Source organism: Mycetohabitans rhizoxinica HKI 454 (assembly GCF_000198775.1).
In the GTDB taxonomy this organism is placed as follows: Bacteria; Pseudomonadota; Gammaproteobacteria; order Burkholderiales; family Burkholderiaceae; genus Mycetohabitans; species Mycetohabitans rhizoxinica.
Map to the genome: position 1 here is coordinate 228,249 of NC_014722.1, position 57,671 is coordinate 285,919.

42 protein-coding genes, 2 tRNA genes, 3 rRNA genes and 3 pseudogenes (2 of these 50 cut by a window edge) are annotated in these 57,671 nt (G+C 60.8%); 31 read left to right on the forward strand and 19 right to left on the reverse strand.

The genetic code is table 11. The annotated features are described in order from the left end of the window. The 4 genes from ttcA to RBRH_RS16125 form a co-directional block, all read left to right on the forward strand. Window positions 1–352 carry the 3' portion of a tRNA 2-thiocytidine(32) synthetase TtcA gene (ttcA, locus tag RBRH_RS00990; RefSeq protein ID WP_013434014.1) on the forward strand. It extends 572 nt beyond the left edge of the window, so only the last 352 of its 924 coding nucleotides appear in the window; its start codon lies off the left edge, out of view; the stop codon is at window positions 350–352. Between the two features lie 97 nt (window positions 353–449). Then, a complete protein-coding gene (gene glmU, locus RBRH_RS00995; RefSeq protein ID WP_041753986.1) occupies window positions 450–1,811 on the forward strand; it encodes a bifunctional UDP-N-acetylglucosamine diphosphorylase/glucosamine-1-phosphate N-acetyltransferase GlmU in 1,362 nt (453 codons plus the stop codon). Window positions 1,812–1,871: 60 nt separating this feature from the next. After that, complete coding sequence (gene glmS, locus RBRH_RS01000) at window positions 1,872–3,689, forward strand: glutamine--fructose-6-phosphate transaminase (isomerizing) (RefSeq protein ID WP_013434016.1); 1,818 nt, start codon at window positions 1,872–1,874, stop codon at window positions 3,687–3,689. Window positions 3,690–4,345: 656 nt separating this feature from the next. Continuing rightward, window positions 4,346–4,894 carry a GNAT family N-acetyltransferase gene (locus RBRH_RS16125; RefSeq protein ID WP_049786327.1) on the forward strand — a complete coding sequence of 183 codons (549 nt, stop codon included), beginning with the start codon at window positions 4,346–4,348 and terminating at the stop codon, window positions 4,892–4,894. A gap of 57 nt (window positions 4,895–4,951) precedes the next feature. Here the strand turns inward: RBRH_RS16125 and adhP are convergent, their stop codons facing one another. Next, the gene (gene adhP, locus RBRH_RS01010; RefSeq protein ID WP_041752967.1) at window positions 4,952–5,977 is read right to left on the reverse strand and encodes an alcohol dehydrogenase AdhP; all 1,026 of its coding nucleotides are present in this window, start codon (window positions 5,975–5,977) and stop codon (window positions 4,952–4,954) included. A 74-nt stretch (window positions 5,978–6,051) separates the two neighbouring features. After that, entirely contained in the window at window positions 6,052–6,306 is a 255-nt protein-coding gene (locus RBRH_RS01015) for a hypothetical protein (protein ID WP_013434021.1), read from the reverse strand. Between the two features lie 244 nt (window positions 6,307–6,550). Here RBRH_RS01015 and RBRH_RS01020 point away from each other — a divergent pair. The 9 genes and pseudogenes from RBRH_RS01020 to RBRH_RS01060 all read left to right on the forward strand — a co-directional run bounded on the left by RBRH_RS01020 (window position 6,551) and on the right by RBRH_RS01060 (window position 17,349). After that, window positions 6,551–9,296, forward strand: a pseudogene (locus tag RBRH_RS01020) (ABC transporter transmembrane domain-containing protein). Continuing rightward, complete coding sequence (locus RBRH_RS01025) at window positions 9,238–9,765, forward strand: hypothetical protein (protein ID WP_013434024.1); 528 nt, start codon at window positions 9,238–9,240, stop codon at window positions 9,763–9,765. Before RBRH_RS01020 ends, RBRH_RS01025 begins: the two are co-directional and overlap by 59 nt. Window positions 9,766–9,991: 226 nt before the next feature. Further along, window positions 9,992–10,741 (forward strand): SDR family oxidoreductase, encoded by a 750-nt coding sequence (locus RBRH_RS01030; protein WP_013434025.1) that lies wholly within the window; start codon window positions 9,992–9,994, stop codon window positions 10,739–10,741. Further along, window positions 10,732–11,349, forward strand: coding sequence for a D-glycero-alpha-D-manno-heptose-1,7-bisphosphate 7-phosphatase (locus tag RBRH_RS01035; protein ID WP_013434026.1), 618 nt, complete (start codon window positions 10,732–10,734; stop codon window positions 11,347–11,349). The genes RBRH_RS01030 and RBRH_RS01035 overlap by 10 nt, the downstream gene beginning before the upstream one ends. Continuing rightward, a complete protein-coding gene (locus RBRH_RS01040) occupies window positions 11,346–12,536 on the forward strand; it encodes a glycosyltransferase family 9 protein (RefSeq protein ID WP_013434027.1) in 1,191 nt (396 codons plus the stop codon). The genes RBRH_RS01035 and RBRH_RS01040 overlap by 4 nt, the downstream gene beginning before the upstream one ends. Before the next feature lie 2 nt (window positions 12,537–12,538). Beyond that, a complete protein-coding gene (locus RBRH_RS01045) occupies window positions 12,539–14,293 on the forward strand; it encodes a carbamoyltransferase family protein (protein WP_041752968.1) in 1,755 nt (584 codons plus the stop codon). Then, window positions 14,290–15,297: a glycosyltransferase family 2 protein gene (locus tag RBRH_RS01050; protein WP_049786328.1), complete on the forward strand. Its 1,008-nt coding sequence runs from the start codon at window positions 14,290–14,292 to the stop codon at window positions 15,295–15,297. Before RBRH_RS01045 ends, RBRH_RS01050 begins: the two co-directional genes overlap by 4 nt. Next, window positions 15,294–16,409, forward strand: a complete 1,116-nt coding sequence (locus RBRH_RS01055; RefSeq protein ID WP_041752969.1) for a glycosyltransferase family 9 protein — start codon at window positions 15,294–15,296, stop codon at window positions 16,407–16,409. Before RBRH_RS01050 ends, RBRH_RS01055 begins: the two co-directional genes overlap by 4 nt. After that, window positions 16,399–17,349 carry a glycosyltransferase gene (locus RBRH_RS01060; RefSeq protein ID WP_041752970.1) on the forward strand — a complete coding sequence of 317 codons (951 nt, stop codon included), beginning with the start codon at window positions 16,399–16,401 and terminating at the stop codon, window positions 17,347–17,349. The genes RBRH_RS01055 and RBRH_RS01060 overlap by 11 nt, the downstream gene beginning before the upstream one ends. Before the next feature lie 29 nt (window positions 17,350–17,378). Here the strand turns inward: RBRH_RS01060 and RBRH_RS01065 are convergent, their stop codons facing one another. Genes RBRH_RS01065 through RBRH_RS01080 form a run of 4 tightly spaced genes read right to left on the reverse strand, consistent with a single transcriptional unit; the run spans window position 17,379 to window position 21,353 of the window. Next, window positions 17,379–18,266 (reverse strand): glycosyltransferase family 2 protein, encoded by an 888-nt coding sequence (locus RBRH_RS01065; protein ID WP_041752972.1) that lies wholly within the window; start codon window positions 18,264–18,266, stop codon window positions 17,379–17,381. Window positions 18,267–18,274: 8 nt separating this feature from the next. Continuing rightward, on the reverse strand, window positions 18,275–18,967 hold the full coding sequence (locus RBRH_RS01070) for a PIG-L deacetylase family protein (protein ID WP_013434033.1): 693 nt from the start codon (window positions 18,965–18,967) through the stop codon (window positions 18,275–18,277). Beyond that, window positions 18,964–20,025 carry a UDP-glucuronic acid decarboxylase family protein gene (locus tag RBRH_RS01075; protein WP_013434034.1) on the reverse strand — a complete coding sequence of 354 codons (1,062 nt, stop codon included), beginning with the start codon at window positions 20,023–20,025 and terminating at the stop codon, window positions 18,964–18,966. Before RBRH_RS01075 ends, RBRH_RS01070 begins: the two co-directional genes overlap by 4 nt. Then, window positions 20,025–21,353 carry a glycosyltransferase family 4 protein gene (locus tag RBRH_RS01080; RefSeq protein ID WP_013434035.1) on the reverse strand — a complete coding sequence of 443 codons (1,329 nt, stop codon included), beginning with the start codon at window positions 21,351–21,353 and terminating at the stop codon, window positions 20,025–20,027. The genes RBRH_RS01075 and RBRH_RS01080 overlap by 1 nt, the downstream gene beginning before the upstream one ends. A 301-nt stretch (window positions 21,354–21,654) precedes the next feature. Between RBRH_RS01080 and RBRH_RS01085 the strand changes: the two genes are divergently transcribed. Beyond that, on the forward strand, window positions 21,655–21,957 hold the full coding sequence (locus tag RBRH_RS01085; RefSeq protein WP_041752974.1) for a DUF2795 domain-containing protein: 303 nt from the start codon (window positions 21,655–21,657) through the stop codon (window positions 21,955–21,957). Window positions 21,958–22,325: 368 nt separating this feature from the next. On the opposite strand, the gene RBRH_RS01090 is transcribed toward RBRH_RS01085, so the two are convergent. Further along, window positions 22,326–23,090, reverse strand: a complete 765-nt coding sequence (locus RBRH_RS01090; RefSeq protein ID WP_013434038.1) for a DUF4397 domain-containing protein — start codon at window positions 23,088–23,090, stop codon at window positions 22,326–22,328. Between the two features lie 305 nt (window positions 23,091–23,395). Here RBRH_RS01090 and ku point away from each other — a divergent pair, with 305 nt between their 5' ends. The 6 genes and pseudogenes from ku to RBRH_RS01120 all read left to right on the forward strand — a co-directional run bounded on the left by ku (window position 23,396) and on the right by RBRH_RS01120 (window position 30,432). Then, window positions 23,396–24,346: a non-homologous end joining protein Ku gene (gene ku / locus RBRH_RS01095; RefSeq protein WP_013434040.1), complete on the forward strand. Its 951-nt coding sequence runs from the start codon at window positions 23,396–23,398 to the stop codon at window positions 24,344–24,346. A gap of 168 nt (window positions 24,347–24,514) precedes the next feature. Next, the gene (locus tag RBRH_RS01100) at window positions 24,515–25,234 is read left to right on the forward strand and encodes a DUF1120 domain-containing protein (protein ID WP_013434041.1); all 720 of its coding nucleotides are present in this window, start codon (window positions 24,515–24,517) and stop codon (window positions 25,232–25,234) included. 37 nt (window positions 25,235–25,271) lie between these two features. After that, a complete protein-coding gene (locus tag RBRH_RS01105) occupies window positions 25,272–25,991 on the forward strand; it encodes a fimbria/pilus chaperone family protein (protein WP_041752975.1) in 720 nt (239 codons plus the stop codon). A 19-nt stretch (window positions 25,992–26,010) separates the two neighbouring features. Then, on the forward strand, window positions 26,011–28,461 hold the full coding sequence (locus RBRH_RS01110) for a fimbria/pilus outer membrane usher protein (RefSeq protein ID WP_013434043.1): 2,451 nt from the start codon (window positions 26,011–26,013) through the stop codon (window positions 28,459–28,461). A 487-nt stretch (window positions 28,462–28,948) separates the two neighbouring features. Continuing rightward, window positions 28,949–29,603, forward strand: a pseudogene (locus RBRH_RS01115) (peroxiredoxin). Between the two features lie 181 nt (window positions 29,604–29,784). Further along, window positions 29,785–30,432 carry a LysE family translocator gene (locus tag RBRH_RS01120; RefSeq protein ID WP_013434046.1) on the forward strand — a complete coding sequence of 216 codons (648 nt, stop codon included), beginning with the start codon at window positions 29,785–29,787 and terminating at the stop codon, window positions 30,430–30,432. A 326-nt stretch (window positions 30,433–30,758) separates the two neighbouring features. Here RBRH_RS01120 and argC read toward each other — a convergent pair whose 3' ends face one another. From argC to RBRH_RS01135, 3 genes are all read right to left on the reverse strand, one after another. Next, a complete protein-coding gene (gene argC / locus RBRH_RS01125; RefSeq protein WP_013434047.1) occupies window positions 30,759–31,706 on the reverse strand; it encodes an N-acetyl-gamma-glutamyl-phosphate reductase in 948 nt (315 codons plus the stop codon). Between the two features lie 90 nt (window positions 31,707–31,796). After that, on the reverse strand, window positions 31,797–32,369 hold the full coding sequence (locus RBRH_RS01130) for a YbhB/YbcL family Raf kinase inhibitor-like protein (RefSeq protein WP_083813414.1): 573 nt from the start codon (window positions 32,367–32,369) through the stop codon (window positions 31,797–31,799). A 314-nt stretch (window positions 32,370–32,683) separates the two neighbouring features. Then, the gene (locus tag RBRH_RS01135; RefSeq protein ID WP_013434049.1) at window positions 32,684–33,370 is read right to left on the reverse strand and encodes an orotate phosphoribosyltransferase; all 687 of its coding nucleotides are present in this window, start codon (window positions 33,368–33,370) and stop codon (window positions 32,684–32,686) included. Between the two features lie 220 nt (window positions 33,371–33,590). Here RBRH_RS01135 and RBRH_RS01140 point away from each other — a divergent pair, with 220 nt between their 5' ends. From RBRH_RS01140 to RBRH_RS21235, 3 genes and pseudogenes are all read left to right on the forward strand, one after another. Further along, complete coding sequence (locus RBRH_RS01140; RefSeq protein ID WP_041752977.1) at window positions 33,591–35,861, forward strand: NADP-dependent malic enzyme; 2,271 nt, start codon at window positions 33,591–33,593, stop codon at window positions 35,859–35,861. A gap of 115 nt (window positions 35,862–35,976) precedes the next feature. Further along, entirely contained in the window at window positions 35,977–36,153 is a 177-nt protein-coding gene (locus tag RBRH_RS21230) for a hypothetical protein (protein WP_013434051.1), read from the forward strand. A gap of 5 nt (window positions 36,154–36,158) precedes the next feature. Continuing rightward, window positions 36,159–36,363: pseudogene (locus RBRH_RS21235) on the forward strand (Lrp/AsnC ligand binding domain-containing protein); the annotation flags it as partial. Window positions 36,364–36,497: 134 nt separating this feature from the next. On the opposite strand, the gene RBRH_RS01150 reads toward RBRH_RS21235, so the two are convergent. The 8 genes from RBRH_RS01150 to paaA form a co-directional block, all read right to left on the reverse strand. Further along, window positions 36,498–37,163, reverse strand: a complete 666-nt coding sequence (locus RBRH_RS01150; RefSeq protein ID WP_013434052.1) for a GNAT family N-acetyltransferase — start codon at window positions 37,161–37,163, stop codon at window positions 36,498–36,500. A 242-nt stretch (window positions 37,164–37,405) separates the two neighbouring features. After that, complete coding sequence (locus tag RBRH_RS01155) at window positions 37,406–38,020, reverse strand: TetR/AcrR family transcriptional regulator (RefSeq protein ID WP_013434053.1); 615 nt, start codon at window positions 38,018–38,020, stop codon at window positions 37,406–37,408. A 56-nt stretch (window positions 38,021–38,076) separates the two neighbouring features. Then, entirely contained in the window at window positions 38,077–38,865 is a 789-nt protein-coding gene (locus tag RBRH_RS01160) for a DUF1835 domain-containing protein (RefSeq protein WP_013434054.1), read from the reverse strand. A 176-nt stretch (window positions 38,866–39,041) separates the two neighbouring features. After that, on the reverse strand, window positions 39,042–40,130 hold the full coding sequence (paaE, locus tag RBRH_RS01165) for a 1,2-phenylacetyl-CoA epoxidase subunit PaaE (RefSeq protein ID WP_013434056.1): 1,089 nt from the start codon (window positions 40,128–40,130) through the stop codon (window positions 39,042–39,044). 1 nt (window position 40,131) lies between these two features. Further along, a complete protein-coding gene (gene paaD, locus RBRH_RS01170; RefSeq protein WP_041752981.1) occupies window positions 40,132–40,674 on the reverse strand; it encodes a 1,2-phenylacetyl-CoA epoxidase subunit PaaD in 543 nt (180 codons plus the stop codon). 73 nt (window positions 40,675–40,747) lie between these two features. Then, window positions 40,748–41,548 (reverse strand): 1,2-phenylacetyl-CoA epoxidase subunit PaaC, encoded by an 801-nt coding sequence (paaC, locus tag RBRH_RS01175; protein WP_013434058.1) that lies wholly within the window; start codon window positions 41,546–41,548, stop codon window positions 40,748–40,750. 20 nt (window positions 41,549–41,568) lie between these two features. Beyond that, window positions 41,569–41,853, reverse strand: coding sequence for a 1,2-phenylacetyl-CoA epoxidase subunit PaaB (gene paaB, locus RBRH_RS01180; protein ID WP_013434059.1), 285 nt, complete (start codon window positions 41,851–41,853; stop codon window positions 41,569–41,571). A gap of 31 nt (window positions 41,854–41,884) precedes the next feature. Beyond that, the gene (paaA, locus tag RBRH_RS01185; RefSeq protein WP_013434060.1) at window positions 41,885–42,883 is read right to left on the reverse strand and encodes a 1,2-phenylacetyl-CoA epoxidase subunit PaaA; all 999 of its coding nucleotides are present in this window, start codon (window positions 42,881–42,883) and stop codon (window positions 41,885–41,887) included. Between the two features lie 626 nt (window positions 42,884–43,509). Between paaA and RBRH_RS01190 the strand changes: the two genes are divergently transcribed. The 5 genes from RBRH_RS01190 to rrf all read left to right on the forward strand — a co-directional run bounded on the left by RBRH_RS01190 (window position 43,510) and on the right by rrf (window position 48,680). Continuing rightward, window positions 43,510–45,041, forward strand: a 16S ribosomal RNA gene (locus tag RBRH_RS01190). A gap of 69 nt (window positions 45,042–45,110) precedes the next feature. After that, window positions 45,111–45,187, forward strand: a tRNA-Ile gene (locus RBRH_RS01195). Between the two features lie 54 nt (window positions 45,188–45,241). Beyond that, window positions 45,242–45,317, forward strand: a tRNA-Ala gene (locus RBRH_RS01200). Window positions 45,318–45,580: 263 nt separating this feature from the next. Beyond that, window positions 45,581–48,465: ribosomal RNA gene (locus RBRH_RS01205) — 23S ribosomal RNA — on the forward strand. A 101-nt stretch (window positions 48,466–48,566) separates the two neighbouring features. After that, window positions 48,567–48,680: ribosomal RNA gene (gene rrf / locus RBRH_RS01210) — 5S ribosomal RNA — on the forward strand. The 16S, 23S and 5S rRNA genes sit together here with 2 tRNA genes alongside, the layout of an rRNA operon. Window positions 48,681–48,846: 166 nt before the next feature. Here rrf and RBRH_RS01215 read toward each other — a convergent pair. Further along, on the reverse strand, window positions 48,847–50,070 hold the full coding sequence (locus tag RBRH_RS01215) for a M20 aminoacylase family protein (protein ID WP_049786330.1): 1,224 nt from the start codon (window positions 50,068–50,070) through the stop codon (window positions 48,847–48,849). Window positions 50,071–50,234: 164 nt separating this feature from the next. On the opposite strand from RBRH_RS01215, the gene RBRH_RS20020 reads away from it, so the two are divergent. From RBRH_RS20020 to RBRH_RS01230, 3 genes are all read left to right on the forward strand, one after another. Then, entirely contained in the window at window positions 50,235–50,393 is a 159-nt protein-coding gene (locus tag RBRH_RS20020; RefSeq protein WP_157864311.1) for a hypothetical protein, read from the forward strand. Between the two features lie 946 nt (window positions 50,394–51,339). Beyond that, window positions 51,340–56,304: a YadA family autotransporter adhesin gene (locus RBRH_RS01225; protein WP_157864312.1), complete on the forward strand. Its 4,965-nt coding sequence runs from the start codon at window positions 51,340–51,342 to the stop codon at window positions 56,302–56,304. 297 nt (window positions 56,305–56,601) lie between these two features. Next, on the forward strand, window positions 56,602–57,671 hold the 5' portion of the coding sequence (locus tag RBRH_RS01230; protein WP_049786331.1) for a long-chain fatty acid--CoA ligase. 646 nt of this gene lie beyond the right edge of the window; the window shows 1,070 of its 1,716 coding nt (coding positions 1–1,070); the start codon lies at window positions 56,602–56,604; its stop codon lies beyond the right edge, outside the window.

Consider the following 57,671-nt stretch of genomic DNA (forward strand, 5'->3'; position numbering starts at 1 on the left):
GATCCGGCCGCTTGCCTATGTGAAGGAGCATGATTTGGAGAAATATGCGCAATTGCGTGAATTTCCCATCATCCCATGCAATCTGTGCGGCAGCCAGCCGAACCTGAAGCGCGCCGAGATGAAGATGTTGCTACAGGAATGGGACAAGCGCTTCCCCGGACGGGTGGACAACATGTTCAGTGCACTGGCCGACGTCGTGCCGTCGCACCTGATGGATCATCGGCTGTTTCCGTTCGCCGAGCTACGCGCGACGGGCGTGGCCGATCCGCACGGCGACATCGCGTTCGACGACGAACCCTGTGCCATGCCCGACAGCGGCACCGTGCCGATCGTGCCATTGGACGCGCTGTGAAGCCGCAACGCTGGCACGCTATGTGTGGGTTGCACGACGGAATGCAGTAAGCCCGATGCTAAAATCGGCCCTTCAAGACTCGTTGGACGTTGACGCCGTGAATATCGTCATTCTTGCAGCCGGCATGGGCAAGCGCATGCATTCCGCGCGGCCGAAGGTGCTGCATTCACTGGCTGGCCGGCCATTGCTGTCCCATGTCATCGACACGGCGCGCGCGCTGGCGCCGAGCCGGCTCGTCGTGGTGGTCGGGCATGGCGCCCAGGCCGTGCGCGAGGCTGTCGCCGCGCCCGATATCCAGTTTGCCCTGCAGGCCGAGCAACGGGGTACCGGTCACGCGGTTCAACAGGCGCTGCCGTTCATCGATCCGGCACTGCCCACGCTGGTGCTGTACGGCGACGTGCCGCTCACGCGCGCCTCGACGCTGCGGCGCCTGGCCGACGCGGCAGCCAACGGCCGCTATGGGGTGCTGACCGTCACGCTGGACGACCCGCACGGTTATGGTCGCATCGTGCGTGATGGCGCCGGACGCATCACACGGATCATCGAGCAAAAGGATGCCGCCCCGTGGCAACGGGAAATCCGCGAGGTCAACACGGGCATCGTCATCTCGCCGAGCGGGCGGCTTGATGCGTGGCTGAGCGCGTTGACCAACGACAACGCGCAGCGCGAGTTCTACTTGACCGACGTCGTCGAGCGCGCGATCGAAGACGGTGTCGAGGTCGTCGGTGTGCAGCCGGACGACGTGTGGGAGACGCTCGGCGTGAACAGCAAGCGACAATTAGCTGACTTGGAGCGCGTCTACCAGCGCAACGAGGCACTGCGACTGCTGGACGCTGGCGTCACGGTGACCGATCCGTCGCGCATTGACGTGCGCGGCACGCTGGCGTGCGGCACCGAGGTGTCGATCGACGTCAACTGCGTGTTCGAAGGACAAGTCGTGCTTGGTGATCACGTCAGCATCGGGCCGAACTGCGTGATCCGCGAGGCGACGATCGCCGCTGGCACGCGCGTGGACGCGTTCACGCATGTCGACGGCGCGCACGTGGGCGAGAACGTCGTGCTCGGCCCGTATGCGCGACTGCGTCCCGGGGCTGTGTTGTCCAGCGACGCGCATGTGGGCAACTTCGTCGAGGTCAAGAACGCGGTGCTCGGGCAGGGCGCGAAGGCCAACCATTTGAGCTATATCGGCGACGCCGACGTCGGGGCGCGTGTGAACATCGGTGCCGGGACAATCACCTGCAACTATGACGGCGCGCACAAGCATCGCACCCTGATCGGCGATGACGTATTCGTTGGCTCCGATACGCAGCTTGTCGCACCGGTCGTCGTGGGTTCGGGCTCGACCATCGCAGCTGGCACCACCGTCTGGCGCGACGTGCCCGCCGGGGCACTGGTGTTGAACGAGAAAACGCAGGTCGCGAAGCCAGGGTACGCGCGACCGACCAAGAAAAAGGCCTGAATGCACGGCGCCTGATGAGACGGCCCGACGCTCACCCTCCATTTTCCACGGACAAACATCATGTGCGGCATTGTCGGCGCGGTAGCGCAACGTAACATCGTCCCGATCCTCGTCGAGGGGTTGCGACGTCTCGAATACCGCGGCTACGACTCGTGTGGTGTGGCCGCCATCGTCGATGGCACCGCCCGGCGCGCCCGCAGCGTATCGCGCGTGACGGACCTCGACCAGCAAATCCGCGACACGCAATTGGCCGGCGAAACCGGCATCGCGCATACGCGCTGGGCGACGCATGGGGCGCCGGTCACGCACAATGCGCATCCGATCTTCTCGCACGACACGATTGCGCTGGTTCACAACGGCATCATCGAAAACTATGAAACCCTGCGTGAAGGCTTGCGCGCGAACGGTTACGAGTTCGTGACGCAGACCGACACCGAGGTCATCGCCCACCTCATCTACAGCCTGTATCGCGGTGACTTGTTCGCTGCCGTGCGCGAAGCGGTGAAGCAGTTGCATGGTGCCTACGCGATCGCCGTGTTCTCGAAAGACCAGCCGCATCGGGTATGCGGCGCGCGCGCCGGCTCGCCGCTGGTGGTCGGGCTGGGCCAACAGGAGAACTTCCTGGCCTCGGATGCGCTCGCGCTGGCGGGCAGCACCGACCGCTTCATTTTTCTCGAGGAAGGCGACGTGGTCGAATTGACGCTGGACGGCGTGCGGATCGCGGACCGCGACGGCGGCCTCGTGCAGCGGGAGATACGCACCGTCAACGCGTATGGCGGCGCGGTGGAGCTTGGGCCGTACCGGCACTTCATGCAAAAGGAGATTTTTGAGCAGCCGCGGGCGATCTCCGACACGATGGCGCAGACCGACGCATTCGATCCCGAGCTGTTCGGCGCTGGCGCCGGTGACGTGTTCCACGGGATCGACAGCCTGCTGATCCTTGCGTGCGGTACCAGTTACTACTCCGGCTTGACGGCAAAGTACTGGCTTGAATCGATCGCGAAAATCCCCACGCAAGTCGAGATCGCAAGCGAGTATCGCTATCGTGACTCCGTGCCGAACCCCCGGTCACTGGTCGTAGTGATTTCCCAGTCCGGCGAGACGGCGGACACGCTCGCCGCGCTCAAGCATGCGCAGGCGCTCGGACACGCACATACGCTGGCGATTTGCAACGTGGCGAGCAGCGCGATGGTACGGCTCACTGCGCTGCGCTTGCTGACGCACGCGGGCACCGAAATCGGCGTGGCGTCGACCAAGGCGTTCACCACGCAGCTCGTTGCCCTGTTCGTGCTCGCGGTGACGCTGGGGCGGCTGCGTGGGCATGTCGACGCGAGTCTTCAGGCGCATTACCTAAAGCAGCTGCGGCACCTGCCGGCGGCGCTCAATAGCGTGCTCGCACTCGAGCCGCAGATCATCGCGTGGGCAGAGGAATTTTCGCGCAAGGAAAACGCGCTGTTCCTCGGCAGGGGCATGCATTATCCGATTGCGCTCGAAGGCGCGTTGAAGCTGAAGGAAATCTCGTATATCCACGCCGAGGCGTATCCGGCCGGCGAACTCAAGCATGGACCACTCGCACTGGTGACCGAAGCAATGCCAGTGGTCACCGTCGCGCCGAACGATGCGCTGCTGGAAAAACTGAAGTCCAATATCCAGGAAGTGCGCGCACGGGGTGGCCAGTTGTATGTGTTTGCTGACGCGGATACGCGAATCGTCAACGATGAAGGCTTGCATGTGATCCGGATGCCCGAACATTATGGGTTGCTATCGCCGATCCTGCATGTGGTGCCATTGCAATTGCTCGCGTATCACACTGCCTGCGCGCGCGGCACCGACGTGGACAAGCCGCGAAATCTGGCTAAGTCGGTGACGGTGGAGTAAGGGAGGATGGAGGACACCAGTGCCGGCGCGGCGTGTGCCGCACGCGCCGGATCGATCGCCGCTGCGCTGCATGGCGCAGGTTGACCCATGGCTAAAAAACGGGGAATATCGCGCAACGGCCGGCCTGTCTCGCTTCTACCCGGCGACGCGTGCTGATGTGTATCGGGCTGACCGATGGCTCCTACCGGAGCCTAGCGGCATGGGCGAGCAACACCGGTGATTACCTCAAGGTCCTCCTCGAACCATTCGCCGACTCTCCGTCTTGCATTGAGCCCGGACACCCGAACATTGCCGGACTTCAAGCTGCACAAAAGTATTCATCCGCTCAAGCCACCCAGCAGGTCGTCATAGCAAGTAGCCGCGGCGCGGTGGATTGACGCAAGCCACTGCGGTATGGGCCACTGCGGTATGGGCCACTGCGGTATGGGTTGCTGCGGCGTGGATTGTTGCAACGCAGGTTGCTCGTAGCGTGGGCTTGCCGCAGTTCATTAGGTTGAAAGGTGCGCTGCTGTAGCGCGAATCAGACGGCTGTGCTCGGTTTCGCACACTGTCGGCGGTTTCGGTGGTGCAGGATATGGACCGAGAACGGCGCGCGGGCCACATCGTGCGCCATCTGGTGCGCACAGGAGACCAAAGAAAACCAAATAGGCAAGACGATGAATGCGCTAATCGAAGACTCGAGCCGGGGCCCGGCGATACTGCCGGTCGCGCTGCGTGCAGCGACTCGTGAGGAGTACGGATATTTCTTTCACCTGTACCGGAATGCCCTGAGCGGCTACTTCAGGCAGACGCTGGGTTGGGAGGATGATTTTCGCCGGGCGGCGTTTCGAGTGAGCTACCCGATTGCACGATGCCAAGCCATCGTGGTTGACGGCGTGTCGCGGGCGGCAGGGGTGTTGTCCACACAGGTGTGCGAAGACGGCGGGGTGGAGGTCGCGCTGCTGTTAGTAGATCCGGCATGCCAGCGCCGGGGGATTGGCGCGACTCTACTGCACCGTGTATGTGACGCCGCCCATCGTGAAGGCCGCGCGGTCAAGCTGCAGACTTTCAAGCTCAACGAGCGCGCCGCGCGATTCTATCTGCGTCAAGGGTTCCAAATTGTCACCGAAGATGAGTATTATTTACACTTCCGGCGTGTACCATGCGGCGCCGACCCAACGGTCGCGGCCCCGCTGTCGGCGTGCGTTGACGCGCCGTCGCGTTGAAACGCGGCTCGACGCCGGCCGTGACCACGCGGCAGTCGGCCGGCCCATTGAGCACGGTCAATCGAGCGTCAGCACGATACGCCCGTCGACCTTACCTTCGCGCAGCTTGCCAAACACCAAATTGATGTTCTCCAGTCGTTCGTGGTGGATGTGCGCGTGCACCAGCCCCTGCGCCGCGAAATCGAGCGCTTCCTGCAGGTCGCGCCGCGTACCGACGATCGAGCCGCGTACGGTGATGGCATTGAGCACCGTCGAAAAAATCGGCAGTGGAAAGTCGCCCGGCGGCAGACCATTAAGCGATACGGTGCCACCGCGTCGCACCATGCCGAGCGCCTGAGCGAACGCACTGCGTGACACCGCGGTAACCAGCACGCCGTGTACGCCGCCGATTTCTTTCTGAATGAACGCTGCTGGATCGGTGGCTGACGCGTCCACGACGAGTTTGGCGCCAAGCCGTTTTGCCAACTCCAGTTTGTCCGGCACAACATCAACCGCGACAACATGCAAACCCATCGCGTTCGCATATTGCACAGCGACATGCCCTAATCCGCCGATGCCTGATATCGCCAGCCATTGGCCTGGACGCGTGTCGGTGACCCGTATGCCTTTGTAGACGGTGACGCCGGCACACAGAATAGGCGCGATCTCATCGAAGGCGACCTGGTCCGGGAGCCGACCGACATAATTCGGGTCAGCCAATACATATTCGGCATAGCCGCCATTGACCGAATAACCGGTGTTTTGCTGCACGTGACACAGCGTTTCCCAGCCGCCCAGGCAATACTCGCAGTGTCCGCATGCGGTGTAGAGCCACGGTACGCCGACCCGGTCGCCTTCTTTGGCGATCTTGACCCCTTTTCCGACTGCGGCGACGTAGCCGACGCCCTCGTGGCCTGGGATAAATGGCAGCGTGGGCTTGACCGGCCAGTCGCCGTCGGCCGCATGCAGGTCAGTGTGGCAGACTCCGGACGCTTTGACATTGACCAGTATCTGAGCGGGACCCGGCGTCGGCACCGCGACTTCTTCAATCCGCAGCGGCTCACCAAACGCATGCACGACCGCGGCCTTCATCGATTGCTTCATGGCCACTCCTTGAAAGACGTTCCGTTAGTATTGGTCGCCCAGGCCAACGTCGCGGCGCCCGCGGCACGTCACTGCTATGATAGCTCATCGATCTCCTTGCATTCGCGCCGCACCTCGTTGCCTCGCCGCGCTCGTAACCGCTGCCGGGACAATACCGTGATGACTTGCTGCGTCGTCGCACCGGCCGGGATTTCATTGCGGATCGTATTGGGCACCATCGGTAGCCCAGCGCGCTGCCGGCGCAGGGCCTTGGCAATGGCCCGTCGGCACTGTTGGCCATGGCAATCCCATTCGTCGCGAAATTTTCCGCAGTAACGGCATTCATCCATATCAATAGTCTACCGCCAAACCGGCCGATGGAGATCGCGGCCCTCGTGCCGCCTCGTTTCGCTTCGGCACATGCCGCACAAATTGCAATAAGCTGCCTGTCATTACCGGGATGCCTGTAATTGACCCAGGCGCCTACGCTGCCGTTGCGCCACGGCACGCAGTCCTCAGCACATTGGCAGCCAAGCCGCCCGGCGGTACAGAACTTGCAATGGCGCCGTAACGCGCCAAACCGAACTGGCTTCCATGACTTCGTCCACATTTGCAAGCGCGGCCCGCAGCAGCGGGTTGCGCGCCCGGATCGCCACCGACCTATGGCATGCCATTTGGCGTCACAGGGGGCGGGTGCTGGGCGCCGTATCATTGCTGCTGCTAGCCAAGGCGGCTGCGGTGGCGGTCCCGCTGCTGCTCAAGGATATCGTCGATGCGCTGGGCAATGTCACGAGCCGGCCGGCCGCGATACCTATCTTGTTGCTGTTCGGCTATGCCGTGGTACGCTTCGCGTCGAATGCGTTGAGCGAGGTGCGCGACATGACGTTTGTGCAAGTCACGCAGCGCACTGTGGCCGACTATACCGCGCGCACGTTTGGTCACCTGCATCACCTGGGCGCGCGCTTTCACTCGCAGCGTGAGACCGGCTCGGTGGTACGCGACCTGGAGAAGGGTACTGCCGGCATCGGTTACCTGCTGGGGGTTGCGGTCTTTACGATCGTGCCGACGTTCATCGAAATCGCGTCGGTGCTCGCCATCGTGATCAGCAAGTATGGCGGCGGCTTCACGCTGATCATTTTCGCGACATTCGCCGTCTACGCGAGTTATACGGTGGTGTTCACGCAGCGCCGCATGCGGGTGCAGCGCCGCATGAACGCGTTGGAAGCCCAGGCCAATAGCCGTATCGTCGACAGCCTGCTGAACTACGACACGGTCAAGTACTTTGCGCGCGAGGATTTCGAGCGCAAGCGGCTCGACCAGGTGATGCAGCAATGGCAAGAGGCGGGTATCGAGAACCAATATGCGCTGTCCACGCTGCATATCGGGCAGAGCGCGTGTATCGGCGCGGGCATCGCGGCGGTGATGTTGCTGGCTGGCCAGCACGTGGTAAGCGGCGCGATGACGGTCGGCGATCTGGTGCTAATCAACGCTTACATCATCCAAGTCAGCCTGCCGCTGAACACGCTGGGCTTTGTGTTCCGCGAGGCCAATGACGCGTTGACCAACGTGGAGCGGTTGTTTGCGCTACTGGATGCGCGCGACAAGGCAGGCGAGGACGGTGATGCGGCGGCGGCGCAGCCGCTCGTAGTGCGCGGTGGCGAAATCCGCTTCGAGCATGTCGACTTCAGCTACGAGCCCAGTCGCAGGATCTTGTGGGATGTCTCGTTCCGGATTGAGCCGGGCCAGACGGTGGCCGTCGTGGGAGGCAGTGGCTCGGGCAAGTCGACGTTGGCCCGGTTGTTATTTCGCCTGTATCAGCCCGATGCGGGATCGATCACGATCGACGGGCAGGACCTGCGGCTAGTCACGCAGCGCAGTCTGCGGGCGGCCTTGGGCATCGTGCCGCAGGACACGATTCTATTCAACGATACGATCGCATACAACATCGGCTACGGTCGCGAAGACGCGACAAAGGCCGACATTATTGCCGCCGCGCGAGGCGCGCAATTGGACGAATTCATCGAGCGCCTGCCAGACGCCTACGACACGCGGGTCGGCGAGCGAGGCGTGCGCTTGTCCGGCGGCGAGCGCCAACGCGTGGCCATTGCACGCGCGCTGCTCAAACAACCGCCGATCGTGGTGTTCGACGAAGCGACGTCGGCGCTCGATACCCGTTCGGAGCGGGCGATTCAGCAGGAACTGATGCGCGTGGCCGAGCACCGCACGAGCCTGATCATCGCGCACCGGCTCTCGACCGTGGTCGATGCCGATCGCATTCTGGTCATGGAACACGGGCGACTGGTCGAGCAGGGGACCCACACCAGCCTGCTGGAGAAGGGCGGGGTCTATGCACAGATGTGGGCGCTGCAGGCGCAGCAGCGCGAGTTGGAGCGCACCGAACAGCGGTTTGCGCTTTTGCCGATCAACGTCGGCGCGTTGGTCGACAACGTGCTGGACGCGTTGCAGGAGGTCGCGGTACGCCATCAGGCGAGCCTGTTCAAGCGCATCACCGACGACAACCTGATCGTCACTGGCGACGCGGCGACGCTGCGGCGCTTTATCTGGCAGTTGTGCCGCACCGGCATTGAAGCGGGCGGGGCAGGCAGCCGCATCGAGGTGAGCGTGGCCCGCCACGACAACGATGCACGCGTGTCGATCTGCACGCCGGATCTCGAGACACCGGAGTTGTTCATGGTTGGATCTGGAGTCACTCCAGGCCGTGCTCGAGGAGCAGCGTGGGTATATCTTGCGCAGCCGCGACGATGCCGGATCCACGATCCACATCACGTTGCCGCTGCGGGCCATCGCGGAGTTGCCCACCGCTGACGGCCTCGCGCCGCAACCATTGCAAGCGCTCGACACCGCGCGACTGGACGGCGTACGCGTGGCCTGTGTGGATGATCACGAGGAGGCGCGCGACGCGCTGTCCGCGCTGCTCACCCGTGCCGGGGCCCAGGTCGTGGCGTTCGGATCCGGCCAGGCGCTGCTGGACTACCTCGGACACACGCGGCGCGACAGCTGGCCGGCCGTGATGGTCTGCGACATCGACCTGGGCGAGGAAAACGGATATTCGATGATGGCCCGCGTCAGGCGGCTCGAGGCGGCGCGCCCGGACGGCGCCGTGCATCGGATTGAGGCGATCGCGCTGTCCGGCTACTCAAGCGAGTATGAACGGGCGCGTGCCGTCGAGGCCGGTTTTCGCGGCTATCTGACCAAGCCGGTCAAGGCGGTCGATTTGATTGCCGCACTTAGGGCATTAACCACTCATTTAGGAGAGACTGATGAGCTTGACCACTCCCAGCACGCCAGAGAACCTATCCGCCCCGCGCCGCACCGGTAGTCTGTATGCCGACCGTAGTGCGGCCAGCGCCGCGATCGAGATGCTGCTGCCAACGCTGTCGGCGGCGCTGCACAACACAGTCGTCGGCCAAAGCGGGTGTTTGCATATCGTCGTGATGGATCCGGCGCTCGGTCCTGGCGACGCGAGCTTCGAGGACGCGATCCTGTACGAGCATTCGATGCCTGATCCGGCGCAGTGGGACGCCGACTACCGCGCATATGCGCGAGCCAAGGCGCGGCTGTCGTGGGAGCACGGCATGGACAGCCAGCTTGTCCAGTCCAGCCAGCCGCACCGCTTACGCCGCGGTGACACGAACCTGTGGGGCAGTGTGGCTCAACACGGCATCGTGGTGGGCGTCTCGGGGGCCCAACCGTGGTTTGACGAGGCGTTGGCTGGATGTGTCGCGCATTGCCTGCGCGCTATTGCGCGGCACCGCGCTGAAGCGGCGGCGGGCACGTTGGCGCTGTGACCCCCACCGCGGGCTCGCGCCACGCACCCCGTCGCACTGAACCCGGGCGTTTTTGCCAGGCCCGTTATAAAAATGGGTATCGGATCGGGGCAGCAGCCTGGCCGCAATGGCGGCTGCAAGAACTTGCTCGTCTGCGAGCACATCGGGTCGGAGCGGGCACGCCATTCGCTCAACAGGAGCCAGAACGTTTGTCTCGACAAACGTCTGACTTACTGAAGGAGCGAACGTGGCACAGACTGCAGACCTATCGAACCCGATTCTAACTGGCAAGACAGCGTTAATCACCGGAGGCGCCCGTGGCCTCGGTGCGGCGATATGCGACGAGTTGGCACGCGCCGGCATGAACATCGTCGTGGCCGATCTTCATGAGGAGCAGGCGCGTGAAACCGCGGCTGAGTTGGGCCGGCACGGCGTCAAAGTCGTATGGCAACGGATTGACGTCAGCGACGAGGCCTCGGTGCAACAGGCCATGCACACGATACACGAGTCGGTGGGCGAGCTCGATGTGGTCGTGAACAACGCGGCGATTGATGTGACGGCCGCGATCGAGGAAGTGGAGGTCGCCGCGTGGCAGCGCGTGCTGATGACGAACCTGTTCGGCCCCTATCTAATATGCCGGGCGGTCGTGCCGATGATGAAGGCCCGAGGCGACGGCCATATCGTCAACATCGCATCGACCGCTTCAAAACGCGCATGGCCGAACGCCTCCGCGTACCACGCGACGAAGTGGGGGCTGCTGGGCTTCTCGCATGCGCTGCATGCGGAGCTGCGTCCAGCCGGGGTCCGTGTGTCGTCCATTGTGGCTGGCGGCATGCGCACACCGTTCTTGCTGGACCGATTCCCCGATATCGACGTCGACACGCTGCAGCCACCCCAAAACGTGGCCGCGGCGGTACGGTTCGTGTTGACGCAGCCGCCCGGCACGGTGATCCCTGAAGTCATGGTGCTGCCAATGAAGGAAACGTCATGGCCGTAACAGGAGCCGGCCGCGGCGCGGTGCTGTTGGACAAGGACGGCACATTGCTAAAAAACGTGCCCTACAATGTCGACCCGGCGCGCATGGTGCTGGCGCCGGGCGCCGCACAAGCACTACGCCGGCTTGGTGCACTGGGCATGCCACTCGCGGTGGTGTCGAACCAGCCCGGTGTGGCGCTTGGCTGTTTTCCCGAGGTGGCGCTGTGCGCCGTACGTGAGCGGCTTTGTGCGCTGTTTCGCGAGCACGGTGCAGTGCTCGCCGGGTTCTTCTATTGCCCGCACCATCCGAAGGGGGCGGTGGCGCACTACGCGATCGAATGCGATTGCCGTAAGCCGCGATCGGCGTTGCTGACGCAGGCCCTCGCGTTTCTGGACGCCACGCCGCAGTACAGTTGGATGGTCGGGGACATCCTCGATGATATCGAAGCGGGTCGTGGCGCAGGTTGTCGCACGATCCTGGTCGATTGCGGCAACGAAACTGAATGGCGGCGCAGCCCGCAGCGTGAGCCGGACTTCGTGGTCGAGCGGCTCGACGCCGCGGCCCACATCATCGCCGCGCAGCGCAACGACACGCCCGCCGAGAGGATCGGACAGGAGGCGGCAATATGAGCACAGGCTGGAGCAACGCGCGACGCATCCTGTGTGTGCGGCTCGACAACATGGGTGACGTGCTGATGACCACGCCTGCGCTGCGCGCGCTCAAGGGTGATGACGGCCGTCGCCATCTGACGCTGCTCACCTCCAGCGTCGGCGCCGCGCTGGATGGGCACCTGCCGATGGTTGACCAGGTGTGGGGATACGATGCACCGTGGGTTAAGCACCCGAATGCGTCGCCGGACGCCGCGCCGGATTTAGCGATGATCGAGCGACTGGCAGCCGGCCGGTTTGATGCCGCAGTCATCTTCACGGTCTACAGCCAAAGCCCGTTGCCGGCCGCGATGATGTGCTGGCTGGCGGGGATTCCGCTGCGCCTGGCGCACTGCCGCGAGAATCCGTACCGCTTGTTGACTGACCGCGTTGCGGAAACCGAGCCGCATCAGCGCGTTCGCCATGAAGTGGTCCGACAACTCGAACTGGTCCGCTCGATCGGTGCAACGACAACTCATTGGCAAATGGAATTTGCCTACAGCGAACAAGACCGATGGTCATTGCAGCGTCGGCTGCAGGCCGTCCGGCACCAGCAAGGCGCGCCGTTCGCGCAGCCCGGTCACGGACACTGGTTGGTGGTTCACCCCGGGGCCAGCGCGCCGTCGCGACGCTGGCCTGCGGAGCGCTTCGGCGAAGTGGCTGCGCAACTCGCACCACAGTTCGACGCGGTTGCGGTGACCGGCAGCGCGGCGGAATCTGAGTTAGTCGACGCGGTATGCGCGCGTGCCGGTAAGCGCGCGGTGCCGCTGGCCGGCCAGTTGTCGCTGGGCGAGATGGGCGCGTTGGTCGGCACGGCGGATTTGTTGATTACCAACAACAGCGGGCCAGCGCATCTTGCCGCGGCCGTCGGCACGCCAGTCGTTGATCTCTATGCGTTGACCAACCCGCAACATACGCCATGGCGCGTGCCGCACCGCGTATTGTCCGTCGATGTTCCGTGCAAATACTGCTACCGCAGCGAGTGCAGCGAACCGGGACACCCATGCCTGACTGGCGTGGGGGTCGACGAGGTCGTCGCAGCTGCGCGCAGTTTGCTGGCCGGACACGATGCTGCCCAGGCTGAGCGCTGGGCCACATGTCGTTGGCAGCTGGGCAGCCCGTCCCCTGCCAACGTAATTCCAATCGCAACCGCGATAGCGAGAGCCTGACCATGCCAGACACCCGTACTCCACTTTATACCCTGGGGATCAATGCCGCATTCCACGACAGCGCCGCGTGCCTGGTGCGCGACGGCGTGGTGGTCGCCGCCGCCGAGGAGGAGCGTTTCACGCACATTAAGCATGGCAAGCGGCCGGTGCCGTTCTCAACGTGGGAATTGCCGTATCACGCGATCGACTACTGCCTGTCGGAAGCGGGTATCGTACTGCGCGACGTGCACCACGTCGCGTATTCCTATGACCCTTGGCTGCAAATCGATCGTGGGCAACAAGAGCCGGTGTTCACGTTGCCTTTGTCTCCGTCCGCTCATCGCAAGGCAAGCGGACACGTATCGCCTTGGGATCCGCTGTTCTTGTCTTACATCGTCAACGCGCCGAGGCAGCTGGCCGACGGAGTGCCACACCATTTGAGCAAGCGCTGGCGCGGCGTCACGCCAGACGGTCCCTTTGAATGGCATTTCGTTGAGCACCATTTGTCGCACGAGGCGAGTGCGTTCCTGGCTGCGCCGTTCCAGCGCTGCGCGGTGCTGACAATGGATGGCCGGGGCGAAAAAGCCACCACCAGCTACGGCGTGTTCGACGGACACCAGTATCGACGCATCAAACAGGTCAATCTGCCCAATTCATTGGGATTGCTTTACGAGCGAGTGACACGCTATCTCGGCTTCCTGCACTCGTCGGACGAGTACAAGGTGATGGCGCTCGCGTCGTTCGGCAAACCGGCCTACATGGACGCGATGCGCCGCCTCGTGCGCTATGTAGACAATGGCGACTACGAAGTCGAGAGTATTGACCTCGTCTCGCTGTTTGGGCCAGCGCGCGAGCGTGGCGGCCCGCTCGAGCAGCGGCACTATGACATTGCCCATTCGTTGCAGGCGATGCTGGAAGAAGTCGTGCTGCGTATGGTGGAGTGGCTCGCACACACCACAGGGGAGAAGCAGCTTGCGATGGCAGGCGGCGTGGCGCTCAATTGCGTCATGAACGCCAAGGTCCGGGACAGCGGGTACTTCGACGACGTATGGGTCCAGCCCGCCGCGGGCGATGCCGGCACGGCGTTAGGCGCCGCGCTGTGGACGGACTTCCAGCAGCGTGGCGTGCGCGACGGCAAAGCGATGGACCACGCGTACCTCGGTCCGGCGTACGACGAGGCGACCATCCAGGCCTTGCTGGATGAGGCGCAACTGCCCTACCGACGGCTGGACGACGTGGCGGCCGAGACCGCCGCGTTGCTAGCCAAGAATCGGATCATCGGGTGGTTCCAAGGACGCATGGAGTTTGGTCCGCGTGCGCTGGGCGCCCGCTCAATTCTGGCTTCGCCGATCGACCCCGGCATGCAGCAGCGCCTGAACCGCATCAAGGATCGAGAGGATTTCCGTCCGGTGGCGCCCGCCGTACTAGAGGAAAAAGCGCACGAATGGTTTACCGCACGCAAGCCAGGTCGGCTGCATGCCCCATTCATGCTGTTCGTGTGCGACGTGGCGCCCGGCCGGGAAGAGGCCATTCCGGCGGTACGCCACGTCGATGGCACGGCGCGGGTACAAACAGTGAACGCGGATCAAAACCCGCTCTACCACAGGCTGCTGACGGCGTTTAACCGGTTGACCGGTGTGCCGGTGCTGGTGAACACGTCGTTCAACACGCGCGGCAAGCCGGTCGTGTGCTCGCCACGTGACGCGCTAGAGTGCTTCTGGACCTCGCCGCTCGATGCGCTGGTGATCGGCCCATTTCTGTTGGAGAAACGCCGATGACCGACGCCCCGGACACGGCATCGCGGATCAGGGTGTCGGTGGTCGTGCCAACCTATCGACGTCCTGATCTGCTGTCACGGTGCTTGGACGCGCTGTGTGCACAGGTGTTCGATCCGAGCACCTTCGAAATACTTGTGGTCGATGACGACCGCGCGCGTCACAGCGCGAAAGACGTGGTTCACGCGTTCGCGCAACGCAGTGACGGCAGGCCACGCGTGCGCTATATTCCGGCCTGGCGCACCCGCGGCCCGGCGGGTGCGCGTAACGCGGGCTGGTGCAGCGCACAAGGCGCGATTATCGCGTTTACCGACGACGATACGATTGCGGACCCGATGTGGCTACGGCAAGGGTGTGATGCGTTGATGCGCGATCCGATGGCCTGCGCGGTTGCGGGACGCATCGAAGTGCCGCTTGGCGATGCGCCGACCGATTACGAGCGCGATGCCAGCGGCTTGGCGCATGCCGAATTCGCGACAGCAAACTGCTTCGTGCGCCGCGACGCGCTCGTGCAAGTGGGCGGATTCGACGAGCGCTTCACTCGCGCTTGGCGTGAGGACGCTGACCTGATGTTCATGCTGCGCGAGCAGGTCGGGCCCATTATCGACGCACCGCAGGCTCGGGTCCTGCATCCGATACGCCCAGCCCATTGGGGCGTAAGCATTGGCCAGCAGTCCAAAGTGTTCTTCGATGCGTTGCTCTATAAGAAGCATCGACGCGTGTACCGCCAGCATATCCGTCGGGTGCCACCCTGGCATTACTACATCGCCGTGGCGGCGTTGCTCTTGGCTGCGGTATTGCTTGGCACCGGGCAGCGTGTCGCGGGCAGCGTGGCGCTGGGTATCTGGGCGGCGGTGACCCTCTGGTTTTGCTGGCGGCGGTTGCGCGGCACCTCACGCGCGGCCTCCCATATTGCCGAAATGATCGTCACGTCAATGGCAATCCCGCCGGTATCGCTGTATTGGCGGCTGCGCGGCGCGCTTCACTTCAAGGTGCTTTTTCTATGACACCCGATACAGTGGAACCAGCCGGCGAGGCAAGGCGCGAGCCTGCCGGGCACGCGAGCATCGCGGTATTTCGCGCGTTGCAGCTGGGTGACATGTTGTGTGCGGTGCCCGCGCTGCGTGCGCTGCGGCGTGGCGAGCCCCATGCCAGGATCACGCTAATCGGCTTGCCGTGGGCGGAGCAATTCGCGCAGCGCTTTGCCGAGTACATCGATGACTTCCTGCCGTTTCCGGGTGCGCCCGGATTAGCTGAGCAGCCGGCCGATGCGGCGCGCCTTGCGGCGTTCTTCGAGCAATGCCGCGCCCGGCGTTTCGATCTGGCGATCCAGTTGCATGGTAGCGGCACGCATACCAACCGTATCGTCGCCCAGCTGGGCGCAGCCCAAACGGCCGGATTTATGCCGGCGCCCGGCGACGGGGCAGCGGGCGGCACGGCGCACCCGCTTGACAAGACGATCCCATGGCCCGAGTCGGTCCCTGAGATCATCCGCTATACGCGGCTGACGCAGGCACTAGGCTATGGCGATTGGGGCGAGCACTTGGCATTTCCGCTCACTCGGCTCGACCATGCAGCATGCCGCGCACTTTGCGAGCAGCACGAATTGCCGTCACAACAGTTCGCGGTCTTTCATCCCGGCGCACGGATGCCATCCCGGCGCTGGCCAGCACAGCGGTTTGCGTCGGTGGCCAACTGGCTGTCGCAACGCGGCATACGCATCGTCGTGACCGGTACGGCATCCGAGGCAACGCTCGCCGACGAACTGGCCCACCGGCTCGATGTGCCGTGTGTCAATTTGTGTGGGCGTACGTCACTCGGCGTAATGGCCGCCTTGATCGGGCGAAGCAAGGTGCTCGTATGCAATGACACCGGGGTGTCACATATTGCGGCGGCATTGCGCACGCCCAGTGTGGTGATCGCCTGCGGCAGCGATGTCGCCCGATGGGCGCCGCTGGATCGGGAACGCCATCATGTATTGGCTAACTATCCACCATGCAGGCCGTGCATGTTCGACGTCTGTCCGTACCAGCACGCATGCGCGACAGCGATCGACGTACGGGATGTTACGCATCAACTCGAGCAAATGTTCGAATCGGAGGCTTACAATGCCGCATAAACGTTTGCGGGTGCTTACTTGGCACGTTCACGGAAATTACCTCTATTATTTGTCGCAGACGCCGCACGACTTCTATGTCGTGACTAAGCCCGGCTCGCCGCCCGGCTATGGCGGCTGCGCAGGAAATCTGCCGTGGGGCCCCAATATGCACGAGGTGCCGTACGATCAGGTACACGCGGCTTCGTTCGACTGCGTGCTGTACCAGCACCATAAGCACTATGTCGAAGACCGGCAACACGCACTCAGCGAAGCACAGCGGCAATTGCCAGCACTTTTTGTCGAACACGACCCACCGCGCGAGCATCCGACCGATACATTGCATCCGGTTCAGGATCCAAATGTCCTGTTGGTGCACGTCACGCCGTTCAATGCGCTGATGTGGGACAACGGCGTGACCCCCACGCGCGTAATCGAGCACGGCGTGCTGCTGCCGGACGGCGTCGCATACCGCGGCACGCTGGCCAAGGGGGTGACGGTCGTCAATCATCTGCGCAAGCGCGGCCGGCGCCTGGGCGCAGATGTATTTGAGGCGGTACGCGAGGCAGTGCCATTGGATCTAGTCGGGATGGGGTCCACCGAACTGGGCGGCATCGGCGAAATCCCGAACTTAGCATTGCCTGGTTTCGTTGCGGATTATCGCTTCTTCTTCAACCCGATCCGCTATACGAGCCTGGGCTTGGCAGTGGTCGAGGCGATGATGCTTGGCTCGCCGATCATTGCGCTGGCAACCACTGAGATGGCGCAGGTCGTGCGCAGTGGCCACAACGGCGTAGCCGATACGCGGCCCGCCGTATTGGTCGACACCATGCACCACTTGCTCAAAGACCCGGTGCTGGCCCGCCAGTGGGGTGACGCCGCACGGCGCGATGCACAGGAGCGGTTCAACATTGCGCGCTTTACCGCTGACTGGGACCGCGCGCTGCGCGACGTCGCCACGTAAGGCCGCCGCGTGAGGCGGGCAAGCGGCCGCTATTCGCGGGCTGCGGCCGCCTCAACGCAGCGGCGCATCTGATCAACGTGCGGCGGGATTACGCGGCGCTCGCTAAATACCCATCTCAGCCCGCGCAGCGTCTGCCACCAGCCCGTCACGCCGCCGCCTTCCCGCCATACGCGCGGTGCCAATTGCAGCGTGCGCTGCAACGCGGCGCCGGCCGGAAGACGCAGCCAGGCGGCCCATACGGCGTTGCGCGCCAGCAGGCTGCGTCGCCGGCCCGCATCGCGCACCGGTGACGGATAGTGGCACACGGTCAATTGTGGAACGTACACGAGTGACCATCCGGCACTAGCCAAATCGAGTGCCAACACCGCTTCTTCACCGCCGATGAATAAGCGTGGATGGTAGCCGCCGGCCGCCAGAAACGCGTCGGTGCGAAAAGCGGTAGCTCCCGCAAGCAGGCCCAGGATCGGTGGACCGGGAAGGGCGCAAGGCGGCACGATCGGGCTGGTGCGCATCAGCTCGCACACCGGATCCTCACAACGCTGCGGACCCACCAGCACGCGCGCGGTCAAGGAAACGACTTGTGGATAAGCGTCCAGCAGATCGGCGGCCAGCGATAGCGAGCCGGGCTCCCACCATGTGTCATCGTCGCAAAAGGCAATGTAGCGGGTACGCGCGGCGGCCGCGCCGAGATTACGGCCAGCAGCGCCGAGATTGCCCGGCGCCTGGATCAGCGTGACATGCGCGAAGCGCTGCGCGACCCATTGCGCAGTGCCGTCACGCGAATCATTGTCCACTACGATAATCGGCACGCGCTCGGGTAGCGCAGTCAGGTGGGTCAACGTCCGGGCCAACTCGTCGCGGCGCCGGTACGTGAGCACGATTACCGTGATGCGGTTCTCGGGGTGCGGGCTGTCCATCGACGCGCTCACGATGCCGCAGGAACACGCTGCAACCGCCAGTAGCACTCCGCGCGCTCGAGGTCGAGCAGTGTATCGGGCCTGAACAACGCGACCTGGCTCCGGTACGCTCGCACGGCCTGGGCTTTCGCGCGCGCGCTGCCGTCGGATGCGTCCTCGTCCACCAGCGCCGCCGGTTGCGCTGTCCAACCTTGCGCCTTCCAGTGCGCCAGCCGTTGCTCCATCAGGCCCTCCTTGCGCCGATACAGTGCCTCCTCATAAAAGAACCAGCGTCGGGTAGTGGGCTGCTCGCCAAGCAGCGCCAGCATCGCGCGCTGTACCCGGAGATGGTCACGGTGAAACAAGCCGGCCGGCGCCAGCACCCCCCTCTGCGCATGCGCATCCAGCAGCGAGCGAAGCGCGTCGAGCAACGCCTCGTCGGGTACGGCGCACTCGTACTGATCATCCAGGAAATCTAGCCAATGAGGTTCGGCGCGAAGAATCGACAGCGCGTGTCGGTCCTCCACGCGACGAGCCTGCATGGCTTCTTGCGCAGAATCGAAGCCCGCGTCGCGGTCCCACGGCGGCGCCGGCATGGCGCGGGGCGGTATGCCGGCGAAGACGGTCGCGACAATCGAGCCGGGTGCCTGGGCAAGCAGCCGGCCGCATCCAAACACCGCATCGTCCAGATGCGGCGAAATAACCAGCCAGCGCTCAGTCATGCTCGTGCCTGCTGCGCCGGTTCGCCGGCCTGCGCGGAATGTGCATGCGCGTCGGATATCGCGCAGCCTGCCTCGGCAGGCGTGCCGCCGTGCGGCCGATAAACACGCAACGCGGCACGTTGGACGAAATAGCGGACAGTACGTGTGAGTCCATCCGCCAGCGTCGTGGTCGGCGACCAGCCGAGGCGCCGCGCGGCGAGCGTCAGGTCCGGGCAACGTTGCCGCGGATCATCCGCCGGGAGCGGTGCATATCGGACAGGCACGCGGGCCCCGGTCACACGGATGACCTCGCGGGCGATCTCGCCGATCGTCACTTCAGCGGCGTTGCCCAGATTGACCGGCTCCGCAAACGGGCTCGGTGCCTCCATCAGGCGGATTAAGCCGTCGACCAAATCGTCCACGTAGCAAAACGAGCGGGTTTGAGTCCCATCGCCGTAGACGGTCAGCGCTTCGCCGGCCAACGCCTGGGTGATGAAATTCGACACCACGCGCCCGTCGGCCGGATGCATGCGGGGGCCGTACGTGTTGAAGATCCGCGCGATGCGGATATCGACGCGATGCTGCCGATAGTAATCGGCGAACAGGGTCTCGGCGCACCGCTTGCCTTCGTCATAGCACGAACGCACCCCGATCGGATTGACATTGCCCCAATACTGCTCACGCTGTGGATGCATCGACGGGTCGCCATAGACCTCGCTGGTCGACGCTTGCAGGATACGCGCCTTCACGCGCTTGGCCAGCCCGAGCAGGTTGATCGCGCCGTGCACGCTGGTCTTGGTGGTTTGGACCGGGTCCTGCTGATAGTGGACCGGGGAGGCGGGACACGCGAGGTTATAGATTTCGTCAACCTCGACGTACAACGGGAACGTCACATCGTGACGCATCATCTCAAAATTCGGCGCATCGAGCAGATGGGCGATGTTGTCCTTGGTGCCAGTATAAAAGTTATCCACGCATAGCACATCGTGGCCGGCCGTTACCAAGCGCTCGCACAAATGTGAGCCAAGAAAGCCGGCGCCGCCGGTGACCAAAATCCGCTTGCGGCCATATTCTTTCATTACCCATTCTCCTTCTGGTTCGGAATGGCTGCCGCCGGCATGATGGGCGAGCGCCGGCCGCCGCCGAGCGAGGTACCCGCGCGCGTGGGCCGCTGTGCTGTGTCGCGCAACTCGTCATAGACTTGAGCCAATTGCGCGGCGACGCTATCCCACGTATAGTCGCGCCGCACACGCCGGCGGCCCGCCAGGCCCATCGCCACCGCATGTTGTGGGTCGCTGCGCAGCGCCGCCAGTCTGCGAGCCAGCGCCGCGGGCTCGCGCGGCGGCACCAAGTAGCCCGTTACGCCATCCACGACAGTACTGCGGATGCCACCGACATTGCTGCCGATCACTGGCGTGGCGCAGGCCATCGCTTCCACTGGGGTGATGCCGAAAGGTTCGTACCATGGCGTGGTCACGAATACATCGGCCGCACTGTAGAACAGTTGCAGCACATCCCGGTCACGCCGGCCGACGAACGTCACGTGCTCGGCAACGCCCGCCTGCTGGGCGACGTGTATCAGCCGCGCCAATTCGGGGCAGCGTTCAGGGTCGGGCGTATAGTCGTTGCCCCCGACCACATATAGCCGCGTGGGCTGAGCAGAGTGCGCTGGCAAGTGAGCAAGCGCTTCGATCACGTTGTCCACGCCCTTGCGCGGCACCAGCCGTCCCAACTGCAATATGGCGAACTCGTCCGAGCGCCAACCGAGTCGCGCTCGGGCCTCGAGCTTCGGTACCGGTTGAAATTCATCGCTGTCAAAACCGCACGGAATGACCCGGATGCGTCGCGGGTCACCCGGATACAACGTCGTCAGGTCGATCTGATCTTGCGGGCATTCAGCGATCACCCGATCCGAGCGCTGCACCAGCGTATCTTCTATCGCAAAGCGCTCGTTTGGAAACGCATCGGCCATGCCTTGGTGCTGCCGGCGTACTCGGCCCAGTGCATGAAAAGTGGTGACCAGCGGGACACCAAGCTGCTGCTTCACGTGCAGCGCCGCCTCGCCAGACATGAAAAAGTTCGCGTGCATCACGTCGTAGGGCTCGGGTTGCCGACTGAAATAGTCGACGAGGAAGTCAGCAAAGCACGCCATATACGGCAGCAGCGCCTCTTTCGGCATGTCGTTGGGTGGCCCCGCGGGCACGTGGATGACTTGCATCCTGGGGCCTATGCGCATCACCTCCGGCAAGTGAGGGTTGTCACGGCGGGTAAAGACGTCAACGTGCCAGCCGCGCAATGCCAATTGTTTGGCCACGTTAGCCACGTAGATGTTCTGGCCGCCTGAGTCGACGCCGCCAATCACACCCAGCGGCGAGGCATGCTCGCTGATCAGAGCGATTTTTTTCATAGTGACTGTTCCCGATTGATGAAGGCAGCGGTGCCTTTATGCGGTGCACTACGCAAGCGATGTACCCGCATGCCGACCCGACCCTATCATCCGCATTGCAGTGCGCCGAGTCGGGGCAAGCCTCAGCGGAGTTCGAAAAAGTTACAACCGCGTGACACAATCGGGGTATCGCCGCAGCACGTTGCCGGCGGTGCAGCGGTGTGGGAATGTGCTGCGGGGAATGGAGTTTGCGGCGTGACGATCACGTGGCGCGTGCAGGCCTGCCGCGCCCTTTATGTCATCGGCTTTAAAGGAGATCGTTATGACTTCCCGTCATCCTCACACCGGTCACGAATTGAGCCATGCGCGGGCGCATGAAGGCGACCGCGTCCAGCAAGACCATGATAAGGGTGGTCACCAGAGCGGGCATGGCAAGGCGCCAAGTCCGGTGGATATCCAAAAGGCGCTCAAGGGCATGGACTACCCGGCCAGCAAGGAAGACGTCATTCAATGCGCGCAACGCTCGCATGCCGACGACAGCGTGCTGGAGATGCTCAAGCGTATTCCGGAGCGGGAGTACGGCACCCCGGCTTCGGTATCCAAGGAAGTCGGAAAACTGATGTGATCCGAGCGTGCTGTGCGAGCATGACCGACGGCGCGGCGCGGAGTTGATACGGCGCCGGAGCCCGGTCCTGCTACCGCATGATATTGGGGGGCACCTTTCCTATGGCCACCGTCATCAGCGCGGTGGCACTTCATCCGAACGCCTTAAGTACGATACCGCTGGCCAGCGCGCCCGCCCCGCGACGCGCGAGGCCAATAGCGTCGCCAGCGCTAGCATCGGAATTGCGCCGACGTCACCCCAGCATCAGCACCGGAGCTGCGAAGCGGCCTCGCTAGCGACTGGCCGCAGCGCGTTGGCGGCTTGCCCGTCGATGCAATAATGTGAATGATCGGTGCCGGGCAAGCGTGTCGCCACGCGCAGTGCCTCTTTTATTGAGACGTCAGTTCCTGGGCGGACGTATCGGCCTCGTTGCCCTGAGCGACCAGGGCATGGATGTTGCCCGGCACGACGCCGCCAATGCCGCTCGACGGGATCGTCAAGATAAGCCAATCGGCGTTGTTAGCCAAGTTGACCGGCGCGCTTCTCAAAATCGGCGTCTTCGTGCCGGCATGGGTGACGATAACCTGATACGTGCCGCCGGATAGGTACACTGAATCTTGACCGGATTCGGGTACCGCGTGCTGATAGGCGACGGAGGCTACCGTGGGCGTCACATTGGAGATATCAGTACCGGGCGCCACGACATAGATGTCCACGTTCGGCGCGTTAAACGACGCATTGAATCCCCGTACGCGTGCCTTGTCCGAGAGCAAGCCCTTGTCATACGGATCGTCGATCACAGAGACTGCGGACGGCGAACCCTGGATTGCAATCGTCGTGTAATGGTGTCCTTTGGCTGCATTGAATGCCTGTGAGGCCAGCGTCAAAGACGTGCCGGTTGCATTGTAAGTGGCGCTCTGGGTGCCTGCGCCGACATCGCGATAACGCGTAACGCTTTTGTACTGTACGTCGGTCGCATTCGCTTGCCCGTTTAGATAGTAATCTAGATTCGGGCCAATCGGAACGGCATTGATGAACCTTGCCTGCGCAGAGCTCAGCCCAAGCTCGGTGCCGAGGTCCTTCCCTCCCCCACCACACGCGCCCAACATCAGCGTGGCCAGGGTCAACGTCGCAACGGTACGGATTGATTTCATAACATCCTCTTAGTTATCAGTAGAACAAAACGAACGAATACTGAATTCCTTTGTGGCAACGGTATTTTGTTTTACGTCACATCTGTATAGGGCTTTGGCTTGGTATTTCAACAATAGTCTCATCGTATTGCGCAACGGACATACCGAGGGCGTTTCCGATAAGCAAGCGCTGTTCCCGAAAGATGCGAAACCACGCGGCTAGCCTGGCTGGTACGTAGCTTGCATACCCGGAACGCTACGGCAGGCGGCGGTAAAGCCGACAATACGGCGCACGTGCGTCGCAGGATCACACGAAGGGAGGCTCCATGGCGTCACGAATGATTTGGAAAGGCGCGATCAGTTTTGGCCTCGTGCATGTCCCGGTGCAGCTGTATCCGGCTACCCGGACGGTGAAGCCATCGTTCCGGATGCTGGACAAGCATTCGATGGATCCGATCGGCTATCGCCAGGTCAACAAGCGCACAGGAAAGGAAGTGCCGCGCGAGGATATCGTGCGCGGCTACGAGTACGACAAAGAGCGCTATGTGGTATTGACCGACGAGGAGATTCGCGCGGCCAATCCAGACTCGACGCAAACGGTCGATATCTTGACCTTTGTCGATTCGAAGGCCGTGTCGTTTCTGTACGTTGATACACCGTACTATCTCGTGCCGGATCGGAAGGGCGAAAAGGTCTACGCGTTGCTCCGCGACGCGTTGAAAGCGACTGGCAAAATCGGTATCGCGTTGGTCGTCATGCATGGCCGCCAACACCTTGGCGCACTGATTCCGGTGGGTCCGTTGCTCGCGCTAGACACGTTGCGCTGGAAGGATGAACTGCGGGCGCTGGCTGAACTCCCGCTGCCGGAGGTCGACGCGAAGAAGGCCGGCGTTACGGCTCGTGAGTTGGAGATGGCCAAGAAGCTCATTGATGACATGAGCGGTGAATGGAAGCCCGAGGACTACCACGATACGTTCCGGGACGACATCCTGGCGTTGGTCGAAAAGAAAATCCGAGCGGACAAGACGCGAAAAATCCCGAGTATCGAGACCTCGGCAAAAAGGCGGACCGCCGATGTGGTTGACTTGTCCGAGCTGTTACGGCGCAGCCTTGGGCAATGCAAGGATGGATCGAGCATCGACGAGGATATGGCCAGTGCCGATAAGCGGAAAAAAACGACGACCCGCAAGGAGCCCGTTACGAAAGCAGGCAAGGGCGGGGCAAAAACTGCGACAGCATCCAAAAAAACTTCTCCGGGCAAGCGCCGCGCCGCATGATAGTCGTAAAAGGCGTTTTGTCTTGTTGTGGACGAAGATCATAACGCAGTACTTCGTATCACAACGGATCATCTCGTATTTTGTGACACAATTGATGGGCGTTGGTCACTATAATTTTGGTCCGCCAACGCCACCCGCGTAAGCAACGCATTTAATCGCACAGCATTTATGAGATTACCGATCGTGCACGCTATATTTTTGGTTTTGTTGTTTAGCAGTTCTTCTGAAATATTCGCCAATCCAGAAAAACAGGGACATCAAGAAAAACAGATTATTATAACTGGAAAAATCAACCCCGGCGCATGTGAAATAGCTGAACTGGCCCCTTCGCGAATCAGCCTCGGGAACTTGGACTCACTTCATCTGGAAAGAAACATGATAACGCAGTTGGAACCGCACGATGTCAAAATTGGTATCCAATGCACCGCGCCTACGTCGATAGTGATCCGATCGAGCGATGATATCGGTGTGGCCAATCCGTTCGCGACAGGCAGTGTGCTGCTCGACAAGGCAACGGCAACGCTAAGTGAAAGGCTTGGAGCCCTAAGAGGTGCGCTCGCTTCCAATGGCAAACCGGTTGGCGTATACGCCATTGAGTTGCATGATATGAGATACGCGGACGAACGGGGTGGAGGTGATGCGGAACCTTTAGGACGAAAAAAGGGGATGGAAGGGTGGGAAGCGTTTGATAACGGTACGGGCGACTCTCGACTACTGAACGGCCCATACGATGAGTTGACATGGTCCTCGGATGGGATTAGCCCTGTCAACGGTATGCGTTTTGATGCGACACTGAAAATCGTACCCTACATTATACCGACCGGTCGGTTGAATCTCACCGATACTATCGATTTTGAAGGAAAATCCACCATTACGCTAACGTATTAACTTGCATCAAGCAGTGTTGTCTAGACGGAATTTCAAATTGAACGTACTGAAGTATTGGCGCGCAGCAGTATGCGCGATCCAGGCGCTTGTATGTGCCTATCTCGGAATGGGGCCGCATTATGCCGCTGCAGTTGGTGTCGTGCCGGAAACCTCAGCTGTACTGATCGACGAAAACAGCGGCGAGGCGGCGATCAAAGTGCGCAACACCGATGCTCATCCGATTATCTTGCACACCGCCATCATCGATACAAAAGAGGACCCTGCCAGGCTAATCGTGGCCACGCCTTTGGCGGCCAGGCTTGAGCCGGGTGAGTCCCAGTTAGTCCGTTTCATGTTGATCAACAAAGAGCCACTAAAATATGAGCGGATGAAGCGGGTTGTATTCGAGGGGCTGCCACCCGAACTCTCTAGCCATAATGCGGTCGATTTGATCGTGCGGCAAGACCTTCCAGTCATTGTCAAGCCGGCAGCCTTGCCCGTAGACAAGGAACCGTGGAAACGATTGACGGCACAGGTCCGGGACGGCGTGGTCACTTTATCCAATCCGTCTGACTATGTCGTACGACTGGAACAGCGTGCCCAGATTCTGCCGCAAAAGACCATGGTTACGTTATCCCGTCGCTATATCCTGCCCGGCGAACAGGTTCTCGTCGGGAAGGCGCGGCAAGCCGGCGCCAAGACGATCCGTTTATTCCCGATGACGCGCTACGGCTATACAGCCAGCGCATATGATCTGCAAGTGACGGCTTCGCACTGAGCCTGGGCAGGGACCCATCGTGCAGCATCGCAATACCGCCACAGGGTGCGCTTGGCCGGGCGTGCGATGCGCCCCTGCTGTATTGCTGTGTGTCGGCATCACGAGCGCGAGCGCCGCTGCGTGGGCCGCCGATACGGTCAAATTTGACCTAGATCGGCTGCGCGCTCGCGGTCTGCCGGTGGAACTTGCGAACTACTATGAACGTGGCGCCCGCTTCGATCCCGGTTACAACCGCGTATCGCTTTGGGTAAACGGCGCGTCACGAGGGGAAATCCAGGCGTATTTTAAGCCGGATGGCAGCCTGTGCGTGACACGTGAACTACTCGAGCGCGCCAGCTTGAACGTTCCTGAGGGTTTGGCGAGCACGGCCAACGCGAGTTCGAGCTACGGGGCGTCCCGTTCTTCACCGTGCATCGATTATCAAGCTGCGTTCGCGCAGACTTTGATAAAACTGATTCCGCATGCATCCCGCATCGAGTTGATCGTGCCGCCGCAGGCGATGCGTCGCAGAACGCGCGTACCGAAACAGTTCGATGACGGCGGTGTCGCAGGCCTGCTCAATTACGACGCTTATCTGTCTGAGTGGCGTCACCCGGCCGGGACAAGCCGCAACTTCAACGTGCGCTCAGAGGGCGGCTTCAATGCCTATGGTTGGATCGTGCGATCGCATCAGTCGCTACGCGAATCGCGGCGCCGCCGATACGTGTTCCACGACAGAGCGTATGCGCAACGGACGTTGCCGGATATGCAAAAGACGCTGCAAATGGGCCAGATCCTAGTGTCAAACGGGGTAATCGGCGGCATCCCGCTCGATGGCGCACAGCTCACACCGGACACCGCGTTGCTTCGCACGCGACTGCATGCACCGCGTGTGGAAGGCATTGCTTCTTCGCAGGCCAGCGTCGTGATCCGGCAAGCCGGTCGCCAGATTTATTCAACGCTCGTTCCACCCGGTCCATTTGCGATAGACGATGTGGAACTGTACAGCGATATGTCCGACTTGACCGTGACGGTCATTGAGGAGGACGGATCTCGGCGCGAGTTCGTCGTGCCCGTTACATCGCTCGGCGCGGGCGCCACGGTCGATGCCCCAGGATTTTCGTTGGCGCTAGGCAATTTCAACGGCCGTACGACAACGTTTCCCGGGGCCGTGCTGACAGGCGCTGGCTGGCTTGGTCCGGCCACCAGCGCGGCAGCCGCTGCGATCGTGGCACACCATTACCAAGCCGCGGGCGCGGCGCTGACTGTCTTGCCACGGCGTGGCCCGATGCTGGCGACGCGACTGCTTGCCTCACGGCATTCACCGGCATCCGCTTCCGGCATACGCGCCAGCATACGCATGAGTAGCCACCTGAGCCGCGACTTTTCCGCCAGTGTATCCGCGGGCGCTCGGAGTGCGGGTTTTCGCCATCTCTTTGATTCGAGAGCGAACAGCAGGCGATGCAGTGCGATGGACTATTCGGTCCAGTTGAACTATGCGGCACCCTATGGATCGGTCGGCCTTGGATACGGACAGTCATTTGCTGCTGGCAACACGACGGGGCGCTACGTGAACGGCGCGGTCTCAATGCAGGTGGCCGGCGTGTCGGTCGGGCTTGTAGCCCGATGCGATTCATCCCGTTTTAGCAAGGCACGCACTTCGACATACCTGAGCGTCAGTGTTCCACTGGGCCGCACTGGCGCTCGCGCACACGCGTCGCTGGCAGACTCGGTGCTCCGGAGCGGCATGCGGATGAACCATTCGCTGGGCAGCAGAACGCACTATAGCGGGTCGTTTCAACGCGACCATGCGCGCGGCGACACGTCGGTCGACGTAGACGTGAGCCATAGCAACCGTTTTGCACGTATGTCGGCCGGTGTGCTGCGTTCGTCACGGGCATTATCCTACTCAGCGGCATTGAGCGGCTCATTGGCGGTGCACCGTGACGGATTCGGATTCTCGCCTTACCGAATCGGAGATACGTTCGGCGTTGTATCGACATCTGGTGTGCCCGGCGTGACGATTCTCACGCGTGCGGGTGTCGTGGAGACAGATCGCACTGGCCATGCGATATTGCCGTCGCTGCCCGCGTACGCGGCTTCGCCCGTCGAGATTGCAACGCGCAGCCTGCCGCGTAACGCCGATGTGGAAAATGGCTACAGGGCCGTGCAGCCCGCACGAGGTTCAGTGCAAAAGGTCCGATTCAACGTGACGACGGTACGCCGTGCGCTGCTGGAGGTATCCACAGAGGGCGGCTCAACGATCCAGCGCGGCACCCCCGTGCTGGACGACAGGGGTAATATGGTCGCTACCGTACTAGATGATCAGCAGGTATTCCTGCCGCTTGCGACGCCAGATAAGCTTTTGACCGTCCGACTCGCGGATGGCGGATATTGCCAACTCACCTACACGTTACCCGACGAGCCGGATCCCAAGCGCACGTTCGAACGTGTACCGGCGCACTGTATCCCGGTTCCGACGGACCGGTAACGGTCTGTCTTCAGTTTTTTATTTATCTATATATTTCTGTAATAGTAGTTAACAACGACTGCGTCACGCTGTGGATAACTGCAAAAACACTTTAATGGATCAATACGATACCGTTCCGATAACACTATGCGGGATCAGGGGATAGCGCGGGCGAAAGTGGGATAACGTGTCTGCGGCCCTGCGTTGCCAATGCGTTGTCCAGATTTCACACAAAGGCTGTGCATCCAGCTATCCAGACGTTGTCCAACGCTATGAGTGGATAACTGTTCAGCACGGGTGCCGGTCGGTTGCCCTGGAGGTTGATTGCACAGCGGCCCGAACAGCTAAGCAGACAAGGTTGACAACGCGCGCTGATGGACGGTGTTGGGCGAGCACGCTACTCTTCCTATAATTGCAGTTCGTATGCACGGGTTGACGCAGATTTTCGCAGCGGTTGCGCGGTTGGCTGCATGACCGTGCGCCGTCACCACGTAAATGGAGGCCTGATATGTCGATTCGCATAGGCGACGAAGCACCCGATTTCACCGCCGACACCACGGAAGGTCAAATTCGTTTCCACGAATGGATCGGCGACCATTGGGCGATTCTGTTCTCGCACCCGAAGGACTTCACACCGGTGTGCACGACCGAGCTGGGCTACGTCGCGCGGCTTAAAACCCGAATTCGACAAGCGCAACACGAAGGTGATTGGCTTGTCGATCGATCCGGTCAGTGACCACAAGCGTTGGGTGGGGGACATCGCCGAGACACAAGGCTATCCGATCAACTATCCATTGATCGGCGATGAAAACTTAAGCGTCGCGAAGTTGTACGACATGATTCACCCCAATGCGAGCGCTGGACCACGCAATGCGAACGACAACGCGACCGTGCGCGCGGTGTTCATCATCGGTCCAGACAAGAAAATCAAGGCCACGTTCACTTATCCAATGAGTGCGGGACGTAACTTTGACGAAATACTGCGCTTGCTCGATGCATTGCAACTGAACGCGAAGCATTCCGTGGCGACGCCGGTGAACTGGAAGCCGGGCGACGATGTGATCATCCCGACGTCGGTATCCGATGAAGAAGCGAAGAAAAAGTATCCGGAAGGCTTTAAGATGCTCAAGCCGTACCTGCGTACCGTCGCGCAGCCGAAATAACCCAGGCGGGCAGTCTCTTATCCGGACCGTTGCGGATGTGCACAGGGGGTTTGCGTTTTTGGAGGATCAGGGTTTATACTTAAATCCGTCTCCTCCATGTCTCCTCCGATATGGATTCAGCCCGCCGTATTGGCGGGCTTTTTTTCGCCTGCGTATTATCCGACCCTAATAAAAGAACGCTGTGACGCTCCATACGTGGTGGTTTTTTGTTGCAACTGTGTTCATTGTATCGGCCATTCCGGGCCCGAACATGCTGTTGATGATGTCCAGCGGCGCGCGGTATGGCTTACGCCGAAGCAGTTGGGCGATGGCCGGCTGCCTGTCGGCGCTGGTGCTGATGTTGTCCGTCTCGGCCGCCGGACTGGGGGTATTCCTGCAAGCTTGGCCGGCGATGTTCAACGCATTGCGCGTGGCAGGCGCTGCTTACCTGATGTACCTGGGCATCAAGGCGTGGCGCGCGCCGGTGGAGTCGGCGTCGCACGGTGCGGCCGATACGCGACCGGTCGAGCGTGATGCGGCGCATCGTGTCACGCGCTTTGCGATGTTTCGCACAGGCTTTCTGGTGGGCGCGAGCAATCCGAAGGCCCTACTTTTCGCTGCCGCACTGCTGCCACAGTTCATTAACGCCGCTGCGCCGACGTGGCCGCAATTCAGCATGCTGGTGCCGACGTTCGCGCTCATCGAGGTCGGTTGGTACATGGTCTATGCCGGATGCGGCTCGCGGATTGGAGAACGCCTTCGCAGCCGTAGCATGGCGAAGGCGTTCAATCGGCTCACCGGCGGCGCATTCGTCGGCTTTGGCGCGCTGATGGTGCTGGTGCGGCACTAAACGCGCTCGCTTCCTTGCGGTCGAGACGTGCATACCGGGTGCCGGGAATTGGCAATGCATGAGACGTCGTGAACGCGTCGGCGCTTAGAAAGGAAGGGATCGGCGCGGCGTAGGAAAGTTGTATCGTTGCAACACGACGCAGGAAACCTGGTTACAGGCAGAAATTTGTTGCAACGCACCAAATAACTTGCTAGGGTGGAGCCGTCTCCTCCATGTCTCCTCTGATATGGATTAAGCCCGCCAAACGGCGGGCTTTTTTTCCTCTTGCATTACGGCGGCAGCGAAAGCCGCTGCGCTGAGAATGTGCGTTACCGCTGCCCGCAACGTCAAGCCGTTAATCCGATCCGTTCGTCTGCGCCGATGGCGAGATTCATGCACTGCACGGCTGCACCGGATGCGCCCTTGCCGAGATTGTCGAGTCGCGCGATCGTCATGATGCGCTCTTCATTGCCGAAGACGAACAGGTCGACGCGATTGGTGCCGTTATTGGCTTGCACATCGAAAAAGCCATCGTCTAGGTTCTCCGGCGCACCCAATGGCATGACCCGAACAAACGCTTCGCCGGCATAGTGGTCTGCCAGCACGGCATGAACGTCGGCCGGTGTCACTCGCCGTGCCAATTGCGTTGGGGGAAGATAGGTGGTGACCGCGAGCCCCTTGTAAAACGCGCCGACGATTGGCGTGAACGCTGGCATTATCGTCAGCCCGGAATGGACCATCATTTCCGGCAGGTGTTTGTGCGTCAGCCCAAGCGCGTAGGGGCGCGGACTCGACAACGCGGGAGCCGGGTTGTCCTCGTAGGCCGCGATCAATTTCTTGCCACCACCACTGTATCCGGTGATTGAATAGGCTGTTGCGACGAAGCCGGCCGGCACGATACCAGCATTGACCAGCGGATGCATGGCCAGCACGAACGCCGACGCATGACATCCAGGCACCGCAATGCGCTTGCTCGCGCGGATTTTTTCCCGCTGCGCGCGGTTCAGCTCGGGCAACCCGTACGCCCAGTCCGGTTGCGTGCGGAACGCGGTGCTGGCGTCGATGATCACCACGCGGTCACTGTCGACCAGCGACACGGACTCGCGCGATGCGGTATCCGGCAGGCACAGGAACGTGACGTCGGAGGCGTTGATCAGCCGGCGCCGCTCGTCAGGATCCTTTCGCTTCGCCTCGTCGATACGCAATACCTCAATGTCGCGCCGTGCCGCGAGGTATTCATTGATCTTCAGCCCCGTCGTGCCGTCCTGCCCGTCGACAAAAACTTTGGTTGTCATTGCGTGCCCGCCTTATGCTCCGATACCGTTAAACAGGTATTCTAAGGCCCCGGGCGGGACAGATTCGGGGCGGTTGCGAAAAAAATGCCGTTATCGGGTATAGGTCACGATAATCCGCGCGGCGGCAAGGGCGGCCACCGAGATTTCGTGCTCGAACACAGCGGCAGGGCGCCCGCTGGCCAGCCGCAGGTCCTGGGTGCGTAGCGCCCACACGGTGACGATATAGCGATGCGCTCTGCCGGTCGGCGGACACGGGCCGCCATAGCCGTCATCGCCGAAGTCGTTGCGGGCCTCGATGGCGCCGATTGACTTCAGGAAGCCCGATCCGCTGGCATTGGTCGGCAATCGATGGACGTTAGCTGGAATGCCGGCGACGGCCCAGTGCCACCAGCCGCGACCCGGTGCATCGGGATCGAAGAGCGTCACCGCAAAGCCCCGGGTGCCGGGCGGCGCGTTACGCCACGACAGATCCGGGGAATGGTTGGATCCGCTACAGCCGCGCTTGTTGTAGACCTGCGCGCGTGGCACGTGTTGGTTGGGGCGTAACGCTGCGCTGTGCAACTCGAACGGGCGGCTTACGCCACCCGCTGACGTCGGCATGGCGCTGGCGGGTGCATTGTCCGTCTGGGCGAGAGGCTGGACAACCAGCAGCCACCCGGCCATGGACAAGCTCTGCCACACGCGAACATGCGAACGACGGGATGCTCGATGCTGCTGGCGACGCGGACGCATGGGCCGGAAACCTCCTGTCCTTGACGCAACGTTGTTATAACGAACAGTCAGGCACAGCGCGTTCGGTGCCGGTCGGCCGGAGCGGGACCGGGCAGCGCCGGCAAACACGCAGGCAGTCTATCATCCAGACCCATTTGCAAGGTAGCCGCGGCGCCAGTGACCACGATCGAAGGTCTCCCAGATACGACAAAGCCGCCCATGAGGGCGGCTTTGTCGTATCTGGGCATCGGCCCCGATGGGTTCCGCTATTGCGGCGCGGACGTCGCGCCGCCATGCGCAGCCGACCATTGAGCGGGTGCGTGCAGGAACTTCTCGACTTCGTCCAGCGTTTTCGTGTCAAAGTACCCCTTATCCTTGGCCACGCGCAGCACGTCCCACCAGGTCGCCAGCGCGTGCAGATCGACGCCGACATCCTTGAGCACCGACACGCTTTCCTTGAAGATGTTGTAGTGGAACAGCACGAAGCAGTGTTCGACGCTCGCGCCGGCGGTGCGCAATGCATTGATAAAGTTGATCTTGCTGCGGCTGTCGGTCGTCAGATCCTCGACCAGCAGCACCCGTGAACCTTCTTGCAGAAACCCCTCGATCTGCGCATTACGGCCGAAACCCTTTGGCTTTTTGCGAACGTATTGCATCGGCAGGCCCATGCGGTCGGCAATCCATGCGGCGAACGGGATGCCGGCAGTCTCGCCGCCCGCCACCGAGTCCACTTGCTCGAATCCGACGCCGGCATAAATTGTCGATTCGGCCATGTCCATCAGTGCGTTGCGCACGCGAGGATAGGAAATCAGCTTCCGGCAATCAATATAGACCGGGCTCGCCCATCCGGACGTGAAGATATACGGCTTTTCGGCGTTGAAGTGGACGGCCTGGACCTCGAGCAAAATTCTGGCGGTAGTGTCGGAGATCGTTTGACGATCGATGCCTATCATCGGGAAAATCCTTGGAATCGGGGGTGTGGGTCGGGCGGGACTGCGCGACGCGCGTAGCCCGCTATTGTACCTCAGTCGGGTGCCATGCTGGCCGACCGCGCCCGGGGTCATGGTGTGCGCCGGGTTTGTCCTCCGTACCTGCGTCGTCGGACGGCAGTTCATGGGGTGTACACTTATCGCCCCCGCCATATCCAATTTCTATTTACATACACGTCGCACCATGGACGAACAACTGAAGCAAAGCGCTCTGGCCTATCATCAGAATCCAAAGCCCGGCAAGATTTCGGTCACCCCGACCAAGCCGCTGTCGAACCAGCTTGACCTGTCACTCGCCTATTCTCCGGGCGTCGCGGCCGCGTGCGAGGCGATCCATGCCGAGCCGCTCGATGCGCAGAAGTACACGTCGCGCGGCAATTTGGTCGGCGTCGTCACGAACGGCACGGCGGTACTGGGGCTTGGCAATATCGGGCCGTTGGCCGCTAAGCCGGTGATGGAGGGCAAGGGTTGCTTGTTCAAAAAATTCGCCGGTATTGACGTGTTCGACATCGAGCTTGCGGAATCTGATCCGGACAAGCTGGTCGAGGCGATCGCGATGCTCGAGCCGACCCTAGGCGGCATCAATCTGGAGGATATCAAGGCGCCGGAGTGCTTCTATATCGAGCAGAAGCTGCGCGAGCGGATGAAGATCCCGGTGTTCCACGACGATCAGCATGGCACGGCAATCATTGCGTCGGCGGCGATCCTGAACGGCCTGAAGGTCGTCGGCAAGCACATCGCCGAGGTGAAGCTGGTCGCCTCGGGCGCGGGCGCGGCGGCAATTGCGTGCCTGGACCTGCTGGTCAAGCTCGGCCTGAGCAAGGACAACATTCTCGTGGCCGACTCCAAGGGCGTAATCTATGAGGGACGTGGCCATCTCGATCCGTCCAAGCAACGCTATGCGGCGCACACCGATGCGCGCACGCTAGCTGACGCGATCAAAGGCGCCGATGTGTTCCTCGGCTGCTCGAGCGCTGGCGTGCTGAAACCGGAAATGGTCCGGGAGATGGCCAATAAGCCATTGATTCTGGCGCTGGCCAATCCGGAGCCGGAGATCCGGCCGGAGGAGGCTAAGAAGGTTCGGCCCGATTGCATTATCGCCACGGGCCGCTCCGACTATCCGAATCAGGTTAATAACGTCCTATGTTTCCCGTTCATCTTCCGCGGCGCGCTCGACGTGGGGGCGACTACGATCACCGAAGAGATGAAGCTCGCCTGCGTGCGCGCGATTGCGGAGTTGGCCGAGGAGAGTGACCAGGGCGACGAGGTGGCCAAGGCGTACGAGGGCCACACACTCGAATTCGGTCCTGAGTATCTGATCCCGAAGCCGTTCGATCCGCGACTGATTATCAAGATTGCACCAGCTGTTGCGCAGGCGGCGATGGATTCATGCGTCGCGACGCGGCCGATTGTCGACATGCAAGCCTATCGGGAGCAGCTTGCCACGACGGTGTACCGCACCGGCATGGTGATGCGGCCCGTATTCGCCGCAGCCAAGGCGTCCAACGCACGGATCGTGTTCGCCGAGGGCGAGGACGAGCGCGTGCTGCGCGCCGCGCAATTCGTGTTGACCGAGCGCATCGCCAAGCCGATCATCGTCGGACGTCCGGCCGTGGTCGAGATGCGTTTGAAGAAGATGGGCTCGAAGCTGCGCGCCGGCCAAGACTTCGAGATCGTCGATCCGGAAGACGATCCGCGCTATCACCGGTGCTGGCAGGACTATCACGAGCTTGGGGCGCGCATGGGCGTGACGCCCGAAGTGGCCAAGGCCGCGATGCGCAAGTCGAACACATTGATCGGCGCCATGCTGGTGCGGCTCGGCGATGCCGACGGTATGGTGTGCGGCTTGATCGAATCGTTCCATAGCCATCTGAAGTACATTGATCAAGTGCTGGGCCGCGCCAGCGACGCGCAGCACTATGCAGCGATGAACCTGCTGATGTTGCCCGGCCGCAATCTGTTCATCTGCGATACCTACGTGAACGAAGTGCCGAGCGCGGAGCAACTTGCCGACATGGCGATCTTGGCGGCGCGCGAGGTCGAGAAATTTGGCATCGTGCCGAAGATCGCATTACTGTCAAATTCGAACTTTGGCAGCGTGCCGACGGCTTCCTCGCAGCGCATGGCCCAAGCCCGTGCGCTGATTGCCGAGCGTGCCGCGCATCTGGAAGTCGATGGCGAAATGCACGGCGATGCGGCGCTGTCCGAGGTGATCCGCAAGCAGGCGATGCCCGGCACTACACTCAGCGGCGAGGCGAATCTACTGATCATGCCGAACGTCGAGGCGGCCAACATCACGTACAACCTGCTGAAGATGATCGGCGGGGAGGGTGTGACGGTCGGGCCGTTCCTGCTCGGCACGGCGAAGCCCGTGCACATCTTGACGCCGGCATCCACCGTGCGCCGCATTATCAACATGACTGCGGTGGCATCGGCCAACGCACGCGTTGGTTAAGCGCGCCCGTCTGCGCGGCGTAGCCGCGTTGCCGGGCACCGCTTAAAGGTTATCCTGCGCCAACCCACTGGGCGAGACCCGAAATCAAGCCTCGCCGGGTGGAGGAGGGGGTAATATGCAGATCGCCGCATTGCTCAATCCCGGCGCATTGAGGCTGGGCTTACTGCTGTGCGTGAATGTGCGGCTGGAAAAGCGGAGCGGATTGGAAGGCGGGGCGGACGATGATCCGCGTGCGCACGCACCGACTGGTGGTGTGTGCCACGCCAGCCGGCCAACACCGCGACGCCGGTGACAGCCTTGCGTGCCGCGGTCCAGTTGTAGCCCGAGGTTGTAGCGTGCTATGCCATGACCGGTGACATGGACTATCTGCTCCCAGTGCGCATTCAGGCAGGACATGGCGCACTTTTCGCGGTTTGTCCAAGATCAATTGCTGCACCATTCAGCCGTCATTGATGTGAAAACCAGCTTCGCATTCGAACGGATCAAGGAAACGACGGCACTGCGCGATCCGCTAGCGGTTTGCGTCGCTCAGGCCATGCTGCGACTGCCGCTACGGCGATGGGTTGACGCGTCCGTCCAGCCTCACACTATCGGTGCGGTGCTCGGCAGGCGCGCCAAGGGGGTATCAACGGCGTATCAAGCGGCTAGCCCGGCAGGCACCGCGCGGAAGACATCGAATAGCTGAGACGCACGCCGCGCCTGGCGCTTCATCGCGTAGTCGAACATCGCCGCTTGCTCCTGCAGCAGTTCGGCCATGAGGCTGGAGGGGTCCGCTGGCGGCAGCGTCAGGTATGCGTCGGCTTCCCCGTACGCGTATTCGATTTTCATGCCGGCCTTTTTCGCGATGTGCATCATCGTCGAATTGCGTGACAGGCAATGCATATATAGCGTCGTCACGCGGGTATTCCGGCCATGCATCGCGGCGCGCTCAAACAGTTGCGTGCCGATGCCGCGGCCGCGGGCGCACTTAAGCACCGACACGCCGAACTCCGCGGTACGCTTGTCGCTGTCGCCAGGCACATAGGCCAGATGACCGACACTGACCAACTCGAGGTTGTCATCGAAGACGCCGAATACCGTATCGCAGGAAAAGTCGATGCCGTCCACGTAGTGTTTGACCACATGATCGGGAACCCTTTGTCCAAACCGCAGTAGCCGGTCGTCGTCATTCAGCGACAGGAAGTGTGCATGCAGCTGGGCTCGATCGCGTGACGACAACTCACGCACGAGCGCCGCTTTCGGTGACGCGCTGCGCGGATCATGCACCGTCATCGGGCCAGGGGCCGGATTCAACGCTTTCATCGGGTTCTCCTGCGGGCGGCGGGCTTACCGCCTGCCCATCTCGCATCAGCTTCTGATGCAGTGCAATATGCATTCTACAGGAAACCCCCTAGTTTTCTTCGGGAAAACCCTAGGTTGAGCTTGAATTAATATTCTAAAACCGACATTAAGGAACATAAAAACGACGTAGGATAGGCCGTTGCGGGCGCTGTTGCGCTTGCGCAACGCCGGGCCAATCGTCGTGGTCTGGGCAGGGTTTATCACTACGCAACGTGCGGCGGAGCGACCAGTCCGCGCTCAAGCACGGCGATGACCTCGTCCGCGAAGTCCGCGTAGCTCATCTTGCCGCCCGGCTTGAGCCACGTGAAGGTCCAGTTGATCATGCCAAATACCATCATGGTGAGCGCCATCTGGTTGGATTGGGTCACGCGCCGCGGATAGGCGCGAGCCAGTTGGCGCGCAAACGCGGCAACAATGTCGCGTTGCCGGTCTAGGATGATTTCGCGCTGCGTTTGCACCAGATACTTGACGTCGTTGAGCAGTGCGACGTGCCGCGTGTGCGACGTCTCATACTCGGCGAGGAAGGCGCGGATCAACTCCGCGAAGGTTTGTTGCTCGTTCAATTCCCGTCTCTGGCTGGCGCCCTCGACCTCGGCGATGATCAGCATCAGTCGCTTTGTGTACCGGTCCAGTAAATCGAACAGGATGGCCTCCTTGCTCTCGTAATAATGGTATAGGCGTGCTTTCGACGTGCCGCTGGCCGCGGCCAGGTCTGCCATCGACGTGCTCGGGTAACTGGTCTGCGCGAATTTCTCAGCGGCCAGATTCAAGATCTGCTCGCGCTGGCTTTCATGATCGGGAGCTCGGGTGCGGGCCATGGGGGGGCAATTCTGTTGAGGATCTGTCCGGTCAGTGTGGCAGGCACGTCGTCGGCCTACGGCCGTCGCACTTGCACATCACGCCACTGTCGACGCGCCTCGCCGCTGAGCGCGAGGCGGCCGGCCGTGGCCAATTCCCTGCAACGCCACAACGCGATCGCATCGGTCACGCAGGCGCCGAAGTCGCCTTTCATGACCCGGGCGGCAACGTGGGTCGCCATTTGCCATCGATCATCGGTATGCTGCAACCATGCGTCGTCGATCGGCGCATAGGTGCCGGTCACGAAGCGGTTCTCGCGCCAGCATCGCACGTCGCCATTGAGCCGCCGCACGTCCTGCCACTCCAGCGCAAGCCGCCCGATCCGCAACACCGAGATCGGCGCGGCCTTCCGGATGCGCGTGGCCAGCGCGTCGGCGCCGAACATGCCGATTGCGCTCGCGCCGTCGGCACGCGGTGCAGTCTCGCGTGGCAACTCACGTGCGCCGAGGGCCACTTCGTTAAGCCGTTGCGGTTGGGTGCGCAGATACCATGCAACCCGACGCAGCATCAGTTGGTCCGACGCGCTTTGCGCGTGCCAGACGACGATATTCATCGCCGATTCGACGAGACGTGCCAACGCGGCGTTCTGCTCGTTCAGTTCGGACGCGACATCCCGGTCCTGTTCGTCGAGGACCTGCTGCCAGAACGCCGCGCGTTCATGCACGTCGCTGTCGACAGCCCGGATTGGGCCAAACGCGAGATCGTCACGCAACGCGAGTACTTCCTCGTTGCGTTGCGCACTGGCCAGCGCTGCACGAAGCGAGGTGGCCGCCACATCCCCGTTGGTAATATGGATCGTTGTCATGGAGATCGCCCGCTGACGGACAAGCGGTAAGCGGGCCCGCGCTGCGCGGTTCCCGGCATGCCGCCAGTCCGCTGCGCGAGCCGGGCTATACGTGAACAGGCGCTAGTGTAAGCGATCGTTCCGGATCGTGGCCGGCGGTGCAGCGAATGATGACGGCCGGCAGCGCGGTGCACGGCTCAGCGTTCGTCGTAGCTGACGACCACGCGTTCGCTGACCGGGTGGCATTGACAGGTGAGGACAAAGCCGGCCTCCACTTCCTGGGGTTCGAGCGTGTAGTTTTTCTCCATCCGGACTTCTCCATCGAGCACCTTGGCGCGGCACGTGCAGCACACGCCACCCTTGCACGCGTACGGCAGCGCGAGCCCCGCGCGCAGTCCAACATCGAGCAGGCTCATGCCCTCGTATGGCAGGCGCAGCTTGCGGCGCTTGCCGTCGAGCACGATTTCCAGATCCGCCGCAGGCGTGTTTTCCGTTATCTCGACCGGTGGTACGCCGGCTTGTGGCAGTGGCGTGCCGAAGCGCTCCACATGGATGTGCTGTTGCGGCACCCCGGCGGCTCTCAAGGCGTCCTCGGCGGCATCCATCATCGGCGCCGGTCCGCAGATGAAGGCTTCGTCGATCGATCCGGCCGGCACCAGCGACTGCAGGAAGGCGTCGCACTTGGCCCGGTCCAGCACGCCATTGAACAGCTCGACATCTTGCACATCGTCCGACAGCACGTGATACAGGATTAGCCGGTTCATATACCGATTCTTCAGGTCTTCCAATTCCTCGGCGAACATGATTGCGTCGACGCTGCGATTGCCGTAGATCAGCGTAAAAGTGCTGCGCGGCTCGACATCCAATGTCGTCTTGATAATGGCCAGCACCGGTGTGATGCCCGAACCTCCCGCAAACGCGAGATACTGTTTGTGATGGTCGGCATTCAAATGCGTAAAAAAGCGGCCATCGGGCGTCATTACATCGATTGTGTGTCCCGGTTGCAGTGTGTCGAACGCAAAATTCGAGAAGCGGCCGCCGCGCACCCGCTTGATGCCGATGCGCAATTCACCGTCCCGCTCGTAGTCGGTGACGCCGACGCAGATCGAGTATGAGCGGCGCGTTTCCTCGCCGTCGATATGGGCCTTGAGCGTGACGAACTGCCCCTGCGTGAACCGGTACGCGTCGCGCAGTTCGACAGGGACCTCAAAAGCGACCGAGACTGCGTCTGGCGTTTCGGCGCGCACTTCGCGGATACGCAGCGAATGAAATTGCACAGTGGCCATATTAATACGGTTTGAAGTAATCGAAAGGTTCGCGGCAGGTAATACAGCGGTACAGTGCCTTGCACGCGGTTGACCCAAACTGCGACAGTCGCTCGGTGTTCGGCGAGCCGCAACGCGGGCAGACGGGCTGCGTGTGCTCGCGCTCGTTGCGCGACACCAGCCTGACCGGTTGCGGCGCTTGCGTTCCCTGCGTCGTGCAAGTCCGTGACGGCGGTGCGATCCCGTAGTGGCGCAGCTTCTGGCGCGCGCCGTCGGTGATCCAGTCGGTGGTCCACGCAGGCGCGAGCACACTGACGACACGGTGCGGCGCGAGCCCCGCGCCATCCAGCGCCGCGCCGATGTCCTCGGCGATCTGCGCCATTGCCGGGCAACCCGAGTAGGTTGGCGTGATCACCGCTTCAATGACGCCGTCCGGTGCCTGCCGTACGTCGCGAAGAATGCCGAGTTCGCGAATCGACACAACCGGGATTTCCGGGTCCGGTACCGCGTCCAGCGCTGCCCACGCGCGGGCAACGAGTGAAGTGTTGGTCGAACTGTCTGGCATGCGTTTCTCTGTCGAATTCGGAAGCCGGACGTCAATGCTGGTGTGGGTGGGGCCGGGAGCGGCCCCCACCGTCCTACCAGCGGGCGCCGGGGTGCTGGCGGGCCAGGCTCTGCATTTCCGCCAGCAGATATCCCATGTGCTCGGAGTGCTTGCCCAGCTTGCCAGTTGTCACATATTGACCCGTGGTCGGCCACGCAAGCGTGGCTTCGTCGAGCGCCGCCCGGACGTGCTCCGCCCAGTCCGGCTGCAGCGTCGCGTTTAGCGGGCCGATGCCCTGTGCCGCGATGGACTGCTCGAGTTCGTCAACGGAGAAAAACTCGCTCGTATACGGCATCAGGAAGTCGACTGCGGCCTGCGTGCGGCGATGCGATTCGTCCGTGCCGTCGCCGAGCCGTACCAGCCAGTCGCGCGCGTGGTGCACGTGGTATCGCGTTTCCTTGAGCGATTTGGCGGCGATCGCGGTCAAATCGGCATCGCTTGAATGCAGCAGCGCATCCCAGACGAGTAGCATCAGCGTCGAATACAGGAAATTGCGCACGATCGTTACCGCATAGTCCCGGTCGGCGCGCACAGTACCGCAATACGGGCCGGCGTGCGGCAGCTCGAGCATCGTGTAATTGCAGAACTGGCGCTCCTCACGGAAGAACGCATAGTCGTCCTCGTCGCGCGCCTGGCCAGTGAGCGCGGCCTCCAATGAGCCGGCGTGCGTATAGAGCAGCCGGGCCTGGCCGATTAGGTCCAGACTGATATTGGCCAGCGCGATATCCTCTTCGAGGACCGGGCCATGCCCGGTCCATTCGGCATTGCGCTGGCCGAGAATCAGGGCGTTGTCCGCGAGGCGTAGTACATACGCCAGATGGTGTTGCGTCGGCATGGGCGTGGTCCGTCCTGGCTTTACATGTGGTTGACTTCGTCCGGCAACTGATAGAAGGTCGGATGACGGTAGATCTTGTCGCCGGCCGGATCGAACAGTTCAGACTTTTCCTGGGGCGCCGACGCGGTAATTGCCGCGGCCGGTACGACCCAGATGCTCACGCCTTCCTGTCGGCGCGTGTAGACGTCACGCGCCATGCGCAGCGCCATTTGTGCGTCCGCCGCATGCAGGCTGCCACAATGTTTGTGGTCCAGCCCCTGTTTGCTGCGTACAAACACTTCCCAAATCGGCCATTCCTTGCTCATGGGTTCCTCCTCGATTCGTGCTGGCGCATCACTACGCCGCTTTCTGTTCGTTGCGCCGAGCCTGCTTGGCCTCGTACGCTAGCGCCGCCTCGCGTACCCAGGCGCCGTCCTCATGCGCCTTCACGCGCGTGGCTAGCCGCTCACGGTTGCAGGGGCCGTCACCTTTGACCACGCGCCAAAACTCTTCCCAGTCCACCGCGCCATAGTCGTAGTGGCCGCGCGCCTCATTCCATTTCAAGTCTGGATCGGGCAACGTGACGCCGAGGACCTTGGCCTGCGCGACGATCGCGTCGACAAATTTTTGCCGAAGGTCGTCGTTCGATATGCGCTTGATTCCCCATCGGGTGGACTGGTTACTGTGCACCGAGTCCTTGTCGCTCGGGCCGAACATCATTAGCACTGGCCACCACCAGCGGTCCACGGCCTGCTGCACCATCTCGCGCTGTGCTGCGGTGCCCTGCATCATGGCCAGCAACGCATCAAAGCCTTGGCGTTGGTGGAAAGACTCTTCCTTGCAGATGCGGATCATCGCGCGCGCATAAGGGCCATACGTGCAGCGACACAGCGGGATCTGGTTCATGATTGCAGCGCCATCGACTAGCCACCCGACCACGCCGACGTCGGCCCAACTCGGCGTGGGGTAGTTAAAAATGCTCGAATACTTCGCACGGCCGCTGTGCAGCGCATCGAGCATCTGATCGCGCGACACGCCCAGCGTTTCCGCGGCGCTGTACAGGTACAGCCCATGCCCACCCTCGTCCTGCACCTTGGCCAGCAGGATCGCCTTGCGTTTCAAGCTCGGAGCGCGACTGATCCAGTTGCTCTCGGGCAACATGCCGACGATTTCGGAGTGCGCGTGCTGCGAAATTTGCCGCACTAGCGTCTTGCGATAGGCGTCAGGCATCCAGTCTTGCGGCTCAATCTTGTCGTCCGCGGCGATGCGCGCGTCAAAGCGCTGCTGCTCTATGCTGGCAACGGGGTTGTCGGCCAGCACGGCGTTGCCCGGCAAGTCGAGCGATTGCGTATACATAAGAAGCCTCCATCAGGATTCTTCATGCAGTATAAACCTACCGACCGGTCGGTTAATAATTTTTAATCCGGGTGAATCTGCTGCTGGCTGGGGCGTTGGCGGTGGCGGTGGCGTATCGGTCGTGCTAGGGGGGAGCGGGTCGGGTGACAAAACGTGTTGGCAAAAAAATATCTGCGGGGCCCTTGCGGTGGACGCGTCATTGGCCTATGATTCGACCCCTCGCTGCATGCAGTGAGGCCGCTGAAGGGGCAAACGCAGCGGGCGGGGCAGACAACGGGGTGTGAGGCGGCCAGCATCGCACCGGGGTGGTAAAAAAGTTGTTGACGCTTCGCAAGATTGTGGTCATAATCTCGTTTCTCTGCTGCTGATGCAGCGACGCGACGCAGGGGCTGAAGCCGGGCAGGCTGAGGCGCGGTGGGCGCGATGCTCTTTAACAAGTAACAGCCGATAAGTGTGGGTACTTGATGGTGAGGCGAGCTGGAGTCGGGGGTCAAAGCCGGGCTGTGGCAAAGCGAAGGAATAATCAAGTCTCATACGAAATGAAGGTAGGTTTTGAGAGATCGAAACTTGTCAACGTTTTGAGTTGAGCGACAGGGTCCTTTGGGGCCCGAACAAGTAACAGGTTTGAACTGAAGAGTTTGATCCTGGCTCAGATTGAACGCTGGCGGCATGCCTTACACATGCAAGTCGGACGGCAGCGCGGGTTTCGGCCTGGCGGCGAGTGGCGAACGGGTGAGTAAGACATCGGAACGTGTCCTGGAGTGGGGGATAGCCCGGCGAAAGCCGGATTAATACCGCATACGCTCTGAGGAGGAAAGCGGGGGGACCTTAGGGCCTCGCGCTCAAGGGGCGGCCGATGGCAGATTAGCTAGTTGGTAGGGTAAAGGCCTACCAAGGCGACGATCTGTAGCTGGTCTGAGAGGACGACCAGCCACACTGGGACTGAGACACGGCCCAGACTCCTACGGGAGGCAGCAGTGGGGAATTTTGGACAATGGGGGCAACCCTGATCCAGCAATGCCGCGTGTGTGAAGAAGGCCTTCGGGTTGTAAAGCACTTTTGTCCGGAAAGAAAACGGCCTGGTTAATACCTGGGCTGGATGACGGTACCGGAAGAATAAGCACCGGCTAACTACGTGCCAGCAGCCGCGGTAATACGTAGGGTGCGAGCGTTAATCGGAATTACTGGGCGTAAAGCGTGCGCAGGCGGTTTGCTAAGACCGATGTGAAATCCCCGGGCTTAACCTGGGAACTGCATTGGTGACTGGCAGGCTAGAGTATGGCAGAGGGAGGTAGAATTCCACGTGTAGCAGTGAAATGCGTAGAGATGTGGAGGAATACCGATGGCGAAGGCAGCCTCCTGGGCCAATACTGACGCTCATGCACGAAAGCGTGGGGAGCAAACAGGATTAGATACCCTGGTAGTCCACGCCCTAAACGATGTCAACTAGTTGTTGGGGATTCATTTCCTTAGTAACGTAGCTAACGCGTGAAGTTGACCGCCTGGGGAGTACGGTCGCAAGATTAAAACTCAAAGGAATTGACGGGGACCCGCACAAGCGGTGGATGATGTGGATTAATTCGATGCAACGCGAAAAACCTTACCTACCCTTGACATGGTCGGAACCCTGCTGAGAGGTGGGGGTGCTCGAAAGAGAACCGGCGCACAGGTGCTGCATGGCTGTCGTCAGCTCGTGTCGTGAGATGTTGGGTTAAGTCCCGCAACGAGCGCAACCCTTGTCCTTAGTTGCTACGCAAGAGCACTCTAGGGAGACTGCCGGTGACAAACCGGAGGAAGGTGGGGATGACGTCAAGTCCTCATGGCCCTTATGGGTAGGGCTTCACACGTCATACAATGGTCGGAACAGAGGGTTGCCAACCCGCGAGGGGGAGCTAATCCCAAAAAACCGATCGTAGTCCGGATTGCAGTCTGCAACTCGACTGCATGAAGCTGGAATCGCTAGTAATCGCGGATCAGCATGTCGCGGTGAATACGTTCCCGGGTCTTGTACACACCGCCCGTCACACCATGGGAGTGGGTTTTACCAGAAGTGGCTAGTCTAACCGCAAGGAGGACGGTCACCACGGTAGGATTCATGACTGGGGTGAAGTCGTAACAAGGTAGCCGTATCGGAAGGTGCGGCTGGATCACCTCCTTTCTGGAGCGAAAGCGCCTCCAATTCAAGTACTCACGCTTATCGGCTGTGAAAGTCACAGGGACAGACGAAGGGTCTGTAGCTCAGTCGGTTAGAGCACCGTCTTGATAAGGCGGGGGTCGTTGGTTCGAATCCAACCAGACCCACCACGCGAGTCTGGTGTGCGCTGAGCGCTGCGCGTGGCGCAGGCCCGAACCCAACACGGGGGCATAGCTCAGCTGGGAGAGCACCTGCTTTGCAAGCAGGGGGTCGTCGGTTCGATCCCGTCTGCCTCCACCACTGCTCAATCGCGAGCGCTCCAGTAGCGCGAGCGCTGGCGATTGACCCGTGGGTCAAGCAGTGCAGTATGGCTGTGACGTTCTTTAACAATCTGGAAGAAGAAGCAGTAATGTCTATTGGAGGCGTCTTGAGATGGGCGCATCCGATAGACGGGTAGTGATTGTAAGTATTGTTTTGAGTGATCTGAGAAGACGCTTGGRAGAKACGGCACAACGCGAAAACTCAGCCTATAGCGGGTGCGTTGCGAGACGGACTTGTTATAGGGTCAAGCGAACAAGTGCATGTGGTGGATGCCTTGGCGATCACAGGCGAAGAAGGACGCGGTAGCCTGCGAAAAGCTGCGGGGAGCTGGCAAACGAGCTTTGATCCGCAGATGTCCGAATGGGGCAACCCGGCCCGTATGGGTCATCGGTGACTGAATCCATAGGTCACGCGAAGCGAACGCGGCGAACTGAAACATCTAAGTAGCCGCAGGAAGAGAAATCAACCGAGATTCCCAAAGTAGTGGCGAGCGAAATGGGATGAGCCTGTACAATTTAGCATCGCGGCTAGCCGAACGCTCTGGAAAGGGCGGCCGTAGCAGGTGATAGCCCTGTAGGCGAAAGCCGTGGTGTGGAACTAGGGGTACGACAAGTAGGGCGGGACACGTGAAATCCTGTCTGAAGATGGGGGGACCATCCTCCAAGGCTAAATACTCGTGATCGACCGATAGTGAACCAGTACCGTGAGGGAAAGGCGAAAAGAACCCCGGGAGGGGAGTGAAATAGATCCTGAAACCGCATGCATACAAACAGTCGGAGCCTCGCAAGGGGTGACGGCGTACCTTTTGTATAATGGGTCAGCGACTTACGTTCAGTAGCAAGCTTAACCGGATAGGGCAGGCGTAGCGAAAGCGAGTCCGAATAGGGCGATCAGTTGCTGGGCGTAGACCCGAAACCAAGTGATCTATCCATGGCCAGGTTGAAGGTGCGGTAACACGTACTGGAGGACCGAACCCACTAACGTTGAAAAGTTAGGGGATGAGCTGTGGATAGGGGTGAAAGGCTAAACAAACTTGGAAATAGCTGGTTCTCTCCGAAAACTATTTAGGTAGTGCCTCGTGTATCACCTTCGGGGGTAGAGCACTGTCATGGTTGAGGGGTCCATTGCGGATTACCTCGCCATAGCAAACTCCGAATACCGAAGAGTGCAATCACGGGAGACAGACGCCGGGTGCTAACGTCCGACGTCAAGAGGGAAACAACCCAGACCGCCAGCTAAGGTCCCTAAAATTGGCTAAGTGGGAAACGAAGTGGGAAGGCTAAAACAGTCAGGAGGTTGGCTTAGAAGCAGCCACCCTTTAAAGAAAGCGTAATAGCTCACTGATCGAGTCGTCCTGCGCGGAAGATGTAACGGGGCTAAGCCAGTTACCGAAGCTGCGGATGCGCGCGTTAAGTGCGCATGGTAGGAGAGCGTTCCGTAAGCCTGTGAAGGTGCATTGAGAAGTGTGCTGGAGGTATCGGAAGTGCGAATGCTGACATGAGTAGCGATAAAGGGGGTGAAAGGCCCCCTCGCCGTAAGCCCAAGGTTTCCTACGCAACGTTCATCGGCGTAGGGTGAGTCGGCCCCTAAGGCGAGGCAGAAATGCGTAGCTGATGGGAAGCAGGTTAATATTCCTGCACCGTCGTTAGATGCGATGGGGGGACGGATCGCGGAAGGTTGTCCGGGTGTCGGAAATCCCGGTCCCTGCATTGGAGAAGGCGCTTTGGCAAATCCGGGCGCGCAATTCAAGGGTGTGGGGCGAGCGGCCTAGTGCTGCGAAGCAATCGGAAGGGGTCCCAAGAAAAGCCTCTAAGCTTCAGTCTAACGAGACCGTACCGCAAACCGACACAGGTGGGCGAGATGAGTATTCTAAGGCGCTTGAGAGAACTCGGGAGAAGGAACTCGGCAAATTGGTACCGTTAACTTCGGGATAAGGTACGCCCTGTTAGCTTGACTGGCCTGCGCCAGGAGGGTGAAGGGGTTGCAATGAACTGGTGGCTGCGACTGTTTAATAAAAACACAGCACTCTGCAAACACGAAAGTGGACGTATAGGGTGTGACGCCTGCCCGGTGCCGGAAGATTAAATGATGGGGTGCAAGCTCTTGATTGAAGTCCCGGTAAACGGCGGCCGTAACTATAACGGTCCTAAGGTAGCGAAATTCCTTGTCGGGTAAGTTCCGACCTGCACGAATGGCGTAACGATGGCCACACTGTCTCCTCCCGAGACTCAGCGAAGTTGAAGTGTTTGTGATGATGCAATCTACCCGCGGCTAGACGGAAAGACCCCATGAACCTTTACTGTAGCTTTGCATTGGACTTTGAACCGATCTGTGTAGGATAGGTGGGAGGCTTTGAAGCGCGAACGCTAGTTTGCGTGGAGCCGTCCTTGAAATACCACCCTGGTTTGTTTGAGGTTCTAACCTAGTGCCCTGAATCGGGCTCGGGGACCGTGCATGGTAGGCAGTTTGACTGGGGCGGTCTCCTCCCAAAGCGTAACGGAGGAGTACGAAGGTACGCTAGGTACGGTCGGAAATCGTGCTGATAGTGCAATGGCATAAGCGTGCTTAACTGCGAGACCGACAAGTCGAGCAGGTGCGAAAGCAGGTCATAGTGATCCGGTGGTTCTGTATGGAAGGGCCATCGCTCAACGGATAAAAGGTACTCTGGGGATAACAGGCTGATACCGCCCAAGAGTTCATATCGACGGCGGTGTTTGGCACCTCGATGTCGGCTCATCTCATCCTGGGGCTGTAGCCGGTCCCAAGGGTATGGCTGTTCGCCATTTAAAGAGGTACGTGAGCTGGGTTTAAAACGTCGTGAGACAGTTTGGTCCCTATCTGCCGTGGGCGTTGGAAGTTTGAGGGGGCCTGCTCCTAGTACGAGAGGACCGGAGTGGACGAACCTCTGGTGTACCGGTTGTCACGCCAGTGGCATCGCCGGGTAGCTATGTTCGGAAGAGATAACCGCTGAAAGCATCTAAGCGGGAAACTCGCCTCAAGATGAGACTTCCCCGGGGACTCGATCCCCTTGAAGGGTCGTTCAAGACCAGGACGTTGATAGGTCGGGTGTGGAAGCGCAGTAATGCGTTAAGCTAACCGATACTAATTGCCCGTAAGGCTTGATCCTATAACTGGTCCGTTTTACCGTTGTGCCACCCCCCACTCCTACCCATTGCTTCCTATTCCAGATTGGCTGGCGCGCCCCGTGCGCGACAGCACCCCCTTTTGCCTGATGACCATAGCGAGTCGGTCCCACCCCTGCCCATCCCGAACAGGACCGTGAAACGACTCCACGCCGATGATAGTGCGGATTGCCCGTGTGAAAGTAGGTAATCGTCAGGCTCCCCCTTTCCCCTCCCACGCCCGCTTCGACCCGAAGCGGGCGTGATGCTTTGGGGCCTTCCCTTGTGCCCTGTCCTCAGCACGTCGGCTCCCCCCACTCGCGCACGCGCGCGGCAATGTCCCTTTGAACCTCACCCCCCGAAACATGCCTGGCGGCCAATCGCCGTCAACCCGGCATGAGGCTGTTTGACTGGCACGCGCTCGAGCGCAACCACGCTTGGGCAAGCTTGACCCAATAGGGTGCGCTTACCCCCAGCAATGCGTCATTAAAGTCGTAGCTGGCGTTATGCAACTCGCAGGGGCCTAAGCCGTGCCCCGCGGCCCGATGCGCACCACTGCCATTGCCGAGAAACGCATAGCAGCCTGGCTTGGCTTGCAGCATAAACGAGAAATCCTCGGAACCCATCGTCGGCTCCACATCGTCGTCCACGTCGTCGTCCCCGACAATGGAGCGCATTACATCCGCCGCGAACCGTGCCTCATCCGTGCTATTGACAGTTGGGGGATAATTGCGCGCGAACTCGAACCGTGCTTCGCAGCGGTGGGCGGATGCGGTCGCTTGGATCACGTCGCGCATTCGGTCTTCGACCAAGTCGGTGACCTCGGTCCTAAACGTGCGGACCGTGCCGGCAATTTCCGCGTCGGCCGGGATGACGTTCATTGCATCGCCGGCGTGAAACTGCGTGACGGACAGCACCGCGGCGTCCAACGGTCTCTTGTTTCGGGTGATCACCCCTTGCAGCGCGTTGATCATTTGGACGCCGGCAAAGATTGGGTCGGCACCGTTATGTGGCATTGCAGCATGGGCGCCGATGCCTTTGATGTGGATGCGGAATTCGTTACTCGATGCCATGATCGGTCCCGGACGCACGCCAAACGTGCACGCACGCATACCGGGCCAGTTGTGCAAGCCGAACACGGCCTGAACGGGGAATTGCTCGAACAAGCCCTCTTCAATCATTGCTCGCGCGCCGGCGCCACCTTCTTCGGCTGGCTGAAAGATGAAGACCACGGTTCCGTCGAAGTCCCGGTGCGTCGCCAAATACTGTGCTGCACCCAGTAACATGGCGACATGTCCATCGTGGCCACACGCATGCATCTTGCCGGGATGCTGAGATCGATGGCCAAAGGTGTTTAATTCCTGTATCGGCAACGCGTCCATATCGGCACGCAGACCGATCGAGCGGGGATTGGAGCCGTTGCGCAACACTCCGACAACGCCGGTCTTGCCTAAACCGCGGTGAACCTCGATACCCCAACTGGCTAGGGTCTGGGCAATCAACTCGGCGGTCTGTGTCTCCTCGTAGCGTAATTCGGGATGTGCATGGATGTGTCGTCGCAGCGCTTGGATCTGACGTTGCGCCGCGTCAATTTCCACAATGACAGTCATGATCGAAGCCTCGGCACATGAACGGCGTCGCGCGGACGAGCAACGCGCAACGGACCACTCCATTCTACGTGATCCGCCGATGGCATCATGTTGTCCACGCGTGCGCGCGACGCCGCGTGGCGTATAAAAAATGGCCCGACTCCCCAATCGTTAAACGTGCGGCCATGAACGCCAGCGTGGGAGTTGATCCCGTCATCCGCCTCGCCGGCCATACCGGCCGTGAAAAGTCGCAACAAGGCCCGAACGGTGTTATCGCTGCATCGCTCTATCGAAAATTTGCAATGGTATTGCGCGGCAGGGAACGCTGTGGCCATGAGATGTGAGCACATGGCGCTGCGGTTCCACCGTCAAACTGACTGCTGCTCAACCGGTGAAGTGCGGGCCGCCTTTGAACAAATTGTGAATAGTTAAGGGTTACGTTATTGGAGGCGTCCTTTGATGCCGCTATGACACTAAACCTCTTAAACAGCATATTGGCGAGCCGACGTACTCCTTTTGAATTCCGCATCAAGCTTCGCGTCTGATTGCATAGGAACGGGTCTACGCGTACTGTTCATGTTCACCCCATCCGACTAGCACTTGGCTAATAACAAGAGACTTTAAATGCGGATTTCTGATGCAACGCCAGTAATAGTTTATGGCGCTCCGTTCGCTCATCGCTCCAATTACCTCAGGTTCGCTTTATCAAGGACGTTGTGTGCGCTCGGAGTTGTTACCGCATTGCTGATTTCCGACGTCGCGAGGTCAGCCACAGTCGAGTCCGGTACGCAAGATACGCTGATGGGCGAAGTCGCCTCGCACAATGAAGGTTCGAGCCAGCCCAAAGGGCGGAAAACGCGTTGGGATGTGAAGCCGCCCGGTATGCAAGATGATATGTCGGTAGACGAAGGCGCGCCGCATGATAAGGGGTCGAGCGAGCCTAAGGCGCGGAGAGCCTCGCGTTGGGATGTGAAGCCGCCCGGTATGCAAGATGATATGTCGGTAGACGAAGGCGCGCCGCATGATAAGGGGTCGAGCGAGCCTAAGGCGCGGAGAGCCTCGCGCTGGGATGTGAAGCCGCCCGATATGCAAGATGATATGTCGGTAGACGAAGGCGCGCCGCATGGTAAGGGGTCGAGCGAGCCTAAGGCGCGGAGAGCCTCGCGCTGGGATGTGAAGCCGCCCGGTATGCAAGATGATATGTCGGTAGACGAAGGCGCGCCGCATGGTAAGGGGTCGAGCGAGCCTAAGGCGCGGAGAGCCTCGCGTTGGGATGTGAAGCCGCCCGGTATGCAAGATGATATGTCGGTAGACGAAGGCGCGCCGCATGATAAGGGGTCGAGCGAGCCTAAGGCGCGGAGAGCCTCGCGCTGGGATGTAAAGCCGCCCGATATGCAAGATGATATGTCGGTAGACGAAGGCGCGCCGCATGGTAAGGGGTCGAGCGAGCTTAAGGCGCGGAGAGCCTCGCGCTGGGATGTAAAGCCGCCCGGTATGCAAGATGATATGTCGGTAGGCGAAAGCATGCCGCATGGTAAGGGGGCGATCCCGTCTAAGGTGCGGGAAACATCGCGTTGGGATGTGAAGCCGTCCGATAAGCAAGATAAGCGGATAGACAAAGTCGCGCCGCATGATAAGGGGCCGAGCCAGCCCAAGGGGCGAAAAACGCGCTGGGATGTGAAGCCGCCCGGTATGCAAGATGATATGTCGGTAGACGAAGGCGCGCCGCATGGTAAGGGGTCGAGCGAGCCTAAGGCACGGAGAGCCTCGCGTTGGGATGTGAAGCCGCCCGGTATGCAAGATGATATGTCGGTAGACGAAGGCGCGCCGCATGATAAGGGGTCGAGCGAGCCTAAGGCGCGGAGAGCCTCGCGCTGGGATGTGAAGCCGCCCGATATGCAAGATGATATGTCGGTAGACGAAGGCGCGCCGCATGGTAAGGGGACGATCCCGTCTAAGGTGCGGGAAACATCGCGTTGGGATGTGAAGCCGTCCGATAAGCAAGATACGCGGATAGACAAAGTCGCGCCGCATGATAAGGGGTCGAGCGAGCTTAAGGCGCGGAGAGCCTCGCGCTGGGATGTAAAGCCGCCCGGTATGCAAGATGATATGTCGGTAGATGAAGGCGCGCCGCATGGTAAGGGGGCGATCCCGTCTAAGGTGCGGGAAACATCGCGTTGGGATGTGAAACCGTCCGATATGCAAGATAAGCTGGCTCCGAAGCGGAAACAGCGTCCGGACGTGACGGATGGAAAACCAACGGAGGTTGGCGTACGAAGAGAAAAACGGATGCGCGAGCGGTCCCATTCGGTCCCAATATTTTTGCCAAGTGAGTCTTCACCAAGCGAGGTAGACCGTTTTTCGAAAAGAATCCGACAGGCCGATGAATCACTATTTGTCATAGCTCCCCAAAAAGACAGGGGGGAGTCCGGCGACTCGCAGAAGGACACGGCTAATCAAATCGACACGGGGAGATTGCACCCACCGGTTACGGGAAAAGGCTATACCGACGGCAGTATTGCGTCGTTACCTAGCGTGCAAGGAGCTAACCGGATACGCCAGAGATCTCGGTCGCTATCAGCATTATCGCCAGAGCAGGAACAACGCCGTTTGCAAGTTGATACGCCGCTGTTCATTCTTTCGCCCTCGCCCGATGGCGGTGACGGGGATTGGAATAGCTTGCAACAGATTAGGTTGCACGAGCCGGCCTGGGCTCAGTCTGCGGTTTCTGGTGTGCCGCCGACCAATACGCACGATATGCTGATAGACGAAACCGCATCACACGATCAGGGTTCGAGGCAGCCCAAGGTGCGGGAATCGCGATTAGATGTGAAGCCGTCCACGCCCGTGTCCGATACGGAAAATACGCTGGTTTCAAAAGGGAAGTGGAAACAGCAACTGGACGTGACGCCTGAAACACCAATGGAGGTTGGTGTACAAAGAAAAAAACGGATGCGCGAGCGGTCCCATTCGGTCCCAATATTTTTGCCAAGTGAGTCTTCGCCAAGCGAGGCAGACCGTTTTTCGAAAAGAATCCGACAGGCCGATGAATCACTATTTGTCATAGCTCCCCAAAAAGGCAGTGGGAAGTCCGGCGATTCGCAGAAGGGCACCGCTGATCAAATTGACACGGGGAGATTGCGCCCATCGCTTAAACAACCACAGTTCGGTGACATTACGGGAAAGGCTACTACCGACAGCGGCATTGCGCTGGTACCTGGCAAGGGAGCTAACCGGACGCGCCAGAGGTCTCAGTCGCTACCAGTATTATCGCCAGGGCTGGAACAACGCCGTTTGCAAGTTGATACGCCGCTGTTCGTTCTTTCGCCCTCGCCCGATGGCGGTGACGGGGATTGGGATGGCTTACAACAGATTAGGTCGCCCGAACCGGCTTGGCCTCAGTCTGTGTTTTCCAATGTACCGCCGACCGGTGCGGCATTGACATACGAAAGTACTGTCGCCGTTCCTCCCGAAACCACATTTCCCATCTTGCTGCCTATCCCACCAGGACAGACCGTTACAAGTGTGACCGCTACCACGCCGACTGCTGACTCTGGCATAGATAGCAACGTGGTGGGTAGCGAGGCTGTTGTATTGCGTGACGCAGGTGGCAATACGCACACGTCGATCCTGGGAACCAGTGGGTCCATCCCCGAGAATGGGACAAGGACTGACACGGCTATGGTCATCCCGTCGAACTCAAGAAGCAAAGAACAGGGGACGTTGACTGAATCTGATGGTGTGAAACCGTATGATGTGGATAAGTACGACGACGAATGGCAAAGTGACTCAGCCCCGTCAACGGAGATGAAGGTTGCGCAGGCGGGTGAGCCGAGTAAACCGCCGGTCCAACAGGAGCGGCAAACCGGTCATAATGCGAGCGCCAGAATCTCGGCGACACACTCGGCATCGCGCCGAAGTAGCGCATCGACTACGAGCGATGCCGGCACCAGTATCGACGGTAGGTCAACACAGTCTGCTGGCGAGAGTAGCAATCAGCTCCCGATCCAGACACTGGGGGCCAACGCGTCCCCTACTTTGCAGCAGACGACAGTGGCTGACAAGGTGCTAGACGCTGCGCCGGGCAACAGGGGAAGATCCAAATCGGCAGTGTTGTCGCAGCCTCAGGTGGCTAAGCGGGTGCGATCCAGCAGTGAAGACCGACTCAGACCGGGCGGCTTGGATGCGGCAGGCTTGGAGCATGGTATCTGGCAAAGCGGCCCGGCCCCATCTAAAGAGATGAAGGTGACGCAAGTGAGCGAAGCGCCGGCTTCGCAGGTGAGTGAAGCGTCGGCTCAACGGGAATGGGCCACCGGCTACGATGCAAGCGCCACCATATCGGTGGAACACCCGGCATCGCGCCGAGGTAGCGCATCGACTGCGAGCGATGCTGGCACCAGTATCGACGGTAGGTCAACACAGTCTGCTGGCGAGAGCAGCAATCAGCTCTTGGCCCAGACACTGGAGGCCAACGCGTCCCCTACCTTGCAGCAGACGACAGTGGCTGACAAAGTGCTAGACGCTGCGCCGGGCAACAGGGGAAGATCCAAATCGGCAATGTTGTTGCAGCCTCAGGTGGCTAAGCGGGTGCGATCCAGCAGTGAAGACCGACTCAGATCGGGCGGCTTGGATGCGGCAGGCTTGGAGCATGGTATCTGGCAAAGCGGCCCAGCCCCATCTAAGGAGATGAAGGTTGCGCAGGTGAGCGAAGCGCCGGCTTCGCAGGTGAGTGAAACGTCGGCTCAACAGGAATGGGCCACCGGCTACGATGCAAGCGCCACCATATCGGTGGAACACCCGGCATCGCGCCGAGGTAGCGCATCGACTGCGAGCGATGCTGGCACCAGTATCGACGGTAGGTCAACACAGTCCGCTGGCGAGAGCAGCAATCAGCTCCCGCCCCAGACACTGGAAGCCTCCCCTACCTTGCAGCAGACGACAGTGGCTGACAAGGTGCTAGACGCTGCGCCGGGCAACAGGGGAAGATCCAAATCGGCAGTGTTGTCGCAGCCTCAGGTGGCTAAGCGGGTGCGATCCAGCAGTGAAGACCGACTCGGATTGGGCGGCTTGGATGCGGCAGGCTTGGAGCATGGTATCTGGCAAAGCGGCCCAGCCCCGTCTAAGGAGATGAAGGTTGCGCAAGTGAACGAAGCGCCGGCTTTGCAGGTGAGTGAAGCGTCGGTTCAACAGGAATGGGCCACCGGCTACAATGCGAGCGCTACCATGTCGGCGGCACACTCGGCATCGCGCCGAGGTAGCGCGTCAACTACGAGCACTATCAATAGCATGATGGCAGACGAGCGCGAGCGCACACTGCCGTTGCCACCGACCGAGAGTGCAGGCGCGAATCGGTCCCTCAACTCTGACCTGCCTTCTGCCGTGGAGCAAAAGCCAAGCGGCATGAAATCGGCTGTGATGACACTAACAACGGCTATCCTGGACGGCGATGGACGCCCGCGTCCGACTGAACAAACGTCGCCGGCACGGGCCGCACTCACGAATCCGGAGAAATCGGATGGTACGAATGCTTTGGCTGCGTATGCTGACCAAAGGAATGCCGACAACTTGGAAGGGAATGCCGGTGTAGATCCGCTTTCGGTCGGTCAAGCCGATTTAATGTCGAAGACGGGTAAGGAAAAGCCGGCTCAAGCAGGTGAGAACATCCCCGAACCGGTTGCTAGCAGTTCCTCAAATGTTCCGAGTAGAGGGCAAACCGATCAAGAACAAAACTCTGAGCCGACAGAAATGACGTCCTTGACACGGCCCGGTCCAAGTATGGCGGCCGCTACGCCACGTGACGCCGCTCCCGAGCAAGACATGCGTCATGGGTGGCTGCGCAAGGCGATCGCGGCAGAGCTGCCGTCGGTCATGAACGAGCAACTTGGTATTAGCGTGGACGAAGCCCACATATCGGTCGGCACGCCTGGCCACGAGCGCAAGATCACGCATGTCGCACGCGGCACTGCACCGACCGATGCAGTCAACAAAGCTCAGTTGGACGAAGCCGTCGCGCGTGTCGATCGCGACGCGTCAGCAGGCATTGCAGCGGCAATGGCAGTGGCGGGATTGCCACAACCGACGTTGCCCGGAAAGAGTCTGGCGACGTTTGCGGGTGCGACGTACCGCGGCCAGTATGGCGCTGCGCTTGGCATATCGCACATCACACCGAATAATCGTTGGGTTTTCAAGCTGGCCGCAAACGCGAACGGTCGCGGTTATTTTGGCGCCGCTGTATCGGGAGGCTTTCAATGGTGATAGGTCCGCCTTAGCCGTCTGCGATTTTGCAATGCGGCAATGACGCTGCAGAACCGGATGTAAGGCAATATTCGTGTATAGGCACCCGGTCATTTGAAACGGCATAAACCCAGCGCGAATGCTTCAGTAGAGGCATTCGCACGTTTAAGCAGACTATGCAACGCACCTTGCCACGCGGTTCGTCGCCTAAAAAACTCTAATTGAAGAGGTCGTCTAAAGCGATTGTCCGGGGACGCCGTTGCGGCTAGCATGCCATTCTTAGCACGATCATTCGAAATCAATCGGAGGAGGTGCCGCATGGAACGCATCTGGCTTAAATCATATCCCGCCGGCGTGCCAGCGGATATCGATCCGTCGATCTATGCGTCGGTGACGCTACTGCTCGAGGAGAGCTTCGTCAAATTTGCTGAGCGGCCGGCGTTTGCCTGCATGGGGCAGGTGTTGACCTATGGAGAACTGGATCGGCTGTCGCGGGCATTGGCCGCCTATTTGCAATGCAAGGGTCTGGTCAAGGGCGCTCGCGTCGCAGTGATGATGCCGAACGTGCTGCAGTATCCCGTTGCGATCGCGGCCGTATTGCGGGCCGGATATGTCATGGTCAACGTCAATCCGCTATACACGCCGCGCGAGCTTGAACACCAGTTACGCGACAGTGGCGCACAGGCAATCATCCTACTCGAGAATTTTGCAACGACGCTGCAGGCGGTCGTGTCGAACACCGACGTCAAGCACGTTATCGTGGCCGCGTTGGGCGACTTGATGGGCGTGAAGGGCTGCCTGGTCAATTGGGTCGTGCGGCACGTGAAAAAGAGGGTGCCGGCCTGGTCGCTGCCGGGCTCGGTGCGCTTTAACGATGCGCTCGCGCAGGGCAAGCGAAGCACGTTCCGCCCCGTGCGGCAAGGACCGGATGATGTTGCCTTCCTGCAATACACCGGAGGTACGACGGGTATTGCGAAGGGGGCGATGCTGCTGCACCGGAACATCGTTGCGAACGTACTGCAATCGGAAGTTTGGCTCAATCCGGCGCGTAGCGCGCATGCAGAATTCACGCAATTTACTACGGTGATCGCGCTTCCGTTGTATCACATCTATGCGTTGACCGTTTGCGCACTGCTGACGATTCGTACTGGCGGGCTCGGGGTATTAATTCCAAACCCGCGCGATATTACCGGTACGATCAAGCAACTGAAGGGGTACGCGGTCAGTATGTTCCCCGCGGTCAATACGCTGTACAACGCGCTGCTCAATCATCCCGACTTCGGCAAGCTAGACTTTTCGAAACTGGTGGTGGCTAACGCCGGGGGGATGGCCGTGCAGGAGGCGGTGGCGAAGCGGTGGTACGAAATGACCGGCGTGCCGATCATCGA

Coding starts and splice junctions, on each gene's coding strand:
- RBRH_RS01130 (WP_083813414.1), bottom strand. CDS start 32,369: ATGGCCGGGTGGCTGCTGGTTGTCCAGCCTCTCGCCCAGACGGACAAT.
- paaB (WP_013434059.1), bottom strand. CDS start 41,853: ATGAGCAAGGAATGGCCGATTTGGGAAGTGTTTGTACGCAGCAAACAG.
- argC (WP_013434047.1), bottom strand. CDS start 31,706: ATGACAACCAAAGTTTTTGTCGACGGGCAGGACGGCACGACGGGGCTG.
- RBRH_RS01075 (WP_013434034.1), bottom strand. CDS start 20,025: ATGAAAGAATATGGCCGCAAGCGGATTTTGGTCACCGGCGGCGCCGGC.
- paaC (WP_013434058.1), bottom strand. CDS start 41,548: ATGCCGACGCAACACCATCTGGCGTATGTACTACGCCTCGCGGACAAC.
- paaA (WP_013434060.1), bottom strand. CDS start 42,883: ATGTATACGCAATCGCTCGACTTGCCGGGCAACGCCGTGCTGGCCGAC.
- RBRH_RS01150 (WP_013434052.1), bottom strand. CDS start 37,163: ATGAAAGCGTTGAATCCGGCCCCTGGCCCGATGACGGTGCATGATCCG.
- RBRH_RS01160 (WP_013434054.1), bottom strand. CDS start 38,865: ATGACAACGATCCATATTACCAACGGGGATGTGGCGGCCACCTCGCTT.
- RBRH_RS01100 (WP_013434041.1), top strand. CDS start 24,515: ATGAGATTACCGATCGTGCACGCTATATTTTTGGTTTTGTTGTTTAGC.
- RBRH_RS01080 (WP_013434035.1), bottom strand. CDS start 21,353: ATGAAAAAAATCGCTCTGATCAGCGAGCATGCCTCGCCGCTGGGTGTG.
- RBRH_RS21230 (WP_013434051.1), top strand. CDS start 35,977: ATGCAGATCGCCGCATTGCTCAATCCCGGCGCATTGAGGCTGGGCTTA.
- paaD (WP_041752981.1), bottom strand. CDS start 40,674: ATGCCAGACAGTTCGACCAACACTTCACTCGTTGCCCGCGCGTGGGCA.
- RBRH_RS01070 (WP_013434033.1), bottom strand. CDS start 18,967: ATGACTGAGCGCTGGCTGGTTATTTCGCCGCATCTGGACGATGCGGTG.
- RBRH_RS01060 (WP_041752970.1), top strand. CDS start 16,399: ATGCCGCATAAACGTTTGCGGGTGCTTACTTGGCACGTTCACGGAAAT.
- RBRH_RS16125 (WP_049786327.1), top strand. CDS start 4,346: ATGAATGCGCTAATCGAAGACTCGAGCCGGGGCCCGGCGATACTGCCG.
- RBRH_RS01040 (WP_013434027.1), top strand. CDS start 11,346: ATGAGCACAGGCTGGAGCAACGCGCGACGCATCCTGTGTGTGCGGCTC.
- RBRH_RS01045 (WP_041752968.1), top strand. CDS start 12,539: ATGCCAGACACCCGTACTCCACTTTATACCCTGGGGATCAATGCCGCA.
- RBRH_RS01225 (WP_157864312.1), top strand. CDS start 51,340: ATGCAAGATGATATGTCGGTAGACGAAGGCGCGCCGCATGATAAGGGG.
- ku (WP_013434040.1), top strand. CDS start 23,396: ATGGCGTCACGAATGATTTGGAAAGGCGCGATCAGTTTTGGCCTCGTG.
- RBRH_RS01035 (WP_013434026.1), top strand. CDS start 10,732: ATGGCCGTAACAGGAGCCGGCCGCGGCGCGGTGCTGTTGGACAAGGAC.
- RBRH_RS01155 (WP_013434053.1), bottom strand. CDS start 38,020: ATGGCCCGCACCCGAGCTCCCGATCATGAAAGCCAGCGCGAGCAGATC.
- RBRH_RS01055 (WP_041752969.1), top strand. CDS start 15,294: ATGACACCCGATACAGTGGAACCAGCCGGCGAGGCAAGGCGCGAGCCT.
- RBRH_RS01215 (WP_049786330.1), bottom strand. CDS start 50,070: ATGACTGTCATTGTGGAAATTGACGCGGCGCAACGTCAGATCCAAGCG.
- RBRH_RS01025 (WP_013434024.1), top strand. CDS start 9,238: ATGAGCTTGACCACTCCCAGCACGCCAGAGAACCTATCCGCCCCGCGC.
- RBRH_RS01135 (WP_013434049.1), bottom strand. CDS start 33,370: ATGATAGGCATCGATCGTCAAACGATCTCCGACACTACCGCCAGAATT.
- glmS (WP_013434016.1), top strand. CDS start 1,872: ATGTGCGGCATTGTCGGCGCGGTAGCGCAACGTAACATCGTCCCGATC.
- RBRH_RS01050 (WP_049786328.1), top strand. CDS start 14,290: ATGACCGACGCCCCGGACACGGCATCGCGGATCAGGGTGTCGGTGGTC.
- RBRH_RS01140 (WP_041752977.1), top strand. CDS start 33,591: ATGGACGAACAACTGAAGCAAAGCGCTCTGGCCTATCATCAGAATCCA.
- RBRH_RS01065 (WP_041752972.1), bottom strand. CDS start 18,266: ATGGACAGCCCGCACCCCGAGAACCGCATCACGGTAATCGTGCTCACG.
- adhP (WP_041752967.1), bottom strand. CDS start 5,977: ATGAAGCAATCGATGAAGGCCGCGGTCGTGCATGCGTTTGGTGAGCCG.
- RBRH_RS01090 (WP_013434038.1), bottom strand. CDS start 23,090: ATGAAATCAATCCGTACCGTTGCGACGTTGACCCTGGCCACGCTGATG.
- RBRH_RS01085 (WP_041752974.1), top strand. CDS start 21,655: ATGACTTCCCGTCATCCTCACACCGGTCACGAATTGAGCCATGCGCGG.
- RBRH_RS01015 (WP_013434021.1), bottom strand. CDS start 6,306: ATGGATGAATGCCGTTACTGCGGAAAATTTCGCGACGAATGGGATTGC.
- RBRH_RS20020 (WP_157864311.1), top strand. CDS start 50,235: ATGAACGCCAGCGTGGGAGTTGATCCCGTCATCCGCCTCGCCGGCCAT.
- paaE (WP_013434056.1), bottom strand. CDS start 40,130: ATGGCCACTGTGCAATTTCATTCGCTGCGTATCCGCGAAGTGCGCGCC.